Origin of the sequence: Algoriphagus sp. A40 (assembly GCF_002002735.1) — a bacterium.
Taxonomy (GTDB): domain Bacteria; phylum Bacteroidota; class Bacteroidia; order Cytophagales; family Cyclobacteriaceae; genus Algoriphagus.
Genome location: NZ_MUNY01000046.1, coordinates 57672 through 110573 on the forward strand (window position 1 = coordinate 57672; position 52902 = coordinate 110573).

The 52902-nt window shown below is 44.5% G+C and carries 51 protein-coding genes (1 of these 51 cut by a window edge); 17 read left to right on the forward strand and 34 right to left on the reverse strand.

Annotated elements, in window-relative coordinates; genetic code table 11:
- From B0E43_RS28850 to B0E43_RS28900, 11 genes are all read right to left on the reverse strand, one after another.
- A protein-coding gene (locus B0E43_RS28850; RefSeq protein ID WP_077348776.1) for a long-chain fatty acid--CoA ligase crosses the window boundary here: on the reverse strand, positions 1-269 show its 5' portion. 1366 nt of this gene lie to the left of the window's left edge; 269 of the gene's 1635 nt are visible here — the first part of the coding sequence; the start codon lies at positions 267-269; its stop codon lies off the left edge, out of view.
- 256 nt (positions 270-525) lie between these two features.
- Positions 526-912, reverse strand: a complete 387-nt coding sequence (locus tag B0E43_RS28855) for a type II toxin-antitoxin system VapC family toxin (RefSeq protein ID WP_077348778.1) — start codon at positions 910-912, stop codon at positions 526-528.
- Complete coding sequence (locus B0E43_RS28860) at positions 912-1163, reverse strand: DUF2281 domain-containing protein (RefSeq protein WP_254423398.1); 252 nt, start codon at positions 1161-1163, stop codon at positions 912-914. Before B0E43_RS28860 ends, B0E43_RS28855 begins: the two co-directional genes overlap by 1 nt.
- A gap of 335 nt (positions 1164-1498) precedes the next feature.
- Positions 1499-2254, reverse strand: coding sequence for a hypothetical protein (locus B0E43_RS28865; RefSeq protein WP_077348780.1), 756 nt, complete (start codon positions 2252-2254; stop codon positions 1499-1501).
- Positions 2255-2407: 153 nt separating this feature from the next.
- Positions 2408-5542, reverse strand: a complete 3135-nt coding sequence (locus tag B0E43_RS28870; protein WP_077348782.1) for a glycosyl hydrolase — start codon at positions 5540-5542, stop codon at positions 2408-2410.
- Between the two features lie 120 nt (positions 5543-5662).
- Positions 5663-7108 carry a DUF6600 domain-containing protein gene (locus B0E43_RS28875; RefSeq protein ID WP_139352715.1) on the reverse strand — a complete coding sequence of 482 codons (1446 nt, stop codon included), beginning with the start codon at positions 7106-7108 and terminating at the stop codon, positions 5663-5665.
- Positions 7109-7663: 555 nt separating this feature from the next.
- Positions 7664-8557: a hypothetical protein gene (locus B0E43_RS28880; protein ID WP_139352716.1), complete on the reverse strand. Its 894-nt coding sequence runs from the start codon at positions 8555-8557 to the stop codon at positions 7664-7666.
- 107 nt (positions 8558-8664) lie between these two features.
- The gene (locus B0E43_RS28885; protein ID WP_077348794.1) at positions 8665-9864 is read right to left on the reverse strand and encodes a sodium:proton antiporter; all 1200 of its coding nucleotides are present in this window, start codon (positions 9862-9864) and stop codon (positions 8665-8667) included.
- Positions 9865-9969: 105 nt separating this feature from the next.
- Entirely contained in the window at positions 9970-10974 is a 1005-nt protein-coding gene (locus B0E43_RS28890; RefSeq protein WP_077348797.1) for a Gfo/Idh/MocA family protein, read from the reverse strand.
- 145 nt (positions 10975-11119) lie between these two features.
- Positions 11120-11626, reverse strand: a complete 507-nt coding sequence (locus tag B0E43_RS28895) for a heme-binding domain-containing protein (RefSeq protein ID WP_077348800.1) — start codon at positions 11624-11626, stop codon at positions 11120-11122.
- A 239-nt stretch (positions 11627-11865) separates the two neighbouring features.
- A complete protein-coding gene (locus B0E43_RS28900; RefSeq protein WP_077348802.1) occupies positions 11866-12906 on the reverse strand; it encodes a zinc-dependent alcohol dehydrogenase family protein in 1041 nt (346 codons plus the stop codon).
- A gap of 193 nt (positions 12907-13099) precedes the next feature.
- On the opposite strand from B0E43_RS28900, the gene B0E43_RS28905 reads away from it, so the two are divergent.
- Positions 13100-14392 (forward strand): DUF3472 domain-containing protein, encoded by a 1293-nt coding sequence (locus B0E43_RS28905; protein ID WP_077348891.1) that lies wholly within the window; start codon positions 13100-13102, stop codon positions 14390-14392.
- A 191-nt stretch (positions 14393-14583) separates the two neighbouring features.
- Here the strand turns inward: B0E43_RS28905 and B0E43_RS28910 are convergent, their stop codons facing one another.
- The gene (locus tag B0E43_RS28910; protein ID WP_077348805.1) at positions 14584-16050 is read right to left on the reverse strand and encodes a Gfo/Idh/MocA family protein; all 1467 of its coding nucleotides are present in this window, start codon (positions 16048-16050) and stop codon (positions 14584-14586) included.
- 389 nt (positions 16051-16439) lie between these two features.
- On the opposite strand from B0E43_RS28910, the gene B0E43_RS28915 reads away from it, so the two are divergent.
- From B0E43_RS28915 to B0E43_RS28925, 3 genes are read left to right on the forward strand one after another with little or no spacing between them, the layout of a single operon-like run.
- Positions 16440-17564 (forward strand): Re/Si-specific NAD(P)(+) transhydrogenase subunit alpha, encoded by a 1125-nt coding sequence (locus B0E43_RS28915; protein ID WP_077348808.1) that lies wholly within the window; start codon positions 16440-16442, stop codon positions 17562-17564.
- Positions 17565-17575: 11 nt separating this feature from the next.
- Positions 17576-17863 carry an NAD(P) transhydrogenase subunit alpha gene (locus B0E43_RS28920; protein ID WP_077348811.1) on the forward strand — a complete coding sequence of 96 codons (288 nt, stop codon included), beginning with the start codon at positions 17576-17578 and terminating at the stop codon, positions 17861-17863.
- Positions 17860-19248, forward strand: a complete 1389-nt coding sequence (locus tag B0E43_RS28925; protein ID WP_077348814.1) for an NAD(P)(+) transhydrogenase (Re/Si-specific) subunit beta — start codon at positions 17860-17862, stop codon at positions 19246-19248. The genes B0E43_RS28920 and B0E43_RS28925 overlap by 4 nt, the downstream gene beginning before the upstream one ends.
- Before the next feature lie 77 nt (positions 19249-19325).
- Here B0E43_RS28925 and B0E43_RS28930 read toward each other — a convergent pair whose 3' ends face one another.
- The gene (locus tag B0E43_RS28930; RefSeq protein ID WP_077348817.1) at positions 19326-19568 is read right to left on the reverse strand and encodes a hypothetical protein; all 243 of its coding nucleotides are present in this window, start codon (positions 19566-19568) and stop codon (positions 19326-19328) included.
- A 252-nt stretch (positions 19569-19820) separates the two neighbouring features.
- Here B0E43_RS28930 and B0E43_RS28935 point away from each other — a divergent pair, with 252 nt between their 5' ends.
- Positions 19821-20258, forward strand: a complete 438-nt coding sequence (locus B0E43_RS28935; protein ID WP_077348819.1) for a hypothetical protein — start codon at positions 19821-19823, stop codon at positions 20256-20258.
- Between the two features lie 38 nt (positions 20259-20296).
- Here B0E43_RS28935 and B0E43_RS28940 read toward each other — a convergent pair whose 3' ends face one another.
- Positions 20297-20914 (reverse strand): ribonuclease HII, encoded by a 618-nt coding sequence (locus B0E43_RS28940; RefSeq protein WP_077348822.1) that lies wholly within the window; start codon positions 20912-20914, stop codon positions 20297-20299.
- Entirely contained in the window at positions 20886-23558 is a 2673-nt protein-coding gene (locus tag B0E43_RS28945) for a glucosidase (protein WP_077348824.1), read from the reverse strand. The genes B0E43_RS28940 and B0E43_RS28945 overlap by 29 nt, the downstream gene beginning before the upstream one ends.
- A gap of 137 nt (positions 23559-23695) precedes the next feature.
- Between B0E43_RS28945 and B0E43_RS28950 the strand changes: the two genes are divergently transcribed.
- The 4 genes from B0E43_RS28950 to B0E43_RS28965 all read left to right on the forward strand — a co-directional run bounded on the left by B0E43_RS28950 (position 23696) and on the right by B0E43_RS28965 (position 27286).
- A complete protein-coding gene (locus B0E43_RS28950) occupies positions 23696-24064 on the forward strand; it encodes a BlaI/MecI/CopY family transcriptional regulator (protein ID WP_077348827.1) in 369 nt (122 codons plus the stop codon).
- Positions 24064-26310: a M56 family metallopeptidase gene (locus tag B0E43_RS28955; protein WP_077348829.1), complete on the forward strand. Its 2247-nt coding sequence runs from the start codon at positions 24064-24066 to the stop codon at positions 26308-26310. The genes B0E43_RS28950 and B0E43_RS28955 overlap by 1 nt, the downstream gene beginning before the upstream one ends.
- A gap of 103 nt (positions 26311-26413) precedes the next feature.
- The gene (locus B0E43_RS28960) at positions 26414-26857 is read left to right on the forward strand and encodes a hypothetical protein (protein ID WP_077348831.1); all 444 of its coding nucleotides are present in this window, start codon (positions 26414-26416) and stop codon (positions 26855-26857) included.
- A gap of 42 nt (positions 26858-26899) precedes the next feature.
- Positions 26900-27286, forward strand: a complete 387-nt coding sequence (locus B0E43_RS28965) for an FKBP-type peptidyl-prolyl cis-trans isomerase (RefSeq protein ID WP_077348833.1) — start codon at positions 26900-26902, stop codon at positions 27284-27286.
- 30 nt (positions 27287-27316) lie between these two features.
- Here the strand turns inward: B0E43_RS28965 and B0E43_RS28970 are convergent, their stop codons facing one another.
- Positions 27317-28480 (reverse strand): glycosyltransferase family protein, encoded by a 1164-nt coding sequence (locus B0E43_RS28970; protein WP_077348835.1) that lies wholly within the window; start codon positions 28478-28480, stop codon positions 27317-27319.
- The gene (locus tag B0E43_RS28975) at positions 28481-29350 is read right to left on the reverse strand and encodes a UDP-2,3-diacylglucosamine diphosphatase (protein ID WP_077348837.1); all 870 of its coding nucleotides are present in this window, start codon (positions 29348-29350) and stop codon (positions 28481-28483) included.
- A 342-nt stretch (positions 29351-29692) separates the two neighbouring features.
- Here B0E43_RS28975 and B0E43_RS28980 point away from each other — a divergent pair, with 342 nt between their 5' ends.
- The 5 genes from B0E43_RS28980 to gltS all read left to right on the forward strand — a co-directional run bounded on the left by B0E43_RS28980 (position 29693) and on the right by gltS (position 35212).
- Positions 29693-30196, forward strand: coding sequence for an RNA polymerase sigma factor (locus B0E43_RS28980; RefSeq protein WP_077348841.1), 504 nt, complete (start codon positions 29693-29695; stop codon positions 30194-30196).
- Positions 30183-30380 (forward strand): hypothetical protein, encoded by a 198-nt coding sequence (locus B0E43_RS28985; protein ID WP_077348843.1) that lies wholly within the window; start codon positions 30183-30185, stop codon positions 30378-30380. Before B0E43_RS28980 ends, B0E43_RS28985 begins: the two co-directional genes overlap by 14 nt.
- Entirely contained in the window at positions 30364-31221 is an 858-nt protein-coding gene (gene lgt / locus B0E43_RS28990; protein WP_077348845.1) for a prolipoprotein diacylglyceryl transferase, read from the forward strand. Before B0E43_RS28985 ends, lgt begins: the two co-directional genes overlap by 17 nt.
- 97 nt (positions 31222-31318) lie before the next feature.
- Entirely contained in the window at positions 31319-33793 is a 2475-nt protein-coding gene (locus B0E43_RS28995) for a DPP IV N-terminal domain-containing protein (RefSeq protein ID WP_077348847.1), read from the forward strand.
- A gap of 225 nt (positions 33794-34018) precedes the next feature.
- Positions 34019-35212: a sodium/glutamate symporter gene (gene gltS, locus B0E43_RS29000; protein ID WP_217349151.1), complete on the forward strand. Its 1194-nt coding sequence runs from the start codon at positions 34019-34021 to the stop codon at positions 35210-35212.
- A gap of 28 nt (positions 35213-35240) precedes the next feature.
- Here gltS and B0E43_RS29005 read toward each other — a convergent pair whose 3' ends face one another.
- From B0E43_RS29005 to B0E43_RS29065, 13 genes are all read right to left on the reverse strand, one after another.
- Positions 35241-36008: a DUF2490 domain-containing protein gene (locus B0E43_RS29005; RefSeq protein ID WP_168171925.1), complete on the reverse strand. Its 768-nt coding sequence runs from the start codon at positions 36006-36008 to the stop codon at positions 35241-35243.
- A 131-nt stretch (positions 36009-36139) separates the two neighbouring features.
- Positions 36140-36601, reverse strand: a complete 462-nt coding sequence (locus B0E43_RS29010; RefSeq protein ID WP_077348851.1) for a DUF6265 family protein — start codon at positions 36599-36601, stop codon at positions 36140-36142.
- 196 nt (positions 36602-36797) lie between these two features.
- The gene (locus B0E43_RS29015) at positions 36798-37412 is read right to left on the reverse strand and encodes a hypothetical protein (RefSeq protein ID WP_077348853.1); all 615 of its coding nucleotides are present in this window, start codon (positions 37410-37412) and stop codon (positions 36798-36800) included.
- Between the two features lie 270 nt (positions 37413-37682).
- Positions 37683-38372 carry a peroxiredoxin gene (locus tag B0E43_RS29020; RefSeq protein WP_168171926.1) on the reverse strand — a complete coding sequence of 230 codons (690 nt, stop codon included), beginning with the start codon at positions 38370-38372 and terminating at the stop codon, positions 37683-37685.
- 114 nt (positions 38373-38486) lie between these two features.
- Positions 38487-40016, reverse strand: a complete 1530-nt coding sequence (locus tag B0E43_RS29025; protein ID WP_077348857.1) for a glycosyltransferase family 39 protein — start codon at positions 40014-40016, stop codon at positions 38487-38489.
- A gap of 102 nt (positions 40017-40118) precedes the next feature.
- Positions 40119-41258, reverse strand: coding sequence for a DcaP family trimeric outer membrane transporter (locus tag B0E43_RS29030; protein ID WP_077348859.1), 1140 nt, complete (start codon positions 41256-41258; stop codon positions 40119-40121).
- Between the two features lie 9 nt (positions 41259-41267).
- Positions 41268-42143, reverse strand: coding sequence for a carbonic anhydrase (locus tag B0E43_RS29035; RefSeq protein ID WP_077348861.1), 876 nt, complete (start codon positions 42141-42143; stop codon positions 41268-41270).
- Between the two features lie 381 nt (positions 42144-42524).
- Positions 42525-42794 (reverse strand): hypothetical protein, encoded by a 270-nt coding sequence (locus B0E43_RS29040; protein WP_139352717.1) that lies wholly within the window; start codon positions 42792-42794, stop codon positions 42525-42527.
- A 78-nt stretch (positions 42795-42872) separates the two neighbouring features.
- Positions 42873-42998, reverse strand: coding sequence for a hypothetical protein (locus B0E43_RS29045; RefSeq protein ID WP_256386914.1), 126 nt, complete (start codon positions 42996-42998; stop codon positions 42873-42875).
- Positions 42999-43589: 591 nt separating this feature from the next.
- Positions 43590-43751, reverse strand: coding sequence for a hypothetical protein (locus tag B0E43_RS29050; protein WP_168171927.1), 162 nt, complete (start codon positions 43749-43751; stop codon positions 43590-43592).
- Entirely contained in the window at positions 43741-44199 is a 459-nt protein-coding gene (locus B0E43_RS29055) for a hypothetical protein (protein WP_217349152.1), read from the reverse strand. The genes B0E43_RS29050 and B0E43_RS29055 overlap by 11 nt, the downstream gene beginning before the upstream one ends.
- Before the next feature lie 117 nt (positions 44200-44316).
- Positions 44317-45660, reverse strand: a complete 1344-nt coding sequence (locus tag B0E43_RS29060) for a PAS domain-containing sensor histidine kinase (RefSeq protein ID WP_077348867.1) — start codon at positions 45658-45660, stop codon at positions 44317-44319.
- Positions 45650-47032, reverse strand: coding sequence for a sigma-54 dependent transcriptional regulator (locus tag B0E43_RS29065; protein WP_077348895.1), 1383 nt, complete (start codon positions 47030-47032; stop codon positions 45650-45652). The genes B0E43_RS29060 and B0E43_RS29065 overlap by 11 nt, the downstream gene beginning before the upstream one ends.
- A 180-nt stretch (positions 47033-47212) precedes the next feature.
- Here B0E43_RS29065 and B0E43_RS29070 point away from each other — a divergent pair, with 180 nt between their 5' ends.
- On the forward strand, positions 47213-47638 hold the full coding sequence (locus B0E43_RS29070; RefSeq protein WP_077348869.1) for a peptidylprolyl isomerase: 426 nt from the start codon (positions 47213-47215) through the stop codon (positions 47636-47638).
- A 102-nt stretch (positions 47639-47740) separates the two neighbouring features.
- Here the strand turns inward: B0E43_RS29070 and B0E43_RS29075 are convergent, their stop codons facing one another.
- The 4 genes from B0E43_RS29075 to rsfS all read right to left on the reverse strand — a co-directional run bounded on the left by B0E43_RS29075 (position 47741) and on the right by rsfS (position 51876).
- Complete coding sequence (locus tag B0E43_RS29075) at positions 47741-48571, reverse strand: hypothetical protein (protein WP_077348871.1); 831 nt, start codon at positions 48569-48571, stop codon at positions 47741-47743.
- A complete protein-coding gene (locus B0E43_RS29080; protein WP_077348873.1) occupies positions 48568-49344 on the reverse strand; it encodes a UDP-2,3-diacylglucosamine diphosphatase in 777 nt (258 codons plus the stop codon). The genes B0E43_RS29075 and B0E43_RS29080 overlap by 4 nt, the downstream gene beginning before the upstream one ends.
- Positions 49345-49407: 63 nt before the next feature.
- Positions 49408-51462, reverse strand: a complete 2055-nt coding sequence (gene ftsH / locus B0E43_RS29085) for an ATP-dependent zinc metalloprotease FtsH (protein ID WP_077348875.1) — start codon at positions 51460-51462, stop codon at positions 49408-49410.
- A gap of 66 nt (positions 51463-51528) precedes the next feature.
- Complete coding sequence (rsfS, locus tag B0E43_RS29090; protein WP_077348879.1) at positions 51529-51876, reverse strand: ribosome silencing factor; 348 nt, start codon at positions 51874-51876, stop codon at positions 51529-51531.
- A 58-nt stretch (positions 51877-51934) separates the two neighbouring features.
- Here rsfS and B0E43_RS29095 point away from each other — a divergent pair, with 58 nt between their 5' ends.
- Positions 51935-52699, forward strand: coding sequence for a biotin--[acetyl-CoA-carboxylase] ligase (locus B0E43_RS29095; RefSeq protein WP_077348897.1), 765 nt, complete (start codon positions 51935-51937; stop codon positions 52697-52699).
- A gap of 76 nt (positions 52700-52775) precedes the next feature.
- A partial coding sequence (locus tag B0E43_RS29100; RefSeq protein WP_139352718.1) for an adenosylhomocysteinase occupies positions 52776-52902 on the forward strand: 127 nt, incomplete at its 3' end.

Here is a 52902-nt window from a genome sequence, read left to right on the forward strand (position 1 = left end):
GCCCCAATACCGGATATCGAATAATATAATTCTACGTGGGGGCCATGATTCCATGCAAAAGTTCCTACCATGTCACCTTTTACAATTCCCAATTTATTGGTCAATGCATTGGCCAGTTTTTTACACCGTTGATACATCTTACCAAAACTGTATTCATGGCGGCTTCGGTCTGGTAAATAGGTTATTATTTTTTTACGATGATAAACTCTGTTTCCATACTCAAGAATTGTAGTTGTAGTGAGCGGGTAATCCATCATTAAGCCTTCCATTCTTAAAAATTTTAGGTTATTGGTTTTTCATTTCCTTTTTGGGGCAGTCAAATCATGGGTAGTAGGAGTAGCCTCGGGCTGTGTGGGGGCACTTACACTCCCTTGAGTATAAGGTACAGCAAGATGTCCGAATAACAAATTCTATGGGATTCTTGAGTGTGTTGCTGCTGTGCAGCGGTCGGGACTATGTTTAGGCAGGGGAAAAAAAACCATTGAAATGGTTAAAGCCATTGACCCCAGGCTCGGAAAGGATTTCTTACCACAAGACTTTTATCTGTCCATACAGATTAAAATTTGAATCTTTCGAGATGATAGTCTGCTTTTCAAAAATTGCCTGAGAAATAATTATTCGGTCAAATGGATCTTTATGAATTTCCTCGAGATTAGAAAGTTCAATTATATGCTCGAAATCAAGAGGTAAGATTTCAAAGTTGTTTTTTAAAATTTCCTCTTTTAGATCTTCCAGTTTAATATCCAGCTTGAGTTTACCAAGGTTCAATTTGATGGCAATTTCCCAAATTGAAGCAATACTGATAAACTTAGTGTTTTCAGTGTTTTCAATACTCAATCTTGCTTTTTTTGACAAATTGTCGCTTCCCTCAAGGAACCACAAAAAGGTATGAGTATCCAACAGATAGTTCATCACATATAATCTTTGAACTCGTCCAAAGGCGCATCAAAATCTTCTGATAGATGAATTTTTCCTCTTAAGCTTCCAAAGGCCGGTTTTTTGGTCATGGATTCAGCTTTCTTTTTCTTAGACTTTTCTACTAAAAATTCAATAAAATTCTTCGCCTCCTCTTTGAGTGCCGGGGGAAGAGATTCAAGTTTTGTATATAGGGATTGAGAAGCCATTTCAAAGGATTTACAGGTGAAAATACGGATTTTAATCATTTCAGGACAATTCTTGCTGGCCAAATTGTCTCAAAACTCATTCCGAACTGACTAAAATTTAGATAGATTTCCAATTGAAGTTGATCTTGCCTAGGCGAATTAAAAATTCGTTTTGATAGAAAGGTGTTTTGCAAACTCGCCTTGGCCAGCGGCGAACTACACTCAGAACGGATAGAAAGGCGATTTGCAAACTGTGGATAGGCAAGCGTAAAACTACTCTCAGACGAGGGGCACAAAAACCATTGAAATGGTCAGAGGCATTGACCCTGAACCGACATAGGTCACGGTTTAAACCGTGGGCTATGCATCGAATCGGTTAAAAAATAATAGCTTTATTATTTTTGCCAGGCATCAACCTTCCCATTTTCAACATAAACATATTGTCCTGATCCAAAGACATATTGTTTTCTATTTGAATACTTTGTGACTGTTTGGTTTATATCTTCGGGTTTCCCCCAACTATCTAAAAGCATTTCTTCAGTCATTCCAATCCAAATGGTTTGTTTTGCAATTTTTTCTCCAATTTCCTTTCCATACTTTTTATGAAACTTTTCTCTTCTATCGTTTAATGACTTTTGATAAGAAATTTGACCCTGCATTTTCGCATTTTTTAGCATTACACTAGCTATACTGTCATTTTTCCTTATTTCCTCTTCTTCATTGATTTTCATTCTTTCTAAAGATTCTCTAGCCTCATTTCTTCCAACTTCAATTAGAGAATCTTCTCTCCTTTTCCTTTCTATCTCCTTTTCATTAAATACCTTCAATTCCAATTCTTTAATTTTTGATTCTGCGCCTTGTAGTTCAAAAGTTTGGTCTATAAAATATGAACTAATAAATCCTTCCGTCTCTCCAAATCTTACTTTATACCTTGAAGTACTTCCTATTCCATTTGGAAAAAGGATATCTAATAATTCAAGCTTATCTCCCTTCATAAGCACTTTTAAAGTTTTGGAATGTATTTTTTCATTCTCAGTCAATTTGGCCTGGTTGGTGTTGACTGTAATTAGTCCAATTGATTCTTGCGAGAATGCTTGAAAAGAAAAGCCGGAATAAAGAAGAGCAACAAAGAAGATACTTGTAATTTTCATAAGATTTTTATTTGGACCGATTTACCAGTGACTACCCAACCCTTTCTAGGCGTAGTCAACTTCTTTTTGCTGTGAGGTTCTTCTGGACGCTGGGTGGTATTTGCAATCCCACCCTTATATCCCAACCAATTTACAATTGGTCAATTCATCAAATCACTTCACAAACAACACCCCAACTCCCTTCTCAGTCGCCAACTTATTAAATGCCGGAACGGCGGTTTCAATCAGTCGTTTGCCTTCTGTTTCCAGCGGTTTCCACTGTTCCAGTAGTTCAGTGTAACGGGCTTTGGTGCCTTCGTTGATCTTGGGAATGCTGCTTTCTCCATGGTTCATCATAAACATAAAGTTGGCGGTGAACTTGTTGGGGAAGTTTTCCACGTCATCGTAGGCAGTGGACTTGCGCTGGATCATCAGTTCGTCCCAAGCTTTGAGTTCCTTGATCAGCTTTTCTCCTTCGGTTTTTAGGTCTTTGTATTCGGTTTTGTCATCCAGTTTTTTCAGTAAGTCGGTAAGTTGGTCTTGGTAGGTTTTTGCGGTGTTAACCATCGTGTGCATCGTGGTGACTTCGGATTCCAGTTTGCTCATCCATTCGTGATAGGCTTGGTAGTCCGCTGGTGTAAGGTTGTAGCCCGGTACGTCTTTGATGATAGATTTGACTTCGACGGTTTCAGGCCCGGAACTGATTTTCAGGGTATAAGTTCCCGGAATCGCCTTATGACCACGATAGCTGGACTCGATGTAAGCCGTTGGAATGCCCGGCACGGTCGGATAACGCAGATCCCAAACGAATCGGTTGAGGCCTTTTTTGACCGAAATCACAGGATCGGAAGAAGGACCTCCATCATAGGACTTGAAATCCTGATTTTTCTTCGAGCTGATTTTCCGAACCAGTTTTCCGTTTGAGTCAAGAATCTCGAGGGTCAGAGCGGTGGAATCGGTGACGGTTTCCGGCAGGTGGTAATAGATCACCATGCCGCTGGCGGGATTGTGTCCCAGGAAAGAATCGGTGCCTTTGAAGTCATCGAGATTGCCGTTCATGGCGCTGTACCAATTACCCAAAATCGTTTCCTCAGGCGTATAGACGGCAATTTTTTCAGCTTTGGCTTGAAGTTCACGGACAAGGTTCAGGTCATCCAAAATCCAATAAGAGCGACCGGCCGTTGCGACGATCAGGTCGTTATGGGCAACTTTCAGATCGGTAATCGGAGTCAGGGGAAGGTTCAGTTGGAAAGGATTCCAATTGGTTCCACCGTCTTTGGAAATGTACATACCCGTCTCGGTTCCGGCGAAAAGCAGGTTTTTCACCTTGGTATCTTCACGCACCACTCGGGTAAAAGCGCCTGTCGGGATTCCCTTGGAGATGTTGGTCCATGTCTTTCCGTAGTCCGTGGTTTTGTAGAGACCCGGCGTGTAATCGTTGAATTTGTATCGGGTAGTGGCGATATAGGCCGTCGCCGGATCATGAGGAGATACTTCAATCGCATTGACCAAGCATTCTGCCAAGCCTTTTGGTGTGACATTGGTCCAGGTTTTTCCATTGTCTCTTGTCAGTTGAACCAAGCCGTCGTCGCTTCCGGTCCAGATGACTCCGGCTTCGTGAGGACTTTCGATCACATAGGCAAGCGTGCCGTAGTTTTCAGCTCCCACAGCTTCATTGGTGTAGGGGACACCGCCTTTTCCTTGTTTTTCTTTCTCATTTCGGGTCAGATCGGGAGAGACTTCTGTCCAGGTTTTGCCCCAATCCTGGGTTTTCAGCAAGACTTGCGCGCCATGGTAAAAGGTATTGGGTTCATGCTGAGACCAGATGATGGGCGCGTTCCAATTGAAGCGGTACTTCATGTCTTTGGCGTCCATGCCGAGGTATTGGATGGGAGCCGCCATGATATTGGTCGAACCCTGAGTTTCCATGTCAAGCACCTCAATAGTGCCCTGGTAGCTTCCGCCGAGTACATACCTGGGATCATCGGGGTCGAAAGCCAAGAAGGCACTTTCCCCGCCTGCGGAGTAATTCCAGTGCTCTTGACCGATTCCGCCACGACCCAAAGCCATGCTGGAAATCACCACGGAGGTATTGTCCTGCTGACCACCATAGATGCGGTAAGGGAATTGATTGTCGGTGTTGATTCGGTAAAATTGGGCTGTGGGCATATTGCTTTGAACAGACCAGGATTTGCCACCGTTGAAGGAGATCGAACCTCCGCCGTCATCGGCAAGGATCATATTGTTGGCGTTTTTGGGATTGATCCAGAGGTCGTGGTAGTCGCCATGAGGGCCATTGATGTCTTCAAAGGATTTTCCTCCGTCGATAGAAACATGCATGGGGGCACTTTGAACATAGACTTTGTGCTCGTTTATCGGATCGGCAAAAACCTCGATGTAGTACCATGCACGCTGGGTGAGTTTATTTTCTTTGTTGATCAACGACCAGCTTTCTCCGGCGTCATTGGAGACGAAAAGTCCGCCCAGATCCTTTTCGGTATCGCTTTCGATGAGTGCATAGACTTTGTTGGAATTGGCTCTGGAGACGGAAATGGCCATTTTTCCTTTCTCTTCGGGCAGTCCCTTGTGGATTTTCTTCCAGGTTTTTCCGGAATCGGTGGATTTGTAAAGTCCCGAACCCGGTCCGCCTGATTTCACTTGCCAAGGGAAACGCTGGTGCTCCCACATGGCGGCATAGAGAATTTCAGGAAAATTCATGTCCATGGAAAGTTCCACTGCGCCGGTCATGTTGTCCACGAAAAGGACTTTTTCCCAAGTCAATCCTCCGTCGATGGATTTGTAAACGCCCCGATCTTCATTTGGGGCATGAAGTGCGCCTTGTGCTGCGACATAGACGATATCCGGATTGGTTGGATGAATCTGGATTCGGGAAATGTGCTGAGTCTTTTCCAAGCCGAGCTTTTTCCAGGTCTTTCCGGCATCGGTAGATTTGTAGACTCCGTCGCCATAAGAAGTCATGACGCCTCTTGGAGCGTGTTCGCCCATGCCTACGTAGACGATGTTGGCATTGCTCTCTGCAACAGCCACTGCGCCCACCGAACCTGTGGTGAAAAATCCATCGGAGATATTTTCCCAATGCTGTCCCGCATCGCTGGTTTTCCAGACTCCGCCTCCGGTGGTGCCGAAGTAATAGGTGAGAGGGTCGTTGACTACTCCCGAGGCAGCTACAGACCTTCCTCCCCTGAAGGGTCCGATGTTTCGGTATTTGAGTGGGAGGGTTTTGTCAAAGGATTGAGAAAAAGCTGAAATGCTGCTCAACAGCAGCAAAAAGGAGAATATTCGTTTCATGGGTGGCTGGTGGTTTCAAATCAAAAGATAGGTAAAACAGAAGAATTTGCCAGCTAACCATTTAAAAATGAAAAAGCCCGATCGCACTACGGTCGGGCTTGATAATAGAGAGATTTGAGCTTAGTTATTTCGCCCTCTGCTGCTTTCCTTGCTTGAGTTAGTACTTGAGGTTCTCTCAGTATTGGCAGGAGAATCCCGCTGGGTTGGCGCCGAAGTTTTCACCTGAGAGGAAGATCGGCTGTTTTGAGAACTGGAGGGTTGGGAAACTCTCTCTCCGCTTTTCGCAGGTTCACTTCTTTTCACTTCAGAAGACTGAGTTCTGACAGGAGCCTGAGCAGGTCTTGACTGCTGCACCGAACCTCTCGAAGGTGCGCTTTGTTGAGTTCTCGATTCTTCTTTTTTCACTTCGGATCCTGATCTGGTGGTAGGTGTTGAGCCTCTTTGGTCAGAACTGGTCGAAGGTCTGTTTTCATAGGTCCTGGCCGGAGCATTTTCTCTGCTTCCTGAGTTTTGTGAGCGCGACGGAGCTGTGGTAGTGCCTCTGCTGTTGTTTTCACTCGGCATTGGAGTCACTGTCGGCTTTTGTCCACCATTGCTTACAGACGGATTGCTTGAGCGGCTTGGAGCAGTTGTTCCCCCCGAAACAGTCGGATTCTGAGAATTTCTAGGAGAGGACTCAACCGATCTTCCGCCTGAGTTTACGCTTGGAGAGCTGTTTCTCGAAGGAGTTGTGGAGTTAAGTTCTCGGTTGGATCGGGCAGTTTTAGCCTGTTGCACATCCAGTACTCTAGAGGGTCTCATTTCGTTGGTTCTGCCTCGGCTATCCTGAACTTCCGGTTTGTACATTGCTACGGAATTTCTCGAAACAGTCGCTCTGCCCGGAGCATTGCTAGCTTGGATATTATAAACCGGAACTGTGGTTCGGGTTACGCGTTCCACTTCTCTTCGCTGTGGACCTCCGACATAATTATGGTTGTTGTACACCACAGTATTGTTGATGATGGTGGTGTTGTTATAGATTTTCACTTTGGTTTTGTGCGGCGCGTGATATCTGTAGGCAAAGTGATGGTGGATTCGGTGATTTGGGACAAATACCCAATGGACCGCCGGAATATTTACCCGTACGCTGATGGATACACCTGGTCCGAGTGGCGCCCATCCGTAATATCCGCCACCTGTTCTCCAGTTGACCCATGCAGGTCCCCAATCGTAGCCAGGAATCCAGGCCCAGCTTTGGAAGTAATCATCGAAATACCAGCGACCGTAGTGGAATGGAGCCCAACCCCAGTCGTAATAGGACACCCAAGTGTTGCCGTATTCGGTCATGACCCAGTGACCTTCGGTGCCATAAGGATGGAAGTCGCCCCTGACCGCAGGCAGCCAAATGTAACCGTACCGGGCATCCTTGACCCAGTCTCCATAGGGTGCGAGTTCATCGTAAAAAAACTGAAAGCTGACTCCTCTGTAATTTTTTGCTTCCGCTTCCTGCGGAGCGATCATGCCTGATAGGAGAAAAACTCCCAATGCAAGGCTGCCAAACCATCGAGTGGCAAAGTGCATTTTCATGGTAATTGTGGTTTAGTGTGGATATTTGATGGGTTTTGGTCGGAGACTTTTTTTGCGGGTTTTTGGTATTGGTTTTCTCTTTTTTAGCTCATTGGTCTTTTATTTTATAGATGCGAAATTGTATTGAATGGTTGCAGGACTTATTTCTAAAATCGGGCCAGTTTTAGGAATTTATTCGATAAGATTTGTGAGAAAGTTTTGATTAAAATCAAAATACTGAAAATATGTTTTCACTTAATTGAAAAAATAGATTAATGTATTTTGAAAAAATTGAAATTTCGAAAAACACTATTTTACTATAAGAAAATTAAATTCCAGGCAGGCTAGCACTTCAAACAATTTTTAAAAAAGTGGAAAAGAGATTTTTTTCAGGGGTTGAAAGTTTTTTATCAGAATTCTGGCAACCGGATGTTTTTCCTCTTTCAGGAAAGGCAAAACGGCTTTTGAGTTTACTTTTTTGTCCGAATCCCACATTCCGGTGGATGATTTGCGACTGTAAAACGAAAAACCCGGCATTTTCATACCGGGTTTCCAAAGATTGTTTTCAATTAAACGTCAATCACATTTTTCAGACTGACTGGCGTAGTGACGTTCCCCGTTGACGTAAAGCTCCTCATCGACAAATTTGAGGTTGGCCACAAAGGGAGCCAGGTCTTTTTTCTCAAAGGTCAGAGTTAAAGTTGCTTCGGAGTTTTTTCCCACTACAGTCCAGCTGCCTTTCATTCCGCCTTTATAATCCGGATTGGAATCCTTCATCATGCCTTGTTTGGAGATCTGAGCCCGGAATGTTCCATCTTCACACAGGTTCACTTTGGTCTGCTGCTTGCCGCCGATAAATCCTTCGTAGGCGATCACCAGTTTTGCCGACAGGAATCCTTTCCAGTCAAAACCCTCGTAAGGGTCGATTTCTTTTGGAGTGGATAAAACGGCTGTTTTCAGCATCTCCAAAGCGGATTGAGAGGCCATTTCAGCATTTTCTTCCACAGAAATTACCAACACTGTGATGCAGGCATCACCGCATCGGGTAGCAGCAAATGCACGGTAGTTTTTTGGAGGAAGGTAATTCCCCGTGGCTTCAGCATGAGAGTAAAGCAAATCACCTTCGATGGTGGGATCGGTGGCCTTTAGCCGAACCGTCTCGGAAATGTCCACTCCGGCTTTCCAGGTTTCGGCAAGTTGTGCCAAGTCGACTTTTTCCCGGCCAAAAACAAAGATTTCGCCGAATGTGCCACTTGCGGAATTCAGCAGAAAAACCTCTGTTTCCCTTGGAAGGACACCAACCCAACCGACTGGGATCTGTCCGCTGAACCCATATCGGGGAGCGTATATGGAATCTCCTGCATTGTACATTTTGCCTGGTTGGATCCGGTTTTTCAGGTTTTGTGAAAATAGAACCTGAGAAAATGTCATCATCCCGAGTAATAATGCGAGCGAAAAAGAACGTGTCATAATCGTGTTGGTTTAGGCATTGATCAAGTTAACAGAAAGATTCATGTGAAAAAACCTCGGAAAGTGAGGAGAAGTTTTTCCTAATGGCATAGGAATTAAGGCTTTGCTCAATACTTTCTTTTGAAAATACCAGAAAGGGGAACAGCAGATATTCCGTGAAGGAAAATGCTCAACAGGACTGTGAGCGTGATAATGCTGACCATCTGCTCTAGCCCCTCTATTCCCAACTGGATTATAGCCATCAGCATGTACAAAACAGAAGCAATCCCCCTTGGTCCAAACCAGCCGATAAATAGGGTGGTTTTGAGATCCAAACCCGATTTGATCAAACTAAGCGCTACAGGCACCATACGGATTATGGTTAGACTCAGGACTGCATAAGCCAAGGCTCTCCAATCCCAAAGGTGGTAGGAGAACGGCACCAGGATAATTCCGAAAAGAAGAAAAATGAACAAAATCATAATCTGACTTCCAGCTTCCCCAAATTCCTTCATTCTCTCCCTCACCAGCTCATTGTGTGTGCCCAAAAGCATGCCTGCTACATAAGCAGCGATAAAGCCATTGCCTCCCATAAGCTCAGCCCCTGAAAATGACAAAACCGCAATTGCCACGGAACTAAGCATTTGATAGACTGTTGTCATCATTCCTTTGTTGAAGGCCCACTCCACCAGTTTTCCTCCTGCCCAGCCGATCAAACCGCCGATCAGAGGTCCGTAGATAAATTGCTTGGCAACAAATCCCATCCAATATTCCCCGTCAAACCCTTCTCCGGCCGAACCGGAAAGCAGTGCAATACATACCAAAATTGGAGGAAGACCAATTCCGTCGTTCAAACCGCTTTCCACATTGATGGTTTGTCTGATTCTACGGGGCACTTGATCGCCTGTCACCACCGCTTGTCCCAATGCCGCATCGGTCGGAGATAGGATAAAGGCCATCAGAATCAAGATCAAGGGCGGTATTTCAGGAAACATTGGAATAGCGACCAAGGAGCCAATGATCATCGTCAGTGGAAGACCGATCCCCAGAAGCCGTGTCGGTAATCCCCGATCCTTTCGCAAGCTTTTTAGGTCGATGGTTGATCCGTCAATAAACAAAACCAGGAGTAGGGTGAATTCCATCAGGGGCTTAACAGGCCCTGCTTTTGGGCCTTCCCTTAGGAGTTCCATGTCGAAAAAACTGACCATAAGACCGATGATGACAAAAATCATCGGAGCAGTGATGATCGAGTTTTCGGCTTTTTTGGAGAAAAAACCATAACCCAATATTAAAAGGGCCATGAAAACTACAATCGGGTGGTCATGCATAAAGTATGGATTTGGTAAAAGTTAAATTTGAAGATAAAAAAATGAAATTTAAAAGCTCTTGACTTGCTGTGCTCAGCCAAAGCTAAACCACAGCCTTCTTTTGCCCTAGAAAATCCTCTGCTTTATCAATTTTCCCATCACCCAATTTGCCCTCGCTCCGGTAACTCCTGTGCTGACGCAAGTGTCAGTTCCCAAGAGATCTTCTACAATTGATTGGATCAGGGGTAATTGGATGTGTTTGGGGAGTTGGACGTGGAAGTGAAAAGGCTCTTCTCCGTCGCGGATCAGGGTAAATTCTCCCTTTCCGAATGTGGCAAAGCGGATCTGCCCCTTGTCTCCGTCAATGACGATCTCATCGATCTCGGCAGAATGAGAAGTGCTAAAACACCAGTTGCCGGAACCAAGGACGCCACTCTCGAATGCAAAACTTCCGACTACAATATCCTCGACTACATACGCCTTGGCCTGATTGGCTGAGAAACCGGAGGCATGTGTGATTTTTCCAAAAAAGAAATCCAACAGATCCAGTTGGTGGGAAGCCAGGTCATAGAAATACCCTCCTCCGGCGATTTCGGGAACAACACGCCAGTTGTTTTCCAATTTGGTGATGATCTCGGGTTCAACGATCTGGTTCATGTTGATGTGAACCGTTCGGACTTCGCCAATCTCGCCTTTATCGATAAGTTCTTTGATTTTCACAAAATGGGGCAAAGCCCGACGATAGTAAGCCACAAAAAGTGGAACTCCGGCCTTTTCGCAGATGTCGATCATTTCTAGGCATTCCGCATGATTTCGGGCCATGGGCTTTTCTACGTAGACAGGTTTTCCGGCAGCAGCTGCCATTTGAGTCAGTTCCAAATGGGCATTTGGAGGCGTGGCGATGTAGATCGCATTAACTTCAGGATCATTGATCAAGTCATAAGCTGAGGTGTACCATTTGGGAACTCCATGGCGCGTGGCGTAGTCCTGGACTTTGACCTCGTCCCGGCGCATCACGGCAACAAGTTTACTATGAGGCACATGGTTCATCGCAGGTGCGGACTTGACTTCACATACATTTCCAACACCCAAAATGCCCCAACGAACCTCAGAATCGGTAAATTTTTTCATTTCGGAAAATAGGGAAAGGGTTCGAAAGTTGAAAGGTTGGAAGGGTGAAAAGTTGTCGGGTTTGAAAGTTGAGAAAGTGGAAAATTGGCAACCGATAACGTGACCCAAAAAATAACCCCGATAAGGAATACCGGGGTTTGTAAGTTTATTCCGCTGGAGGAGCCCGCCTTTTCATCACCAGACTGTCGGCTGGATAGGTGGCGGCGAGCATGGCCATTTGGGCTTTAGCCCAATCGACAAGCACTTGTCGGTCCGAGTCTGAAAGATTTGCCTCAGGATGGAGTCCAAAGTAGGTGTAAGATTCCAAAGGCATTTCTTTTTCCTCAACCATTTCAATTACCTCTTCAAATTTATGGTTTTGAACCGCAATAGGTAGTTTGGTGAAAGAGGAGAAGTTTAAATGTTCCTTTCCCTCGTTGACATGGTCAGCAAGAATGTATTTGACTGGCTGAACGTTTGAATACCAAGGATATCTAGTCAGGTTGGTGTGGCAATCGTTGCATGCTCCTTTGAGGATCATGGAGACATTGTCCGGGACGTTGTAACTTTTCGTGACGTCAAATTCGGTGTCGTTGCTTTCGTTTTTCTCTGCAGGAATAAACTGGATGAGTACGAGCAGGACTACGAGACCGATTGAGATTTTTTTGAGCATGGCTTGTATGATTTTATGGAAATTAGATTTAAAAATCTGAGTTTGGTTTAACTCAGGTTAAGCTTTTATTTTCTTGAATTTCAGACTTTTTTCCATATTTAATTCTTTTCCCAGCTTAAGATCCTCTTAAATATTTTTCAAGTTCAGCCTTTGGATTTGAATCCCATTACAAAAAAAATGGGTTTCTGACTTTGGGAGCAGCAGTCCAAATTTTTTGTTTTTAGACCAGTACATATTTGTTAAAACCGATCAATCATCACCATACCGTTTTCCCGAAAATCATCCATAGCGGGTAATTCCTCCACCGCTTCCGCCAAAGTGATTCTTCGACCGATGAGCTTCTGGGGAGCAAGTTTTCCGTCTTGAATCATTCGCATCATTTCCGGATAGGCATGTGCCTGCATTCCGTGACTTCCCAGGATTTCAAGTTCTTTGGCAATGACCAGGTGCATCGGGATTTCCGGATTGGATTCTTTTCCCGCCATCAGTCCGACTTGGACGTGTTTACCTCTTTTTCTCAAACTGGCGACGGAATTGAAGCAGGTGATTTTACTTCCCAAAGCATCTACAGAAACATGGGCACCGCCTTTGGTTAACTCCATGATTTCAGCCACCACATCTGAAGTTAGCTTTGCATTTATTCCGAATTGGGCTCCGGCGGCCTTTGCCAAAGCCAGTTTTTCATCTGAAATATCCACTGCAATAACTGTAGCACCAAAGGCCGCAGCAATCATGATTGCCGAAAGACCCACTCCGCCGCAACCATGCACGGCAACCCATTTTCCTCCGCTGACTTTCCCTTGGGCAGCAATTGCCCGAAAAGATGTGGCAAATCGACAACCCAAACTGGCAGCGGTTTCAATGCTCATTTCCTCCGGGAGTCGGACCAGATTGGTTTCTGCCCGATCGATTGCAACAAATTCCGCAAAGGAACCCCAATGCGTAAATCCCGGCTGAAACTGGTCGTCGCAAATTTGCTGATTTCCGGAATGGCATGTCGGGCAAACTCCACAGGCGCAAACGAACGGGACAGTCACCCGGTCACCGGCTTTCCAGTTTTTCACACCTTTTCCCACCTCGAGGATAACGCCGGCAAACTCATGTCCAGGAACATGAGGAAGTTGGATATCCGAATCATGACCCATCCAGCCATGCCAGTCACTTCTGCAAAGCCCAGTGGCTTTCACTTTTATGACGACTCCGTTTGGGGCAGGACTTGGATCAGGAACAGTTTGAATGGTTGGTTGTTGCTGAAAGGATTCAATGACTAGCGCTTTCATTTGGGATTTTTAGAGTTCCTGAAATTTATAGAACTGTCTCGGGATATTCTTACTTATTGGGCCCCAAGATTGATTTCGAGAATTGGGAACTGCATAAAACTCCAGAAACAGGCATGGAGAAAGTGAATTCCTTCTGTCATGACTTGGACGAAAATCACAGCGCTGCTTATCTTTCGGCTCAATCATGCTTTCGATGGATATCAGATTTTCCTTAGTCCTTCTTATGACCGCAGTTTGCGGCAATTTTTTGTTTGCTGGAGTAGACAGGCAAGCTCAAAATTCAATTGAAGTCCCGCTTGGTGGAAATACTTACCAAACCAAAGGGGGAAACAAGGAAGAAGTAAATGCAGATGGAATATTGTCCTGGAAAAATGCAGACAGCGAATTCAGTGTTTATTTCAAGTCAATCGTTGCGAAAGAGATCAATCTGACGCTTGAACTTTTGCCACAGGAGGGTGCAGCAAGAATTTTAGTAAGTCTAAATGGCCAAACTCATGAAGTCGAACTTAAGGCTGGAGATTCAGGGCTTATTGATGTTGGAAAGTTGAATTTAGTCTTCGGTTATAATGAAATCAAACTTCAAGGTTTGGAAAAAGCCGGATCAGACTTCGCGAATATCAAAAGTCTGAAAATCAGCCACGAGGGAGAATTAGCACTTGATTTTGTAAAAGACAATATCGACAACCGATTTTATTGGGGAAGGCGCGGGCCTTCGGTTCATTTGAGTTACACTCTTCCAAGCGAAGGAAACTTTAAGTGGTTTTACAATGAGATGACAGTTCCGACAGGAGAGGATCCCGTTGGATCTTACTTTATGGCCAATGGTTTTGGGGAAGGATATTTTGGAATCCAGGTCAATTCTGAATCGGAGCGAAGGATTCTGTTTTCGGTTTGGAGTCCTTTTGCCACTGATAAACCCGGAGATATTCCCGAGGATCAAAAGATCAAACTTCTGAAAAAGGGAGCAGATGTGTACACCGGAGAATTTGGAAACGAGGGTTCGGGAGGACAGAGCTATCTGAGGTACAATTGGGTCGCTGGAAATACATACAAGTTTCTAAATTCGGTCGAGCCTGACGGAAAAGGCAACACGGTTTATACTGCATATTTCTTTGCTCCTGAACTGGGAGAATGGATGCTGATCGCGAGTTTTCTAAGACCGAAAACTGACAATTGGTATAAGAGACCCCATTCGTTTTTGGAGAATTTTATCCCCGAATCAGGTAACCTGGAGAGACGGGTTTTTTATGACAATCAATGGATGGCGGATTCTGCCGGGAATTGGATGGAACTAACCGAGGCCAAGTTTACCGGAGATGATATTGCCAAGAGAGGCTATCGAAAAGACTTTGCCGGAGGCAGCGATACAGGAAAGTTCTTTCTGAAAAACGGAGGCTTTTTCAATGACGCCACCGAGCTACAAAGTATGCATCAAAGAACTGGAAAAGGGAAAGTTCCTCAGATTGATTTTGGAAAATTGAAGTAGAAATATCTGTCAACGGACTACAGACGACGGTCGACAGCTTGTGAATTTGGACTTCAAACCTCCTTATCCTAGGTAGGGATGAAAAGAAAAAACCGTGAGCGTTTCCACCCACGGTTATATCTATCAATTTTCGATTGCCTTCAGCTGCAAACTATAAACTGCCTACTGAAAACTGATCACTGACAACTGGACTATACTTCGAAGCCTTTTCTGTAAGTTCTTGTCACAAACTGATTGGCTTCTTCCAGGTTGGTGATTCGCATGTTTTCTCCGTCCCACAGCAACTTGCGGCGACCGAAGAATTCATCTCTGCCTTGTGCATTTTGACGCTTGAGCATAAAGCTTCGGATTGCCAGGTTACCCATCAATACAGTCTCAGTGAAAGGACCTGCATAGTCGAAAGAGGATGTCAGACCTTTGTGCTCGGTAGAGCCGAAACCTGCTTTACAAGCATCCACCCACTTGCGCTGATGTCCGTATTCAGGTTCAGTGCCTTCGATCCGATCCGGACCAAATTCCTGCGTGCCATCGTAGAGATACAGTTTAGGCATCAGAGGAGATGAATCATTGATATTATGAGAGATAATTCCCTTTTCACCGATCAGCAATACGCCGTTAGCAGAGTTGTTACCTCCTAGTTCGTGATCTGCAGGAATGATATCTGGGTGAGAAGGACGAATACCGCCATCTGTCCAAGTCATTTCCAATGGCACCGGATTTTTTGCAGTCGGGCCGTAATGGAGTGTGATCGAAGATGAAGCAGGACAGCCTTCAGGATTATAGATTGCGCTTCCCAGTTTGGAGTATAGCGTGCCTACGGAGCATTCTGCATCGGTTGGATAGTGAAGTCCAAGTGTACGGAAAGGAATATCCATCAAGTGGCATCCTACGTCACCCAAAGCGCCTGTTCCGTAATCCCACCAACCTCTCCAGTTGAACGGATGAAGGTTTGGAGTAAACGGAATCTCAGGAGATGGGCCGAGCCAAAGATCCCAGGACAATGGATCTGGTTTTGCACCTGCTTCTGCGGCAGGAAATGTGCCTCCTTGTGGCCAAACCGGACGGTTGGTCCAGACTTGTACTTTGGAAACTTTTCCGATTTTGCCTTCATTCATCCAGCCCTTGATCATGTCCATCAATGGGTTGGAAGCGCCTTGATTTCCCATCTGGGTCACGACCTTTTGGTCACGGGCCATTTGGGTCAGGATTCTGGCTTCACGGATGTTGTGAGTCATCGGCTTCTGCACATAGACGTGCTTGCCGCGTTCCATACAGAATTTGGCAGCAGGTCCGTGGACGTGATCCGGAGTTGAAATGGTCACCGCGTCGATGTCTTTTTCCTGTTCCAACATGATGCGATAGTCTGCATACTGCTTGGCATTAGGGAAGTTTTTGACCGATTCTTTGGCAGAACCAGCGAAGTCTACGTCGCAAAGCGCTACTACTCTTTCACGTCCGTTGACAGAGGCATTCAAGATATCGCTTCGGCCTTTTCCACCTGCACCGATAGCTGCCAGATTGAGTTGGTCAGAAGGAGCGGTATATCCTACGCCACCCAAGACATGCCTGGGGACGATGAAAAAAGAAGATGCAATCGCTGCATTTTTGATAAAGTCTCTTCGGGTTTGCCCTGAAGAGTTTTGCTCGTGTTTTTTCATGGGCTATAGTAATTGAGGTTTAATGGTAATACAAAATGAGGATTAAAGTATCCTTTACTTAGTGGTTTTATATAAGGACTCTTTTTTTGGGATAAAAGACTATCAGTTTCCATAAGTTTTTTCCCCTACACCCAAGGACAGTCTTTCAATTTGATTTTGAAATTTTGCATAATCAAAAAAAAAATAGTCCAAATCGGTAAAAATTAAGAAATCGATTGCGGGTATGTAGCGAGTCGATTTTCGACATTTTTTGCGGTTTATCGAGAAAATCTAGCTGGATTTAGTCTAAATTGGTCTTTTTGTGATTTCTCTGAAATCAAAGGTTTCCTTTACTTTGAATAATATTTGCCAAAAATAAATTTTGCAATAGCCCTGAACAGCCCTATAAAATGATAGTCGGAGTCATCAAAGAGACCAAGGAATTTGAGAAAAGAGTAGCACTCAGTCCTGATGTGGTTAAGCTGCTCAAAAAGAAAGAATTTGAAGTCATTATCGAAACCGGAGCTGGGGAAGGATCCTATTTTTCAGATCAGGATTACCTGGATGCCGGAGCCCAAGTGGGACCAGCATCGGCCGTTTTTTCTTCAGATGTCCTGCTCAAAGTTAACCTTCCTACCCTGGAGGAAATCACCCAAATGAAAACCGGCAGCGCATGTATTTCTTATATGTATGCCTACCAATTTCCCGAGGTGATCGAAGCTCTTAACAAGAAATCCATTTCTTCCTTTTCTATGGATGCAGTGCCGAGAATTTCACGCGCACAGAAGATGGATGCCCTATCATCCCAAGCCAATCTCGCCGGATACAAATCCGTGATTTTGGGAGCTAATTATCTTGGGAAAATTTTCCCGCTGATGATGACCGCTTCGGGTACAATTACACCTTCAAAAGTGCTGATTTTCGGTGCAGGAGTGGCAGGTTTGCAAGCTGTGGCTACAGCCAAGAGATTGGGAGCAATCGTGGAAGTAAGTGATGTGCGTCCCGAAACCAAAGAACAGGTGGAATCATTGGGAGGAAGATTCCTTACAGTGGAAGGAGCCGAAACTGTGAAGATTGAGGGCGGTTATGCAAAAGAAGTTTCTGCTGAATTTCTTGAAAAACAACAGCAACTTATCAAAGACAAAATCAAAGATGCCGACTTGGTCATCACCACCGCTCTGGTGATGGGCAAAAAGTCTCCGATCCTGGTGACCGAAGACATGGTCAAAAGCATGAAGACAGGTTCGGTGATCGTGGACATGGCCGTGGAGTCCGGAGGCAACTGTTCCATTTCCGAGAAAAACAAAACCGTGGTCAAGCATGGAGTCACACTGGTGGGTGAGTCCAATCTGCCTTCACTTCTTCCGGTCAATGCAAGTCAGCTCTATGCGACCAATATTTCCACTCTTCTTTTGCACCTGGCAACCAAAGCGGGATTTTCCCTGGATTTGGAAGAAGAAATCACCAAAGGTGTACTAATCACCCATCAGGGTCAATTAGTCCACGAATTCACCAAAAATATACTCACTAAATAGACCCTTAATCTATGACTGTATCAGCATTAATAATACTGATCTATGTTCTTGTCCTGGCGAGTTATCTGGGATTTGAACTTATCTCCAAAGTACCTCCAACTCTCCATACGCCCTTGATGTCCGGCTCAAATGCTATTTCGGGAATCACTATCGTAGGTGCACTGATTGCCTGCAACGAAATGGGCTACACTACCCTCAGCAAATGGTTGGGAATGGTAGCACTGATCCTTGCCACTGTCAATGTGGTGGGCGGCTACGTGGTGACAGATCGTATGCTTAAAATGTTTAAGAAGAAATGACCATAGCCATCGAATTAGCCTATCTGATTGCCTCGATTTTATTTATCATGGGCATCAAACTCCTGAGCAAAACCAAAGATGCCAGAAGAGGAAATATCCTCTCTTCAGTGGGAATGCTGATCGCAATTGTAGCCACCCTTATTACAATCAATGTGGTTACTTTTGTGGAGATATTCATTTGTATCCTTATTGGCACCGCTATAGGCATCTATTATGCCACAAAAGTTGCCATGACCAAAATTCCAGAAATGGTCGCCCTTTTCAACGGATTTGGAGGATTGGCTTCTTTTGCGGTTGGACTTTCTGATTATTTTCTGAAAAGCGGAACATCACTTGAATCCTTGGATGCAGTAAATCTTACCAGTATTATTCTCTCTGTCTTAATCGGAGGCGTGACATTTACCGGTTCAATGATCGCTTACCTCAAGTTGGACGGGAAAGTTTCCGGTCAGCCGATCACTTTCAGCGGACAGCATTTGATAAACCTCGTATTGCTGATCGCCTTTGTAGTGACTTCAGTATTGGTATTTATTGATCCTACCAACCTCATATTTATCGGCATTTTGATCGGTATTTCACTGCTTTTGGGAGTGTTGACAGTGATTCCTATCGGAGGAGCAGATATGCCGGTGGTGATTTCACTTTTGAATTCCTATTCCGGAATGGCCGCTTGCGCCACGGGTTTTATCCTGAACAACAACGTGTTGATCGTAGCAGGTTCCTTGGTGGGTGCTTCGGGAATCATTCTTACCCAAATCATGTGCAAAGCCATGAACCGATCCCTGACCAATGTGCTGTTGGGAGGTTTTGGGCAGACTGTGGCAACCGGTGGACAAGATGGTCCGGCGATCGTAATCAAAGAAATCGGAGTGGAGGAGACAGCGATGTTGTTTGATTCAGTTTCTTCTGTTATTGTAGTTCCAGGATACGGAATGGCTGTGGCGCAGGCCCAGCACGTGATCCGTGAACTGATGGAGCAATGCGAAAAGCGTCATATTTCCTTCAAATTTGCCATTCACCCGGTAGCTGGCCGTATGCCTGGACACATGAACGTACTCCTCGCAGAGGCCAATATCAGCTACGACAAGCTGATCGAAATGGAAGCCATCAACGACGAGTTTCCAAATACCGATTTGGTATTGATCGTCGGAGCCAATGATGTTGTCAATCCCGCAGCCCGTACTAATCCTAAAAGCCCGATCTATGGTATGCCAATCTTGAATGCCGATAAGGCCAAAACCGTGATCGTGAGCAAGCGAAGCATGGGTAAAGGCTATGCAGGCGTGGAAAATGAGCTTTTCGGCTATCCTAACTGTCTAATGCTCTTCGGCGATGCCAAGCAGACCATCACCAAAGTGGTGAGTGAGATGAAGGAAATGGGGTGATTTCACTTTCCTAAAAGGTAAAAAGTCTCTCTTTTTAAACTTGGAAGAGAGACTTTTTTATGGATTCTCAAAATTGGTCATTTCCAATTCTTTGTTTCTTCCAGTAGATCGGCTGAACTTATAACTCGATCATTAATTGAATCCTCCATTGAATGATCAATTTCTGAATTCAAGGTTTCAAGAGATTTTGGAAGTTGATTTTGATCGTAGAATTCAGCTTTGCTCTTCTTCAGCAATTTTTCCAGCCTACTAATTATTTCCTCATTTTGAATTCTGAGAAATTCTTGGATAAATGATAATTTTCTTGTCTGTAAGTCCATTGTGGTTAGGTTTGGCCTTGTTCAAAATTACAACCTTTAAGCTAAGGTGGAGGAGAGGGTTTAAAAACATTCATTTTGCTGAGGCTATTTGTTTACAAAGAGTTGCTTTAGACTTTGTTTCCTATTGAAAATCAGAATACTGTACTAGGTTTGAGATTAAGTTGGCTATTTCCAAAAGCTGAAACTCGCAATTGGATCAGAGGCTAAAATCAACATTTTCAATCTGGCAAAATTATTGCGACATAGTCTGGCATGAATCTATCACTGATAACCTCCCTGCTCCTGACCCTGGTACTTTCATGGAATCAGATCGAATATCGACAACTGATCGGAAGCTGGCAATTGACCCATTTTGACGGAATTGAGAAGATTGTCAAATCGTCCCAATACCAAAATGCAAACTCAATCGAAAGGGCCAGCATGGATGCACGGATCAAATACCGGTTGGAAAATACGGTTTATCAGTTTCAAGAAGGCGATGTGCTGAGGTTCACTGATTTTGAAAACCAAACTGTGGTACAGAAAGAAGTGAAGATTGAATTGGCGGAGGGCAATATGCTGGTGATTCATGAAGAAAAAGGAGACCGACTGGCCAAAATCCTCGAATTCACCAATGAAAAAATGGTACTTCAGCCCATCAGTGTCAATTCCTCCTCCGGCAAATTGATCTTTGAAAAAATAAAGAAATAAAACACCCTTAAAATAGACCAAAAGCCGCTGGGGACTCCTCAGCTGCTTTTTTGATTTAATTCCAACTCCAATTGCCTTGGAAGCAATTGAAAACTCTTTCGGTGCCAGATGGTACTACCGAATTTTTCAATTCCCTCCCGATGGGCTTTTGTCGGATAGCCGGCATTTCGTTCCCAGGCAAAATGCGGGAAATCCAAAGCCAACTTTTCCATCAATTCATCCCGGTAAACTTTGGCAAGAATGGACGCAGCAGCAATGCTTGCAATTTTTCCATCTCCTTTGATGACACACGTGTGCGAAAAATCCAGATCAGACCTCCATCGGTTCCCGTCAATGAGCAAATGCTCAGGCTTCATCTCCAACTTGAGTATTGCCCGCTTCATTGCCAAAAAGGATGCGTTAAGAATATTGATCCGGTCGATTTCCTCCACACTTGCTTCCCCAATCGCCCAAGCCATTGCGTTGCCTTTGATTTCTTCGATGAGGTTTTCCCGTTGGGTTTTCCCAAGCTTTTTAGAATCGTTGATCCAGGGATTTTGGTAGGAAAAAGGTAGGATTACCGCCGCTGCTACCACAGGGCCTGCCAAGCAGCCTCGACCGACTTCATCACATCCTGCCTCGATTCGGTTAGCTTCTAAATAGGGGAGTAGTGACATCGTGATGAGGCTCATTGATTTTGTAATACTTGTGAATCATCTCTGCCACCAATCCCGTCCAACCCGTCTGATGGGATGCTCCAAGTCCTTTGCCAGTATCTCCATGAAAATACTCGTAAAACAAAATGTAATCCTTGAAATGGGGATCCTCTTGGAATTTTTTATTCTTCCCGTACATCGGTCTATTTCCCTTTTTATCCTTCATGAAGATCCTCATACACCTCAAAGAGAGTTCTTTGGCGATGATGTCCATGGTCAGGAAATTGCCTGAACCAGTCGGATATTCGATCGAAAAATCACCGCCATAGTAGAAGTCAAACTTCTTCAGAGATTCGATGATCAGGAAATTGATCGGAAACCAGATTGGTCCTCTCCAGTTGGAATTGCCTCCAAACATCCGGGTGTCGGATTCTCCGGGAGTGTATTTGATGGAAAGCGTGTCCCCGTTGATTTTCATCGCATAGGGATTCTTCTCATAGTATTTGGAAAGAGACCGGATACCGTAATCACTCAGAAATTCATCCGAATCCAGCATGCGGTGGAGGACACTTTTCATGCGGTGTCCACGAAGGAGGGAAAACAGTCTTCTCTTGTCGTAGCCGGGCTGAATCCAACTGGAAACCAAAGCCGCCAGCTTGGGTTTTTCTCTCAGGAAGAAGTCCAAGCGCTTTTTGAATTCAGGCAGGTTGTCAAACAAATCCTCGCGAATTGGCTCCACGGCGAAAAGTGGAATCAGTCCAACGATAGATCTAACCTTCATTTTTTTGGCCTCTTTCCCTTTTAAATGAAAGATATCGTAGAAGAAATTATCCTCGTCGTCCCAAAGTGAGATGTGTTCTGAGGAAATGTTGTTCATCGCTCCGGCGATGTAAAGGAAATGCTCCAGAAATTTGGTAGCACTATACTGGTAAACCGTGTTGAACTCGCATAAATCCAAGGCGATTCGGAGCAGGTTGAGCGAAAACATCGCCATCCAGGAGGTGCCATCCGCTTGCTCAAGTTTCCCTTGGTAGTATTGGGCGTGGTTTCTGTCAAAGAGCGAGATATTGTCCAACCCTAAGAAGCCCCCTTCAAAGAGGTTGTTTCCTTCGGAATCCTTTCGATTGACCCACCAGGTGAAATTCAGCATGAGTTTGTGCATCGCCCGCTCCAGAAATTCCTGGTCGCCTTTGCCGCCGTTCATCTTTTTGTCTATCTGGTAGACCCGCTGCACGGCATAGGCGTGGACAGGCGGATTGACATCCGAGAAGTTCCACTCGTATGCCGGAATCTGTCCGTTGGGATGCATGTACCATTCATTGAGTAGGAGCAAAAGCTGGGCTTTTGCAAACTCCGGATCTACCCGTGCGATGGGAATGCAGTGAAAAGCAAGATCCCAAGCCGCATACCAGGGGTATTCCCATTTGTCCGGCATGGAGATGATGTCGTAATTCTGAAGGTGTCGCCAGTTGTGGTTCCGACCTTTTTTTCTCATTTCCGGAGGAGTAAAGCGACCAGGGTCACCTTCCAGCCAGCGATTGACATCGTAATAGTAAAACTGCTTGGACCACATCATACCCGCAAATGCCTGTCGTTGGATGGATTTCAGATCAGGATCCGTTACTCGATGCTGGATGTTGTCATAAAATTCATCGGCTTCTTTTTTCCGGAGGTCCATGCTTTCATGACAGGAATCCAATGGATTTTCTTCGACCTGGTGTTGCAATCTCATTTTGATCGATTTGCTTCCACCGGCCGGGATTTCCAATTCATAAATTGCGGCGGCTTTTGTCCCTACATTTTTCGGGTTCAACCGAGACCGATCACCGGAAACGATGAAATCATTAATTGCGTCTTTGGTGAATTTTCGCTCGTTGGGGATTCCATATAGCTTTTCCCTGTTGGTTTCATTGTCGCAGAAAACGAGGTCGGTATTGCTGCAAAAAGTGAAAATGTAATTGCCTGACTTGGGATTGAATGCTTTGAAGGAGTGATCGTCCAGTTTGGCCATTTTTGGCATAAAAGGCTCATGTCCTGTAAACCAGGTTTTTCTAAACCAGATGGTCGGCATCAGGGTAAGCTTGGCAGCCTCCGGGCCGCGATTGTGAACCGTGACGATGGAGACGATGTCTTCTTCGTCATTTTTGGCATATTCGATGAAAATGTCAAAGTATCGGTCTTCATCAAAAATTCCGGTATCTATCAGTTCGTATTCGTCTTGGAGCTTTCCTGCTTTTTGGTTTTCTTCGATCAGTTTTTGATAGGGGAATTCTGCCTGAGGATACTTGTAGAGCATCTTCATGTAGCTATGCGTCGGGGTGGAATCGAGGTAATAGTAAATCTCTTTGACGTCCTCGCCGTGATTTCCCTGATTTCCGGTCAGGCCAAAAAGGCGCTCTTTGATCATGGAATCCTTTCCATTCCAAAAAGCCCAAGCCAGGCAGAGTTTCTGCTTGTAGTCGGAAATTCCGGCGATCCCTTCTTCTCCCCATCGATAGGCTTTGCTCTTGGCATCGTCGTGGGTGACATTCTCCCAAGCGGCCCCATCCGGGCTATAATCCTCCCTGACAGTTCCCCACTGACGTTCGGTAAGATAAGGGCCCCATTTCTTCCAAAATTTGGTACGGGCCTTATCTTCCTGCAATCGGATATTTTCAGCTAACATGTAGGTCTTATAGGTTGAGCAAGTATCGAAATTAGAATTTTCTGCCTATTAACTCTAAAGATTATTCTAAGGTTTTTTATTCTACACTTGTAGAAGTCAAATTCATTTCTACATTTGTAGAAGTAAATAATTGAATAATGAAACTCTCCAGAACCGAAGAAGAACTGATGAATCACCTCTGGTCGCTGAAGAAGGCCTTTATGAAGGACTTGCTCGATGCATATCCGGAGCCAAAGCCTGCCGCCACCACGGTGTCTACACTGCTGAAGCGAATGCAGGAAAAGGAGTTTGTGGGATACCGTACCTTGGGGAATCTGCGGGAATATTTTCCTCTTGTAAGCAAGGAAAGTTACTTTTCCTCACATCTCAATGCCCTGATTAAAAACTTTTTCAACGATTCTCCGGCTCAGTTTGCTTCTTTTTTTACCAAAAAGGTGGAGCTCTCGGAGGCTGAATTGCATGAAATCAAAACACTGATTGACCACGAATTAGACAAGAAGAACTAATGGACTATCTGCTCAAATCCATGCTTTGCCTGCTGGCCTTGTTGCTGGTTCACCGGCTGTTGCTTCAGCGTGAAGTACTCCACCGCTTCAACCGATTTTTTCTTTTGGGTGCTGTAGTGGGATCTTTTTTGATTCCACTTTATACCATCGAAGTGCCGGTGGAGAAGGTAGAGCCTGTAGCGTTCGAAGCATTGGCATCAGCCGAGAACGAATCTTTGGAGTACCAAAGCTTCTCAGCGGTGGAGGAAACGGAAATCGCTGAATCACTTGTCGTGGATAAGTCCGAAAATGCTAATGTTTCCCCAGCACCTTTCCCTTGGGAGAAAGCCCTGTGGATAGCCTATTTCGCTATTTCAGCTATCTTTTTGTTCCGTTTTCTTAGAAATCTCGGAAGGCTTTTGCGCCAAATCCGAACTAATCCGCACATGGCTTACCACGGCGAAATCTTGGTATTGCATTCCTATAGCCAATCCCCCTTCTCTTTTCTGAAATACATCTTTGTTTCCCGACGCAGCTTTGAGAAGGAGGGGATTTCCGATGCGGTTTTTGCCCATGAGCGTTGTCATGTACGGGAAAGGCACAGCTGGGATGTCTTGCTGGTCGAGGCGCTACTGGTTCCGTTTTGGTTTCATCCAGCACTCTATCTGGCCCGCCATGCCATACAGCTCAATCATGAATTTATTGCAGACCAGGCAGCTTTGGGTGCGACTTCGGTCAAGGATTACCAACATCAATTACTCAGCATCTTGTTGGATCGGCCATCCCAATCGATGGTCAGCAGTCTGAATTTTTCGCTCACAAAAAAACGCCTGCAGATGATGAACAAGAAATCTGGCAGCCCACTCAAGTGGCTGAAATTAATTGCGTTAATCCCATTGATCGGAGCTTTGGTGTATTTCTTCGGAGAAAAGGTGGAGGTTCGGCCTGAAGAAGACGTTGTCGAAAACCAAAATCCGGAGGCTTTAACTTCCCCCAAGGAAACTGAGATGAATATCAGAATACTTTCTGACCGAGTAATAGAGGTTGATGGCAAGTCTATACCTATAGAGGAGTTGGCCAAATGGCTTGACGAAATCAAAGCCAGCCAACTAGTAGTTAAATTTTATGCAAATCTAGGTGTGAAAATGGGCACTTTTGCGGATGTGCAGGAGATCTTGAGAGGAATGGAGACGCGGTGGGTGGTGTTTGACAAGCAAGGTCATGAATGGGAAACATCAAATAAGGAAAAGGATAGTGAAGAGTACTATCGTCACGCCTACATTCTGGTGGAGGACGAAAACATGGACTACACCCGCAAATCCTACGGACAGCTTACAGAAGAGGAGAAAAAGCCGCTTCTCGGCCCATTCATAATGAAAACCACAGGAAGTCCAGACCCAGCTTTGTATGAAAAGTGGAAGGATAAGGAAACCTATGCGATGTGGATAGACGGTATGGATATTGAAAATGACCGGCTAAATGATTACTCGACAGTAGATTTCAAGTATTATTTTGAATCCGGCGTGATGAAGAATGCCCGATCAAAGCAGTTTCCCCAGCCATACCAAGTTCATCTTTATACGAAAGAATATGGCCTCCCAAAACCGTTGACAGCTCAAGATACCATCACTCTGACCCAAAGAGGGGCGAAGTGGAGTAAGGACATCCAAAAGTACCCCGACCCCAACACAGCCTATCTCCAGAAAAACGCACGATATGAAAATCTGAGAACCTCCGGGACGATCTATGACCAGAAAAGTCCAGAAGAAAAGGCCTTGTTGGCCAGTTTGTATAGGGAGTTAAATAGTGAATATTCCCAATCCTCAGATAAAAGGAAAAAAAGTCTGAAACAGCCAATTTCCCCTGATTCGGATAGTCCAAGAAATGGAAACTCCCCTCAAAACTCCTCAGAGAAAATAGCTGTCCGAAATAATCGTTCACTTGGCGGGGAAGAGCCGATCTATAAATTCGCGTCGTCTAATGGAGACCGAAGCGCAGCGCTGCAGGAATATTTGGCTCTTTATGGAAAGTACCAAACTATCACGTACGAGAATAGACTATTTGAACAACCTGTAATCTGGGGAGTATTGCATCAGCAGAAGATATTCAAGGAATTGGAAGCCATGTACAACGGACTTTCCTTTGAAGACAGGAGACGAGTGAAGCGAGCTGCCTTTCCTTATGTCAAACTGGAAAAGGATGGTAGGGAAGTCTTTGTGAAAATCGAAGATTTGACTCCGCAGCAAAGAAAAGCATTGGGCTGCTAACTAACCCAAACCTGTTGTGGATTCCTCTCCGGCGTTCCATTCACCATATCAATTGAATTAACCATACCTTAAACAACGCTCTTACCAAAAACACCTGACAATCATGATGAAAACTACCAACACTTATTCCAAATGGCTTAGGTTCTGCCTATTGGTTCCAATCGGAGCAGTAATGATTTATGCTTTCAGTGATCAGGTATTTGCTCATTCGGAATCCAACAATGGAGAAGGTTCAGTTGAAGTTATTGCCGGAAATTGGGAGGGTGAAAAATCTCCCGCAATGGCCGCATACCTCGACAAATACGGAAAATACCAGTTGAAAGCTTATGAAAATTTCATTTTCAAAAATCGAACAATAGCGGAACTACAAGCGCTTTTTGGAGTCTATCTGGAGTTCGATGCGCTTTTCCTTGATCTTAGTTTGGAAGAAAGGTTGATGGTGAAAAGACCTGAATTTCCTTATGTCAGGTTTGAAAAAGACGGTGTGGAGTATTACAAAAAATTGAATGAACTGAACGCTGAAGAACGAAAAAAGATCGGCTGTTAGTTTTCGTTGATTGGTTATCCAACGTTTAGTCATTCAAATTTTATGAAAGCAATTTTTCTCGGGTTCCTGATTTTTGTCGGCTGCTCAAGCAAGATCATTTCAACAAAATCCGGATTGCAGTATAAAATTTTGGAAAAGGGATCAGGAATGAAAGCCCAGGATGGAGATGAGGTATTAATAGTAGAAACTACCAGCTATAGAAATGGGACAGTCTTGTATTCCAATTACGATTCAAACTCTCCGGTGCAGGTATTGATTGGTGGCAATCAAGCAACAAGCGCAGTGGATGAAGGATTGCGGGGAAGGCAGGTAGGGGAGGTCAGAGAATTGATCGCTCCACCATATTTGGTAAAGAGAACGAGTTACCCGGATAATGTATCACCCGATTCTACTCTGGTCATTAAAATGAAATTGGTGGAGATCATCTGAAAATAAAGCTCCAATCGGGAAAGCTATTACTTATCGAATTGATACTAATTCAGGTTCATTTGAAATGGACCTTTTCATTTTTGATACCAGTGGAGATATTTTCCGCTGTTTGTTTTCACAACAGGAGATAAGTAGAGACTCAAAAAATTGATTCCAGGTATTTTCCCATGCATGAAATGCCTTACCATTTGGTGTCAAAGCCTGCAATTCTCGGTCAAAATACCCAAAATCAAACCTTTCTGAAGCAATTCCAGCTCCAGAAGCCTCAGCATCCAGGGCATTGCAGGCCTGCTCGTATTGTCCGGCCACAGGGATCATCATGACAGGTTTCCCCAGATACATGGCCTCGCACACCGATTCAAATCCGGCCGTACAGACCAGACCCCTGCAAGTTGCCATGTCCTGGAGAAATGTTTTGTCATTGACTTTGTGAAAGGAAAGATTTTCTAAAAGATTCTCGGTTTCGGCAGCATCCTTTTTGTCCCAATAGGCTTTGATCCGGAGTTGGGGATTGGCTTTGGCATAGGAAATTACTTCTTCGGCATAGCCCGGATTGACCATGTAGGCGAGGTAAAAGTCTCCGTTTTTGGTTGGAAGAATTCTTATTTCTTTTCTCAGAAGTGGCGGTACAACTCGAATCGAAGCTTGGCCTGGTTCTTTGGGCAGAAAGGAAAGCGCCAGTTTTTCTTTCGCTCCCAAGGCCGTTAAAAGGGTATTGAGTTTAAAAAGGAATTTGTCGAAAGGCCTGTTTGGGGCAAAAAGAAAATCCTGATGATGAATCAGGTATTGATGCCCAATTACCCAAAAATCTGCCTCTGGGCGAAATATGAAATTGTAAAGTCCTCCCAGCAAATCATAGAAATTGAGAATGATATCTGGTTGGGTTCCCTGTACCAACTGGTCGATTTCCTTCAGGCTTTTCCAAAAAACACCGGTTTTCAGAAGGTTTTTTGAAATGGTTTTTCCGATCAGAATTTTTTTATCGGATGCATCACACTCAAAGTTTGGGCTTTCGACCAAGTGAATGGGTGCCTGTAGTTCTCTTTTGAAAAATTCCGGCAATTCCCGCCTTTTGCTTTTTCCTACGATCACCCCGCAGAGCTGATGACCATGATTTTCCAGCAACTGAGAAAAAGCAATTGCCTGGGTCAAATGCCCCCGTCCTTCTCCTTGTACGATAAATAAGAAGTTCATTTAAAATCGAAAATTGGGTGGAGTCAGGTCATCCTTTGGCGATTCAAAGGATACTTTGCGAAGCGGGATCACCGGATTTTCGTCCACTTCCGAATTTCTGGTGAATTGTTCATCCAATTGGATTCTTCTAAAATCGATCTCGTTGTAATAAATCAGTTGCCAATTACCCTCGTGATCTTCGGCAAGTGCACTCATCGTCTCTACCCAATCCCCGGAATTCATGTACTCAATCCCGTCGATCAGCCGGTTTTCAGGTTTGTGGATATGCCCGCAGATGATCCCGTCACAGCCTTTTGCTCGGGCCATTTTTGCAAGTTCAACTTCATATTGATCCACATAGGAAACCGCGGATTTCACTTTTCCTTTGACATATTGGGAAAGTGAAAAGTATCGAAGCCCGCTTTTTCTTCGGTAATGATTCACCAGTCGGTTGAGCCAAAGGAGAAAAGTGTAACCCAAATCCCCCAGATAGGCAATCCAGCGCAGGTTGGTGGTGACACTATCGAAGATGTCCCCGTGGGTAATGAAGTATTTTTTGCCCAGAGATTCGTAGATCATGTCCGTCTGGATGCGGAGTTTGCCGATCTGCAGGGGGAGGATTTGCTCCAAAAAATCGTCGTGATTTCCCCGGAGGTAAAAGACATTGGTGTTGTGGTTTTCGATCATTTTCAGGATCCGGTTGAAAAAACGGGTGTGCTTTCGCTTCCAACTTCCTGATTTTTTGAGTTGCCAACCGTCGATTATGTCGCCGTTGAGGATGAGGTTTTCGCAGCGGTACTGCTTGAGAAAGCGGGCAATCTCTTTGGCTTTGGAGCCTTTGGTACCCAGATGCACGTCGGAGATGACGATGGTTTTGAAGAAGGTCTTCATTCTACTGGTTTTGATCGAAAATTAGCGGGTCAGTATAAATCCATCATGTTTAGGTTGTTATGGATATGTTTTGAATTCGGAATTTTCTTTGGGTAAGATGAATAGAAGGTTAAGGGAAAATGAAAAAGACGGACGTTGAATTGAAAGATTGAAAGATTTCAAAATTGAAAAATTGGCTAATTGCAATTGGAGAGTTTGTAAATCGAAAATCAAAAACCACCAAATCGATTGATTTGGTTTTTCATCCTATCTTTCCCACGATGCGTAAAACTTTTTTTCGTCATCGTGTGACAAATTCTTCAGTGGTGCGACTAATGGTTCAAAAAGGTAAAAATCACGAGAATGTCTGATTTGAAAAGCAGATTTATTGAGTTGGTTCAGAGCAATCAGGGATTGATAAACAGTCTCTGTAAACTGTACTCTCGATCAAGTGAGGAAATGAAGGATTACAGGCAAGACGTTTTGCTATCGCTATGGCAAGCCTACCCAAGTTTTCGTGAGAAATCCAAACCAAGCACCTGGATGTATCGGGTAGTTTTGAATACTTTGATCTCCAACCATCGGAAAAAGAACAGCCGAATCGTCACGGAATTCTTCTCTGAGAAAATGGAATTCCCACTTTACCATGATGCAGGTTCAGATGATGGATTGCAGGTACTTCAGCATGCAATCGGAATGCTGAATCCGATGGATAAAGCAGTGGTCATTCTGCACCTCGAAGGGTACGTTCACAAAGAAATAGCTGAACTCCTTACCCTCACCGAAACCAATGTCAGTACCCGGTTGGGCAGAATTAAAAAGCAACTCGAAAAAAGCATAAAATCATTGGAACATGAATCTCTCTAATCTAAAGTCCGACTGGAATCAGTTTAAGGTCATGAATGGTCTTAGCGACATCTCTGAGGCCGAAATATTGTCCGCCATCGAGCCACAAAAGTCCGGAACCGGAAAGGTTTTGGCTGATCGGATTATTCAGAATGTTTTTGCCTACTCTCTGTTGCTTTTAGCTCTCAATGGCTGCGCTATCTAATCTGGCCCTGTTGCCATTGGCTATTAATTGGAATCACGATGGTGGTATTTTGGACCTCGGTTTTTATGAACTGCGTTGGTATTCGCTCCTTTTTGCATTTGGATTTATTTTGAGTTTTTTCTTCCTGGGGAAGTTGTTCAGGAAAGAACTGGTGCCGATGGAAAAGTTGGATGTATTGGTCGTCAATGTCGTAGTTGCGACTGTCCTTGGTGCCCGGCTGGGGCATTGCATCTTTTACGAATTTGACTATTATTCCCAACATCCACTCGAGATATTATTTCCAGTGCGATTCTCCCCGTATTTTGAAATCATAGGTTTTCGTGGACTGGCAAGTCATGGCGGAGCGATAGGGATTTTTATTGCGATTCTTATTTATTGCCAAAACCAACAAATGAAAGTATTTTGGGTTCTGGACAAATTGTCTTTAGTTATCCCTCTGGCTTGTGCGTTTATCAGATTGGGAAACCTGTTCAATTCGGAAATGATCGGTCCTCCCACCTCAGTTCCCTGGGCTTTTGTATTTCAACAGATAGACAATATTCCGAGGCACCCGGGCCAAGTTTATGAGGCGATTGCCTATTTCTCGATCTTTGTTTTTTTGAATCTGTTTTCCAAAAAAAGCAATCGAGAAAATGGCTTCATTTTCGGTCTTTTCTTGGTTTTGATGTTTTTGGCAAGGTTTATCCTGGAATTTTTCAAGATTGACCAAGTCTCTTTCGAGTCGGGAATGATGCTGAACATGGGACAGCTATTGAGCCTTCCTTTTATCATTGCCGGGATTTTACTCATGGCTTGGAAGTCAAAAATGGATTCACCAGCTCATTTTCCCACTCCAGAATAGAGCCCGTTCATGAGCTCGTAAATCAAAAATCTTTATGAGTGGTAATTGCCTTTCCTGCCTAGCTTTTTAGCTTCGCTCCAAAGAAAATTAAACTCAAATGAGGAAAACTATACTTGCATTTGGGATGATCCTGGCCTCGCTGTCGGGATTTGCCCAGGAAAAAGTCTACCCGGGAAACTACGAGCTGGCGGCCCGGTTTTCTCCTGAAAAGCTCAAGAAAATGATATTTTCGACCAGCGTGGATGCGCATTGGATGAAGAAATCGGATCGCTTCTGGTACGAATATGAAACCTCCGATGGCAAAAGCTGGTATGTGGTCGATCCGGTTAGAAAGACGAAAGTCCAGCTTTTTGACAAAGACAAACTTGCTGCCGAGATAACCAAGGCAGTCAAAGATCCATTTGATGGGCAGCACCTCAAGCTGGATGAGCTTAAGCTGATGGAGGACGAAAACACCATCCGCTTCAAGGTCAAAAGCTCAGCCGATGTGCTGAAGTCCGATTGGGCAGAGATCAAGGAGAAAAACAAGAATGCCAAGGACTCCATGGAAAAGAAGGTTCACACCTTCCTTTACAACATTACTACCCAGCAACTGACCGAAATCGAGACCGAAAAGGACCCCAAGCGCCTGATGTGGGCCAACATTGCTCCTGATTCCTCCCGTGTGGTTTACATGAAGGAATTTAACCTGTACTGGATGGACAAGGCCAATTTTCTCAAAGCAGTCAAAGACGAAAAAGATTCTACTATTGTCGAAAACCAATTAACTACTGATGGAGAAAAGGACTACAGCTTTGGCTTTGGAGGCCGTGGAGATGACAACGAAGAAGAGGAGAAAAAGAAGAAAGACCGCAAGCGTGTCGGAGTACTATGGAGTACTGACAGCAAGCAATTTATCCTTACCAGAACTGACGAGCGCTCAGTAAAAGACCTTTGGGTGATCCACAATACCCGTGATCCACGCCCTACTCTGGAAACCTACAAGTATCCGATGCCTGGAGAAAAGGAGCAACCTCAGACTGAATTGCTGCACTTTTCCTTTGACTCAAACAAGTTGAGCAATCTTCCAATTTCGACTTTTAAGGACCAGACAGTTAACCTTTGGTCTACCACTCCGGCTACCAATACACGGGACGATGATTTCCGTCCGACAACTTGGCTCGGTGATTTGAATGAATTTTATTTTGCCATCACTTCCCGGGATCTCAAAAAGGTACAGGTGCTTCGCTGGAATATTTCGACCAATCAGAAAGAGGTGGTGATCGAGGAGGAAAGCAATACTTACATTGATTTTGAGAAAGTCGAACTCGTCGACAGCGACCTGATCTGGTGGTCAGAGCGTGACGGTTGGGGTCATTTTTACCTGTATGGGAAAGACGGGAGTCTAAAGCGTCAGTTGACTTCAGGACCTTTTCATGCAGCAGGTGCAGCTAGAGTGGATGAGAAAGCAAGAAGGCTGTACTTCACTGCAAATGGCCGCGAGAAAGGAGAGGATCCCTATTACGAGCACTTTTACAGTGTGAGTTTGGACGGTGGGGCGATCACTTTGCTCAACAAGGGAGACTTCAACCATGACATCAGCATCAATGACAACGCCAGTTTCTTTGTCGATAATTTTTCGAGAGTAAATACCACTCCGGTAGCTGTGCTATATGATAAAAGTGGAGCCAAAATCATGGATTTGGAGACGGCTGATCTGAGCCAGCTTTTTGCCGCAGGCTATCAGTTTCCTGAGCCGTTTAAGTTTAAGGCAGACGATGGTATTACCGATTTATTTGGGGTAATGTACAAGCCATTTGACTTTGACTCCACCCGTCAGTACCCGATTATAGAGTATGTGTATCCGGGACCTCAGACCGAGGCGGTAAACAAAGCTTTTGGTCGTGGCTTAGATCGAACCGACCGACTGTCGCAGTTTGGTTTCGTTGTGGTGACATTGGGAAACAGAGGCGGACATCCTGCCCGCTCCAAGTGGTATCACAACTATGGCTATGGAGATCTGAGAGATTACGGATTGGCGGATAAAAAAGCTGCCATCGAACAGTTGGCTGACAAGTACGACTTCATCGACAGAAATAAAGTAGGGATTCACGGGCACTCAGGTGGAGGATTTATGTCCACTGCTGCGATGCTAGTCTATCCGGATGTGTTCAAAGTGGCAGTTTCCTCGGCTGGTAACCATGAAAACAACATCTACAACCGTTGGTGGTCAGAGAAGCACCATGGGGTTCAGGAGCAGGTTTCTGCTAAAGGTGACACGACCTTCGTGTATCAGATTGAGAAAAATCCAGACCTAGCCAAAAACCTCAAAGGTCACCTGATGCTCAGCACTGGGGATGTGGACAACAACGTACATCCGGCCAATACCATCCGCATGGCCAATGCCCTGATCAAAGCTGGAAAACGGTTTGAATTTGTGATCCTTCCCGGTCAGCGGCATGGCTTTGGTGATATGACCGAGTATTTCTTCTGGAAAATGGGGGATTACTTTGTTCAGCATTTGCTCGGAGATAATACTCCTCCTCCGGTGGATATGATCGAGATGCAGCGGGACAAACCCAAGGATAAGTGAAGAATTTAAAATGGTGAATTAAGAATGAAAAAGCCCGATTCTGAGAGGAATCGGGCTTTTTTTGGTTTGAGAAAAGTCCCGCAAAATGAAATTTCTTTGCTGAATTGGTGCTCAGCTCCAGGATTTGTGTCTGAAAATGAAATGGTTCAAAAGTTCCAACTTTTAATCTCCCTGAATTAGGTTTACCTTTCCTTTATTAATTTTTAGGTAAAAAATAACATTCACATGATGGAGTTAAATACCCGTCAAACCTTGATTTTGGCTTTGGTAGCCCTGTTTGTAGGGAGATTTTTGGTGCAAAAGATTCCTTTTTTGGATAGGAACAATATCCCGGAGCCTGTAGTGGGCGGGGTGTTTTTTTGCCTGATCAATCTGCTTGTTTATCTGGTGATGGACTTGGGGGGTTCCTTTGATCTGGAGTGGAGAGATATTCTGTTGATCGTGTTTTTCACCTGCATTGGGCTTAATTCAAGCCTTTCTCAATTGGTCAAAGGAGGCAAAGCAATGGTGGTCTTATTGGGTGTGATGGTTGGGTATCTTTTTATCCAAAACCTCCTTGGAGTGTCAGTGAGTAGGCTATTGGGTGTTTCCGACAAAATCGGCCTGCTTGCAGGTTCCATTTCCATGAGTGGAGGCCATGGGACTGCGATCGCTTGGGGGAAGGTTTTCCTGGAAAAATATCAAGTAGTAGGAGCTATGGAAATCGGTGCGGCAAGTGCCACATTTGGGCTCGTCATGGGTGGTGTTTTAGGCGGACCTTTGGCAAATTGGCTGATCAATAAGTATAAGCTCAAGTCAAATACTGGAGAAAAACTCGAGGTCGGTGTGGCGAATGAAAAAGGGAATACCATTTCAGCATTTTCTGTATTCACGACCTTGCTCACCGTGGCTATAGCGATGGGCATGGGCACTCAGCTCAAAGAATTTTTGGACGAAATTGGGATACAATTACCGGCCTTCGTTTCCTCCTTATTTTGCGGGATTTTTCTGACCAACACCATTCCTTTGATTTTCAAAAAGGTGGCTTGGCCTACCGGGACGGACTCGCTGGCCCTTCTCTCTGAAATCAGTTTGGGCTTGTTTTTAGCGATGTCTCTGATGAGTTTGCAGCTATGGACATTGGTCGATATCGCCGGTCCTATGTTACTTATCTTGATCCTTCAGGTAGTTTCAGTTTTGATTTTTTCAAGTTTTGTGGTGTATCGCGTGATGGGCAAAGACTATGATGCAGCAGTGATAACAGCTGGTTTTGTGGGGATTAGCCTGGGTGCTACGCCCACCGCGCTTGTCAATATGACTGCAGTTGCCAAAAAACACGGAGCATCCCATTTGGCATTTCTGATTATTCCCCTAGTGGGCGCATTCTTTATAGATTTGGCAAATTCCCTGGTCATCACGCTTTTTTTGAATTTCCCCTGAGAGAAAGAATGCAAAACCGCTCCTCTGCCTAATCTTTACTGTGGGGATTTCTAAAGTCCAGGTTGTGCCGAATTTGTAACCATCCTACATGGCTCACCAGATAAATGTCAGCATCCGGAGTACTGGCGTATTGGTAATTGTAGGTCAGGGAAACGCTCAAAGACTTGTTCCACTGAAGGGTAGGGCTAATAATCAACCGGTTTTGGTCAAAAGTATTGTGCGTGATTTCCTTGCCTGCATTGAGGAAGATTTCATCACCAAGGTTCAGGACAAGTCTCCGATTTGGATCCTTGGAGGATAAATTTGCCAAGGGAATCCCCAACGTGACCGCGTACCGAAAGCGGAAATTGAAGTCCACGGTGGCGAAGTCCAATACTTTGTCTTTGAATATCCGCTCCTCTATCCGAAATCGATGACTGATGCTGAGCTTGCCCAGTTGGTCTTTCAACAAAACCTCCTGGTAGGGCCGGTATTCGTGGCGAATGATTTCTTTTTCGCCGTAAATTCCCATAAATGCGAAACCACCTCCAACCCTCAGTTTCGGTGATAATGAGTATCCGACGCCGCCTCTGACGATATAGGCTAGCCTACGGTCAAAGCCGTTTCTCCATCGGAATCCTCCGTCCAGCAGGGCTGTCCATTTACTCGAAATCCTGCCCTCGTGATAGGATTGAAGCCAAACTTGGTTAGAGGTTAGCACTTCTTTTTGGCCGAATGCCGATGAAATCGGCAGGCAAAACCCTGCTAAAACAAGGTAGGGGAAGATTGACCTGATCCGAGAGTAAATGTTTTGCACAGAAGAACTTGGGATTGGGCAATTTAAGCACAGTTCTCCAGAAAGCTGAACTGCAAATAGGAGCAAGGACTGGTTTTCGCGAAGCTAAGTCATTTACTTTTCCCAACCTGTTCAAACAAATCCTGATTCAATCAGTCTTTCTTAAAATCAAAGTTTTGCTTGTTGTAGTTATCGTTTTTCCGTCCTTCAATGCTTGCGAAAATCCGGTCCTCTACCCTGCGGTAAGAGATTCTTTGGGGAAAATCATGGGCTGGGTTTTCGGATATAAACTCGGTTCCTCTTGCAAAAATCACCTTAAATGACACCGGTTGATTGTTGTTTTGACCTTCCACAGTGGAGGTATAGGCCCATACTCCATTTCTTCGGGACAGTTCCAGCCTCTCTTGAAGCATGGATTCTCCTGAGGTGGTAACAAATCTGCTTTCTCCGGTGAGTGTGCTGTCGTTGAGGATTTTCCAGGTTTCCACGATTTGGCCTCTACCAGTTTCGATTTTCCAGACTCCTTCCATCCAGATCATGGAAATAGGTTGCTGGGCCGAAGTTGCACCGGTAATCAGGAAGCCAATCAAGAGGAGTATATGTTTGATGCTCATGGGTTTTTATCTATTTAAGTCATTTTCCATGACTCATTTATCTTTATGAAATTGAAAAAAATCGACAAGTATTCAAAAGGGAATCTTGGCTGGCGCGAATAAAAAAAAGCCCAATTCCGTTATAGAATTGGGCTTTCTGTCCTTCAATTTTTCAATCGAATTTCTAGAGCAAGTCAAGCAATGGAGAGGTTACAAGCTAGTTGGCCGAAGCTGGCGGCAGGGGTGCCGGCACGATATTATTCACGGGTTTGATCGATTTGAGGTAGGCAAAGATTGCCTTTATTTCATCATCAGTCATGTTGCGGTACATTTCCCAAGGCATTGGAGGCAAAATCGGTCTTGAGTTTACCAGACCTTTATATTTTCCTTCGCGCAGGACACGAAAAAACTGTTCTTCCGTAAAGTTGCCTAGGCCAGTCTCATGCGGTGTTAAATTCGCTGCATAGGAAACGCCCCAGGGACCAACCCACTCTGTAAAAACCTGGGTGACGACAAGTCCTTTACTTTCCATGGCCTTTCTATCCACCTCAAAACTTGGCGTGCCTGCGGCATGACCAGAGAGCCAAAGGGCAGAGTCCAAAAGAACAGCTCCCTCGGGTGTAATAATTTTGGGTGTGTGGCAATCATTACAGCCCCCAATCAAAACCAGGTGTTCACCCCAGGCCACTTGGCTTTCAAAACCACTGTACATCGTGCTTGGGGGCGGAGTGGTATCAGCATTAACATCACTTACCTCAGCTTTTTTTTCAGAGCATTGAATCAAAATGACAAGGATAATCCCTGTCGATAAGGTGACAATTGAAGTTTTCATAATGATCAGAGTTTTTGGTGGGAAGAGTTTTGTTTAAAAAAAATGGCTTGGATAATTCCAAGATGAATTTACCCATTAAACCCCATTTCGCTCTTTCTCTTCCTGAGTTTTATTTTAGTAAAAAATCTCATTTTCAGTAGTTTATATGTGTTTACTCTTCCTTGATAGAGGAATCATGAAAAGTTTTCCAAGGATATGCAACAAGGAAAGAGGGCTAATTTGGGATATTGAATCAAATGAGTTAGAAGGAAAAAATTTAATTTCTTAAGGCTACTTCAAAATCTCTAAAAAATCGATTTTCTCATCCACATAGAAATAGTTCACAACCTTTCCGTCAGGACCAATAAGGATGGTCGTGGGGATTTCTATGATGTGAAACATTTCATAGAATCCATGCGCTTTGTTTACCAAATGGATTGCATCTTGGTACTTGCCAACAACAGGAATGAGGTCTTTGTCGGTAGAAAAAATTCCAAAACCTTCAATTTTAATTCCCTGTGCACGGGCGGTGTTCAGATCTTTCTGCATTTTTTCCCAGCGATCCTCATTGATCGCCATAATGATGGGATAGAAGTGCAGGAGTAGCCAAGACCCTCGGAGTTCTTCAGATGGGTACGTTTTACCGTCAATGGTAGTAAAAGTGAATTCGGGAAAATCCTCTCCGATTTTTGGTCGTAGATTTGGGTCTTTTTCTTTTTTGAAAAATGGATTGGCGGGATCGTAGAGGAATTTTTCGGGTTGGCCAAATCGATTGTAATGCGCTTCGAGTTGAAGGCCGGGTTTTTCTTTCAGGAGAAGGTAAAGCTGTTCGCCTGTCATTTTTTCTCCCGTCTGCTTGTTGTAAAGAATTTCGTCAACCCGGGTTTTGCGGGTTTCGGGTACTAAGACAGGGGTTGATTGGGCTTTTAGGGAGGAAAGGGTTGAGAATACAAGGAAAAGCAAAAGAATTGAAACTCTCATATTGGAAATTTTAGATGTCCCAAAAATCATGAAGGGAACTTAAGAATCAAACCATTTTTGAATTGTTTTTAGTTTTAAAGTCGCAATGGAGGGGAGGATTCTCTGAGACTTGTTTCAATTCCCTTCCCAAATCTTCCGTTCCTCCATTACTTCTTCCCTCAAAATCGGATTGAGATCGACTTTGGCACCTCGAAAAAAGTGAACAGTAGTGCCGATTTCCCTGGAAAGTGGATGGGTGATCTTGCCGATTTCCTGATATTCTTCGAAAAAATTCAGCTCCCGGTCCGTGACCACCTCATCATGTTCCCAAACCAAGATCAGGTTGTCCACTTTTTCTTCCAGATCAAACCAGTACAGGTAATCCGCATCCATGGTCAAGGCTTGGAGTCCGGGTGTTTTGGAGTAAAAATTGATGGCTCCGGCCTGCCCATAATTGTCGCAAATGATCATCGTTCGCCCACCTTTTGGCATCATCTGGTAGGCTGAATCGACCAAAGTTGCTAATTCGCTCCAGCCCAGCATATCTGCAAAATCTTGTGGAATGGGGTGTTCTTTGCCGTCTTCCCATCGGTTGAGGCCAAGCAGGGAATAAGCAGGCGGATTCTCCAGAATTCTTTCTGGGGAATAATAAGGATGGATCAAAGGCAAGGCCGGAAGAAATAGGGCAGGAGGAATCAGCAAAAGAACGGGCTTCAGCTTTCTTTTCCAGTCGTTCTCGAAGAATGTTGAAATCCATACCGCCCCAAAGGCTAAAAGTGCTGGATAAAGTCCGATGGCATAATAGGCTTTTCCATTAAAGTACGCGAAAATCCCAAGGGTCAGAATGAAGGTCCAAACGATGAAACGGAAGTCTTTAAACTTCCCATAAAATCCCAAAGCAAGCAAGCCAGAAACCCAGACAAAGAGTGCCGGGTAGAAAAATAGCAATTGCTCCATCAGAAACCCAGTCCGGCTGTTGTTCACCAATTGGTATTTACTCAGAAGATTCATGTGTGTGAGTACCGGAAAGCCATTTTGCCACTGCCAAATCAGGTTGGGAGCGACCAACGCCGCAGCCATCAGCAGGGCAAAGTAGAGGTGCTTGGATTGGAAAATAGTCCGGCTGGAAGTCAGGGCCAAAGCCGGAAAAAGTCCCATTGCCAGAAAAAGGATGTTGTATTTGTTCAGAAATCCAATTGCAAAGCTCAGGGCCAAAAGGTAAAGCCACTTGGAATTAGTGGTTTGGAAAAAGCAGACCAGTGTGTAGAAGACCAAAGTCCAGCAGAGAATGTCTATGGAATTGGGCTGGAAAAGAATATTCAGGCGAATCATTGCCGAGGCAAGCATCGCCACTGCTGCAAGGGATTGGGCATATAGATTTCCTCCCAGTCGCTTGACTAAATCCCAGACCACCCAGATGGTCAATACACCAATAAGTGCCGGAAAGAAGCGAACCCAAAATTCAGAATTCCCTAAGCCTCTGATCAAAACCGAGATCCACGAGGTGACCGGAGGCACGGAAAGGTACCCCCAAGCCAGATGGTCTGCCTGATCCAGATGCAAAAATTCATCCCGGTGAAGGTCAAAGTCAGGGTGAAAAACCGCATATTGCAAGGCGAATTTGAGGAGGATGAAAAAAATCAGGGCTAAATTTTCTTTCTTCATGGGGTAAAAAAAGGGTTGGGACTTGGAAGGTACAAATTCCCTTTTGACTTTTTTAACCCTGATTTTGAGATCAAATCTTCAGGTCCGCTTGGAGTTTTGGCACTAGTTAAAACTGTATTTCACACTAAACTGAAGCCTGTTTGCTGTTCCCTCGGTTTCATTGATGTCCTCTCGGGTTCCCCGCAAGTACTCCAAGCCCACAAAAGCATTCTCAACAAAATGCCAAACCAGATTGACAGCCATGTAATTTACCTGGGAGATGTCAGTAGGAGGCTGTCCCTCGGTCGTGCCATTCGAGCCTTGATTGTATACGGCAAGGGTTGAAAAGCTGTCGCTCCAAAAATGCTGAATGCCGACTGTAGCTCCCAGATCAGTGATGGGTTCCAGATTGCCATTAGCGTCCAAACCAGCCGAATACCCTCCGCGAAACCGGCCTACACCCGGACCATAGACAACCTGATAGATGACTTTGTCTTTCTTTAGAAAATTAAACTGCCCGGAAAGATTTCCGCCAAAAAGTGATACCTGATCTGAACCTCCCGCGGAATAACGATACCGCAATTGTGCAGCAAACCCAGATACCTGTACATGCCCCCAGTCTTTAGTGACACGATAGCGCGCAGTAAGATCCGGCAGGGGACTTTCAAATTTGCCCGGTTCGCTGGGAGTCTGGGCTCTGGTATTGGGTTCTTCCACGGCTATGGCGAGGTAGCTGTCTTTGGAAAGCACCTGCTTCCAACGGAACATGGCATGTCGCGCAAAAGCGTAGGCAGCCGGTTTTTCAAAGTCGAGCGTTGGAGGAATGATGGTTTCATCCATAAAATTAGACCACCATTGCCCCGCCAGCCATTTTCCGTTGTTTATTTCAACAAAGGCATGGCGTAGACGAAACGCTCCACTGGTGCCATAAAAATCCCCTTCTACGTAGGCACGGATTTCACCGACTTTTGATGGAGTGCGAAAATCCAAGAAGACGCGCGATTCCTTCGCGTGCAGGTGAGTCGATTCTCCCTTCGATCCATCGGTCGGTATGGTCGATACGTCAAAATAATCGGGCGAACCGATAGGATTGAAATCGTGTATGAGGTCGAGCTTCACATATCCGCCAAGCTTGAAGCGGGTTGAGGTCTTGGGTATAGTCCACCAGCCCGGTGGTACTTCTTCGGGCGCCTTGGACGCCTCCTGGCCGCTTGCCTGAACACCTAGGATCAGTGTCAGAGCGAGGATAAGGACAGATTTCATGCGTAGAACTTATTGATTTATCTGTCCTACAAGATCATCCACTTCAACTGTCCGCTCATTCAGAGCTTGGGTGGGTCTGTTATTCGGCCCGATGCGTGAGGAAAATGCAGCGATCTGATCCGCAGTCAGCGAGACCATGTCCCGCAAAACCAGCCATTGTACCCCCTCGCTGCAAGGCGGAGTGGTTAAAGATCCGACGTAATGATACCCATAGTTGTCTTTTGGCAGGTGTACTTTCAATTCCAGATTGGCATCCGTGATGTGCTTGCTCTCGCCCTTTGCATTGGGAAGGTTTGCAATGATTTTAGAGAAATTTTCATTTGCCACTTTCCCTTCATTGAATAATACACTGACAACAGCTAAACTACCGTCCCCACTCTGGTGGACGAGATGCATTTCCATCGGCATATTTTTGCCATCCACGGTATGCTCGCTTGGGGTATGAAAATGGAACTGTTTCAGGTCGTATGCTTTGTCTCCGAACAAAAAAGTGCTTCCTTCATCCACGGTCACCTGAATCGTGTGGCCATTGTCGATGATGTCATCCATGTGTTCATTATGGGCAATTCTCAACGAAGTGGTTTTATAATCAAGATTCCAATTGGCTCCTCCCTTTGCATCTGTCTTTACGATATTGATGGGAGATTGTCCCTTTCCTTCACCACATAGCGCATAGGCTGGACTTAGAGTCGCCCAGGCTGCTGGGCCGTCTTCTCCCTCATAGCCCCAGTGGGCAGGGCGTGCAGAAACGGGTGTGGAGGCTATGGTATCGACAGTGGTTACTGCATCGGCTGTTGTTTCTGCCGGTTTTGAATTGCATGAGCCCAAAAAGGCAAGAGCAATCCCCATAGCCAGAATGGGCGATGTTGATTTTTTGTGGGGCATAGGAGGTTTTGTTTGTTGATTTATATACTATGATAAGGAATTAATATCAAATTTCTATTTGGCAGGTTAGATCAAACTTATTCATGGATGAATACAAAATCGAAATAACCCAAAACAATTTTTCATCTGACAAAAATTGGTTCTACTCTGAAATAATCGAGTGAACATCCTTGAACAAAAGGATGCTTTCGGAGAAACTTTTTACAAAACAATTACGGTTGGAGACCGGAAGGATAGTCAAATCGGTTGCTGCAGATTTTAAAGACGGGGAGATTTTATCTGATTGTCTGTTTTTTGGATCAGTTGGAGAAACTGAAGTTGGAAAATTCCAGCCTTTTTTGAAGCAGATTGTCCTTTAGATGAACAGCCTTTTCAATCCTCCTAAAAATCAATAAGGTCGCCTTTTTCCCTGATTATCAACAGCAAACCTCTTTCCTTACTCAGCATCAACAGAATGTCGTGGACTTCTTCGTATTTCGGATAGTCCCAATCCCGACCTTTCCATTCCCCGGATTCTATTTCTTCAGCTTCTTCCTCCAGAAACCAAAGCATACCATCCTTGTCACCTCCGTATATATCCACCAGTCCATTTACCAAGTTTTGAAGGGGGACCATCTGTGCCGGTTCAAAATTTGGGGCAATCAAGCTCATGACCCGGTTGTACAGGTTGGGGAAAGTGAGGACTTCCACTTCTTCAAAAAGTCCATAGAGGGGCGTTTCCAGCTTTTTTCACGAAATAAATCTCTGATACTTGGAATACCTGACGTAGTGCTCCACTATCGGGGAATAGTCCGAACTCGGATAATCATCCAAACCGATCCCGACCAGCGATTCGAATTGTTTGTTATTGTCCATTGGCTTATTGGATAAAGGAAAAAATTACAAAAAAAAACTTTGGATGGTTTTGTTTGAGAAAATGGAAATCTGGTCAAAAACAGAATTTTGTTTTGAGAACAGTGAAATTTATGTCTGATGCTTTTGGGCTAAAGCCCAGGGTGATTTTGTGATCCATTTTTGGAATGGGCTAAAGCCACATTCCAATTCATAGCCGATAAATACCAAATCATGAATTGCCTCCTGCTTTAGCAGGGGGATAAAAATCATGCAATAGAAATCAGGCTTTAGCCCAATCCCTCAAATAGCTTAAGAATATGGGAATTACAAATTCTAAAAAATACTAGGCTGGAATTACAAATCCCACCCAGCGTCCACCGAACCACAAAGCTGAAAGGCAATAAACTTCGCAGAGGATAGCCAAATTACTGAGACTGCCACTGAACACAGCCTACTGAACCTTACCCATTAAAAATCAACTTAAATATCGTGCCTTCGCCGAGTTTGGAGCGGACCTGAATATTGCCTTTGTGGCGGCGCATGATCTGCTTGGAGAGAAAAGAGACAGAACAATAGCATTTTTAAGTCAGGTCGCTTTTCACCTTTTAAAAGCTATTTCTGATAAAGCTTAGCACTGTTTTTCTTTAAATATTCCTTGATTTGGTCAGGACTCATATCGACCATTTCCAAAGAAATTTTTTCTTTTATGGCTCTGAAGGTTTTAACCGTATCAAATTCTTTTTCCGGTTCAGAATTTTTGATGCTAGTCTTCATATTCTAAAATTTCTTTTGGTGACCTTATTTCCAATGCTTGATAATTTAAACGAATGTTTACAGAATTATAGCCTCTAATTCTGTAAACGTTCACAATATGTTTGAAATTCCAACTTACCAAAATATCTGCTTTGTGAATTGTTGCAGCCGCAATATGAATGCAATCGTCAAAGCTGGTTTTGCCCACAACTCCTTCATTTAAATAGGAGGAAGCCAGCGTCAAAATTTCGTCTGTCACCAATACTTTTTCCATACTTCCTTTTGGTAGATCCTTAAAAAGGCCTTTTACTTTTTCCGGCGCCTTAGATAATTCAGCTTCAGTAAGGTCGGAAAATAGACATACTACTCTGCCCAATTTTACTCGTTCAAAAAGTTGTACCGTTTCTTCTTCAAATTCCTTGTCGAAAGCACCTCCAAATACTGATGTGTCAAAATAAAATCTTTGCATTGGAACCATTCAAAATTTCATAGCTAGAAGTTACTCACAATTTTTCTCAGTGTGAAAAGTTCAAAAGCAAGGATTTGATATTGGTTGATGAATTTTCATTTTCATCTTAACCTACCATCACCCATTAAAAATCAACTTAAACGTCGTGCCTTCGCCGAGTTTGGAGCGGACTTGGATATTGCCTTTATGGCGGCGCATGATTTGCTTGGAAAGGCTGAGACCGATGCCGGAGCCTTTCTTTTTGGTGGTGAAGAAAGGGATAAAAATTTTGCCCAAGGCTTCTTCTTCGATGCCTTTGCCGGTATCGCAGATTTCCAGGATGATTTTCCCGGCTTCGTCGATAAATGCCTTCAGCGTGATGATTTTCTCCTCCGAGTCTTCTAGGGCCTGTATGGAGTTTTGAATCAGGTTGATCATCACCTGCTCGATTTGGGTTTGGTCTCCAAATAGGATCAGCTCATTCGGGTTCAGCTCTTTCTTCAGCGTGATTCCCTGGGATTCGAGCTGATTTTGAAGTAGGATCTCCAAGTGTTCGAATAGCCTTGCTATGCCGATGATCCCAAATTTCGGTGCCGGAATATGAGCCAGACTTCTGAAGTCGGACACGAAGTTGATCAGTCCCTGACTGCGCTTTTCGATGGTTCCCATACCCATCAGAAAATCCTCCAACTCCTCATCCGTGGCCCGCTCGTTGCTTTCGATTCTATTTTCGATCTCGGTCTTGAGTGTGCCGGCCAAGGAAGAAATCGGCGCTATGGAATTCATGATCTCGTGGGTGAGGATCTTGACCAGGTTTTGCCAGGCTTCCATTTCTTTCTCTTCGAGCTCCGACTGGATATTCTGTAGGGACACCAATTTGAAGCGTTCTCCCCGCATCAGGAGTTCGATCACATAGACCGAGAGCTGCATGATTCCGTCGGGATGGGCGATTTTGATCAGTTCGGAACCGCCGGTGCGAAGATTTTGGATTGCCAAGTGTAGTTCTTTGTTGATGCTTTCGATCTCTCCGATGTTTTTGAGTTCGTCGATATTGAGGATGCGTTTGGCTGCGACGTTCAGGATCTGAATTTCCCCATTTTCTCCGAACGTGATCAAGCCGATGCTGAGGTGCTTAAACACGGATCTGAAATATTGGTAGTTGGCTTCCTTTTCCGCCTGATCTTCCTTGAGCTTTGCCAAAATCGCATTGAACTCGATGTGCAGGTCATCAGTCTCTGTGCCGTCAAACTTGACCGGGTAGAGCTGGGAATACTTGTCCTGCTTGATGTTGTCCAGAAATAGCCTGACTTTTTTGAAGGAGCTTTCGGAATATCGCACCAAAAAAATGATCTGAAAAACCACCAAAATAAGGAATAGGGAAATCATAAAGACTCCCCAAGCGTCGATCATGGCGTATGAAAGTAAAAACAGCGAAGCTGCTACCAGGGCAATCCTGCCCAGCAAACCAACTCTATAATCCATATTTTTCTAATCTTCGGTAAAGTGAAGCTCGGGTCAAGCCGAGTTCCTTTGCCGCTTTGGAGATATTTCCGCCGTTTTTGTCGATGGCCCGCTGGATGGTGCTGCGCTCCATGTCGTCAAGATTCAGAGTGACGGAAGTCGGGGCTTTTTCGGAGGCTGGCTTTGCCGAAAGGAAAAAGAAATCCCGTGTATCCAATTCGTCGCCTTCGGCCATGATGATTGCCCGCTCGATGGCGTGCTGAAGTTCACGGATGTTGCCTGGCCACTGATAGCGCTGAAGGAGCTCCATGGCAGCAGGCTTGAAGCCCATGAAGTTTTTTCGGTATTTCTGAGAGTAGCTTTTCAGAAAGTGATTGGCCAAAGTCGGGATGTCGTCCTGTCTTTCGCGAAGCGGTGGAAGAAAAATCTCCACAGTATTAATCCGGTAGAGCAAATCCTGACGGAACGTGTTATCCATCACCATCTCATGCACGTGCATGTTAGTGGCGCAGATCAGGCGAATGTCCACCGGAATGGCCTTGTTGGTGCCAATGCGGGTTACTTCTCGTCGCTGCAATACGGTGAGCAATTTTGATTGAAGCGGCATGGATAGGTTTCCGATTTCATCCAGAAAAAGTGTACCCTTATCCGCTATTTCAAAACGTCCCGCTCGGTCATCTTTGGCATCGGTAAAGGCCCCGCGCTTGTGTCCAAAAAGTTCGGATTCGAAAAGCGTTTCAGTAATTGCACCCATATCTACTCCGACAAAGATTTCGTCTTTGCGGTGCGAGCGATCGTGAATTGCGCGGGCGATGAGTTCCTTACCGGTTCCGTTTTCTCCCAAAATCAACACATTGGCATCTGTCTGGGCCACTTTGTCAATGATGGAAAAGATATTTTTCATCGAAGCCGAAGCACCGATGATATCTGCATAGGGCTTTTTGAGATCGGTCTGAAGCTGCTTTTGCTTTTTCTGAAGCTTGTCTACCTCGTTGTAACTTTCCTTAAGCTTGATGGCCGCAGAAAGGGTGGCAATGAGTTTCTCATTTTGCCATGGCTTGAGGATAAAATCTGTCGCGCCTTCCTTCAATGCCTGCACGGCCATTTCCACATCTCCGAAAGCCGTAATCAGAATCACGACCGCTTTAGGATCGATCTCTTTGATTTGACTCAACCAATAAAATCCTTCCTTTCCGGAAGTGGTATCCTCTCGGAAATTCATGTCCAGCAGGATCACATCAAAGCTGTTATTATTGATCAGGAAAGGAATTCTGCGCGGGTCTTTTTCAATGACTACTTCTTTGGCGTGTTTTTTCAAAAGCATTTTGGCAGCAAAGAGCAAGTCTTCGTTGTCGTCGATGATCAAAATTTTGCCTAGTGTCTGAGCTTCCATGGTCAATTGTTTGGGCTTGTAGGGGGAAAATGGTGCCAAGTACAAATAAGGTGAATAGGGGGCAATTTTCCTTTAAAAGTGTCCGTAATTGTACGAAAATATACTGTTTTCGGACATTTATGTCCGATTGGGCGAACAATTATTAATCCATACCTTTGTCTTTCACTAATTTGAAAACTCATGCAAGCTAAAAAAGGAGATGCCGTCAAAGTTCATTATACCGGAAGACTGGATGATGGAAGCGTATTTGACAGCTCGGAGTCCCGGGAACCGCTGGGCTTCACGCTGGGCGATGGTAATATGATCAAAGGATTTGATGCGGCCGTGTATGGCATGGTCATCGGAGATAAAAAAACTGTGACAATCCCTGCGGCTGAGGCTTACGGAGAGCGTCGTGACGATATGATGATTGAGGTGCCTATCAGTCAGGTTCCACCTAACATTCACCCTGAAATCGGCGTTCAGCTGGTGCTTCAGGGGGGTGGCGGACAGCCCATGCCGGTAACTGTGGTGGATGTGACAGAAGAAAAAATCGTTTTGGATGCCAACCATGAGCTGGCCGGGAAAGATTTGATTTTTGATATCGAACTTGTGACTATCAATTGAGAACTCGCAAATAGACTAAGGCCAGCTTGACTAGGCAAAGTAAAAAACAGAAAACCGATAGGGAGATCCTGTCGGTTTTTTTTGGGCTGAGGATATAAAAACTCACTTCAGCTGCTTCAATCCTTCCGGCAATGGGAATACTTTGATCACATCTTTCTCTACAAATGCAATGATTTCCTGTCCTATCACCAGATACTGAATATCTTTGGATGGAAGAGCGCCAAAATCAAAAACGGCCTGAGTAGCCAGAGAATACATTTTTAGATTTTTTCCCTCGACCCAGAAAAGGCTTTCTTTGTAAAAGCACATCCGCTGATCGATTTGGAGATTTATTTTTTTGAGAAAATTGCCCTGGTTATCGAAGATGAAAATACCGCTTTCAGGCACATTCATAAAGAGTCTGTTTTTAAATTCCCGGATCTCTGTGACCTGCAGGTTTTCTGAATCCAAAATCAGGTTTAGAGGTTGGGATTGGAGTACCAGATTTCTCAGGTAGTCCAGGCTTTTCAGAGAAAGATCAGATTCATCCCAGACCCAGATGATGTTGTTGTTGCCGAGAGTGGAAGCTTTTGGCAGCGTAATTTCATTCAGGAGAAAGCTGTTTTCGGCAATGGGATTGAGGAATCGGTCAAGAATCCTGTATTCCTGCAGGTCAGCTGAAAAGCTGAAAATGTTCACCGTCCAGGAGGCTTCCAATTGGTGGAGTCGGCCTTGTCTGGCGGGGGAGAAGAGGTTGAGTTGTTTGCCCTTTTGATCAAAAAGATAAATATCCCCTGAATTGTTGCTGGCAAAAATCTGATCCCTTGTGTCCAGTGAAACCAAATCGAGATTTTGTATGGAAATCTCAGCGACCGGCGCTTCGAATTCCAAGATTTCCTGTGAAAAAAGTGCCTTAGACAAAAATCCAAAAAATAGTATCAGGGTAAATTTCATTTCTCGAATGTCATGAGCTTGGCATCGGCACCGTCAAATTCCAGGTAAGTGTTTTGGGTAACCCACTCTCCTAAATTAAAGTAAGTGGAATTGTTGGAAACCTCAAGTTGGAGAGGGAGGTGGCGATGCCCAAAGATGTAAAAATCGTGGTGAAATCTAGACTCCACTTCTTTGCAATACTGCCAGAGCCATTCGTCCGCCCCCAAAAAATGGTTTTCATTTTTTTCGAGATTCGAAATTCGGCTATGACCGGACCATGCCTTGGCCAATTTGATCCCCATATCGGGATGAATCCATCGAAACAACCATTTGGCGAAAGGATTGGTAAATACCTTTTTCAATAACTTATAAAACTGATCTCCGGGGCCTAAGCCATCTCCGTGTCCGACAAGGATTTTTTTTCCTTCTACAGAAAGGGCAATCGGGTGGTGATAAACCGGAATTCCAAGCTCCTGTGTGAAATAGTCCTTCATCCAGAGGTCATGATTTCCGGTGAAAAACAGGATAGGGATTCCCATGTCGCGAAGTTGAGAAATCTTTGAAATAAAGGGTATAAAACCCTTTGGAATCACCTGACCATACTCAAACCAAAAGTCAAAAATATCCCCAACGAGAAAAATGGCAGCTGCTTCATCTGCAATCGAATCCAACCAGCGGACGATTCGTTTTTCCCGGATTTTACTTTCTGATGCATTAGGCGCTCCCAAGTGGAAATCAGATGCGAAATAGAGCTTTTTGCCTTTCAGCGGAAAATCCAGAGGGGAAGCTTGCATGTACTAAAGATATTGTCTTGGGACAAAAATAAGAAAGCCCCGATTGGGTCGGGGCTTTCTGGATTATTTTTCTGCGTTCTCTTCAGGAACTTCCTCTTTCGCAGGCTCTGGATCTGCATGGTCACCTTCAACTTTAGGTTCGCCAAGTATAGCTGGCACTTTGTCTTTTTTATTTGTAAATGCCTGGTAAGTAGTCTCTTTTGCAAAAGGTCTTTTTCCAATCAGTTTTTCCAAATCAGCCTGGAACAGAATTTCTTTTTCCAAAAGCTCTTTTGCAAGCACTTCCAAATGGTCTTTGTGCTCATTCAATAGAGCCAAAGTTCGGTCGTAAGCCATTTCAATCAATTTACTTACTTCCTGATCGATCATCTCAGCGGTAGCTTCTGAGTAAGGTTTGGTCATTTTGTAACCATCACTTTTACTGTCGTAGAAGGAAATGTTGCCAAGTTTGTCATTCATTCCATACACCGAAACGATGGAATAAGCCAGTTTGGTGATTCGCTCCAGATCGCTCAATGCACCTGTGGAGATCTTTCCGAAAATGATTTGCTCGGCAGCACGACCACCCAATGTCATACACATTTCGTCGATCAACTGTTCTGTCTGATAGAGGAATTGCTCTTTTGGTAGGTACTGCGCATATCCTAAAGCAGCAACACCACGGGGTACAATACTCACTTTGACCAAAGGATCTGCATGCTCCAGAAACCAACCTGCCACTGCGTGACCAGCCTCGTGATAGGCTACGATTCTCTTTTCTTCAGGAGAAATGATTTTATTTTTCTTCTCCAGACCACCGATGACCCGGTCAACCGCATCCTGAAAGTCCTGCATGTCGACAGCAGTCTTGTTTCTTCGGGCGGCGATCAAAGCAGCTTCATTACATACGTTGGCGATTTCCGCACCGGCAAATCCCGGAGTTTGGGCAGCGAGTTTTTTGGGATCGATGTCATTTCCGATTTTGATCGGAGCAAGGTGAACCTTGAAAATTGCCTCTCGTCCGACGATATCCGGCTTGTCAATGGAGATCTGACGGTCAAATCGACCCGGTCTTAGCAAAGCACTGTCGAGTACATCAGGTCGGTTGGTTGCAGCCAGGACGATTACTCCGGAATCAGTTCCGAAACCGTCCATTTCGACCAAGAGTGAGTTCAGTGTGTTTTCTCTTTCGTCGTTAGACCCCGGCATTTGGCCTTTTCCTCTGGATCTACCAATCGCATCAATCTCGTCAATGAAGATGATACACGGTGCTTTTTCTTTGGCTTGCTTAAACAAGTCACGTACTCTGGCCGCACCTACACCGACGAACATTTCGACGAAATCTGAGCCTGAAAGTGTGAAGAAAGGTACTCCAGCTTCTCCTGCTACGGCTTTGGCAAGCAACGTTTTACCGGTACCTGGAGGTCCAACGAGCAATGCTCCTTTTGGAATTTTACCTCCCAGTTTGGTGAATTTTCCGGGATTCTTAAGGAACTCAACGATTTCCTGAATTTCCTCTTTTGCTTCATCCAAACCTGCGACATTGTCAAATGTGATTTTGACTTTGTTTTCAGCATCGAAAAGCTGGGCTTTTGATTTTCCAACATTGAAAATCTGCCCACCCGGACCTGATGGTCCTGCCATTCTTCGCATCATAAACCAGAAGAAAACAAACAACAGGATCAAGAATCCGAAGCTGCCAAAGTAGCTGCTCCAGTTTTCTTCATTGGTCACAGAAGCCCCAATCCGGTTTTCTTCAGATACTTTTTCTTCCAAAGCCTGAAAATCAGTTTGAAATTTATCCGAAGTGGTCACCTGCAGTGCATAGTGTGGGCCGGTTGGATTGAAGAATGAAGAATTGGACTCCAGTTCTGTTTTATATTTTGCGTTTTGAAGTGCAGCCGGATTCAGGGTCACATCGACGCGATTCATATTCCTCACAATCACTACCTTGGAAACATCACCTGCCAAGTACATGTCTTCAAAACGCTTTTGGGTGATATCAATCACCGCACCACGCTGCTGAATCCATGTCAATCCCAAGAGTACCAAGACGGCGGCAATGATTAGCCAAAGCTGAAAATTGGGCTTTTGTGGTACTTTTGGGACAAAGTTTTTACTCTTATTTTTATCGCTCATCGCTTTTATGGAAATTCTGTAAACTTAAGGTAAAACGGCGTAACCTTTGGAAGGTTTATCCGGGATTTAATTGACCAGAGTTGTTTTGGCATCTCCCCAAAGCTCTTCCAGGCCGTAATATTCTCTCTTTTCTTTCATGAATATATGGACTACAACATTGACAAAGTCCATCAAAACCCATTCTCCGTTTGCTCTTCCTTCCACCCGCCAGGCTGGATTTTCCCCAACCTTGTGAACTTCCTCTTCGATTGACTTTGAAATAGCCTCAAGTTGGGTGTCGGAGTTGCCCGAACAGATCACAAAAAATTCGGATACCGCGTTTTTGATTTTTCTAAGATCCAAAACCAAAATTTCAGAAGCCTTTTTTTCTTCCATCCCCTTGATGATAACCTTGCTCAGCGCCTCTGCTGTCATATATTAATTTAATTTTATGCGGCGATTAAATTACCCAAAACAGCCGAACAGAAAAACAATGTATAAAATTCTTGCCAACACGATTTTTTTGGGGAAAGATGTTCTTTTCCTGCCAGAGTGTCACTCGACCAATGACAAGGCGCTCGAACTGATCCGAAGCGGACAGGCCCGTGAAGGAACCATTGTCATCTGTGCGCATCAGACACGGGGCAAGGGACAGCGGGGAAATAATTGGGAATCGGCGCCAGGGCAGAATTTAACCTTTTCTTTAGTATTGAAGCCAGGGTTTTTGGATGTTACCGAGCAATTTTTTCTGAATATGATGATCTCGAACAGCATCCGAAAATTGCTTCAGGATTACCTGCCGGATCTTCAGGTAAAGTGGCCCAATGACTTGGTGATCCCAGACAAAGGCAAAATCGGGGGGATTTTGATCGAAAACATTCTCAGTTCCAATTCCTGGGAATTTGCAGTGGTTGGAATTGGATTGAATATTAACCAGCGCCAGTTTGGTGCAGCAAAGGCGACTTCATTAGCATTGATTACCGGAGGGGAATTTGACCTTCAGGAGCTGTTTAGGTTATTGATTTCTCATATTGAGCAGGGGATTATTTCTTTGAAAAAAGGCAAGTTGGAAGAAATCTTGAGGGATTATCTCCAGCATTTGTTTCTTAAAGACCAGTGGGCAGTTTATAAGGAAAACGATACTGAATTTGAGGGAAAAATTGCTGGAGTTACCCGTGATGGAAAGCTTCAAGTGAGGCTGAGAAATGGTTTAATCCGATCATTTGACCTTAAGGAAATTTCCTTCCCAAATCTTTAAGCGGGTTTTCAATTCCCAAATTTAAGCGGTAACTTTGCGGCCATTAAAAGAGTTTAATTCTTTAACTATCAATAACATGTCAGAAATTAAATCTGAAAAATTCATTCAGTACAAAGTAAAAGACATCTCACTTGCCGAGTGGGGGAGAAAAGAAATCAGGTTGGCTGAGGCAGAAATGCCTGGTTTGATGGCTTTGAGAGCTG

Excerpts from the sequence above, each read along its gene's own strand:
- B0E43_RS28855 (WP_077348778.1), bottom strand. The coding sequence starts at position 912 with ATGAACTATCTGTTGGATACTCATACCTTTTTGTGGTTCCTTGAGGGA.
- B0E43_RS28860 (WP_254423398.1), bottom strand. The coding sequence starts at position 1,163 with ATGATTAAAATCCGTATTTTCACCTGTAAATCCTTTGAAATGGCTTCT.
- B0E43_RS28865 (WP_077348780.1), bottom strand. The coding sequence starts at position 2,254 with ATGAAAATTACAAGTATCTTCTTTGTTGCTCTTCTTTATTCCGGCTTT.
- B0E43_RS28870 (WP_077348782.1), bottom strand. The coding sequence starts at position 5,542 with ATGAAACGAATATTCTCCTTTTTGCTGCTGTTGAGCAGCATTTCAGCT.
- B0E43_RS28875 (WP_139352715.1), bottom strand. The coding sequence starts at position 7,108 with ATGAAAATGCACTTTGCCACTCGATGGTTTGGCAGCCTTGCATTGGGA.
- B0E43_RS28880 (WP_139352716.1), bottom strand. The coding sequence starts at position 8,557 with ATGACACGTTCTTTTTCGCTCGCATTATTACTCGGGATGATGACATTT.
- B0E43_RS28885 (WP_077348794.1), bottom strand. The coding sequence starts at position 9,864 with ATGCATGACCACCCGATTGTAGTTTTCATGGCCCTTTTAATATTGGGT.
- B0E43_RS28890 (WP_077348797.1), bottom strand. The coding sequence starts at position 10,974 with ATGAAAAAATTTACCGATTCTGAGGTTCGTTGGGGCATTTTGGGTGTT.
- B0E43_RS28895 (WP_077348800.1), bottom strand. The coding sequence starts at position 11,626 with ATGCTCAAAAAAATCTCAATCGGTCTCGTAGTCCTGCTCGTACTCATC.
- B0E43_RS28900 (WP_077348802.1), bottom strand. The coding sequence starts at position 12,906 with ATGAAAGCGCTAGTCATTGAATCCTTTCAGCAACAACCAACCATTCAA.
- B0E43_RS28905 (WP_077348891.1), top strand. The coding sequence starts at position 13,100 with ATGGATATCAGATTTTCCTTAGTCCTTCTTATGACCGCAGTTTGCGGC.
- B0E43_RS28910 (WP_077348805.1), bottom strand. The coding sequence starts at position 16,050 with ATGAAAAAACACGAGCAAAACTCTTCAGGGCAAACCCGAAGAGACTTT.
- B0E43_RS28915 (WP_077348808.1), top strand. The coding sequence starts at position 16,440 with ATGATAGTCGGAGTCATCAAAGAGACCAAGGAATTTGAGAAAAGAGTA.
- B0E43_RS28920 (WP_077348811.1), top strand. The coding sequence starts at position 17,576 with ATGACTGTATCAGCATTAATAATACTGATCTATGTTCTTGTCCTGGCG.
- B0E43_RS28925 (WP_077348814.1), top strand. The coding sequence starts at position 17,860 with ATGACCATAGCCATCGAATTAGCCTATCTGATTGCCTCGATTTTATTT.
- B0E43_RS28930 (WP_077348817.1), bottom strand. The coding sequence starts at position 19,568 with ATGGACTTACAGACAAGAAAATTATCATTTATCCAAGAATTTCTCAGA.
- B0E43_RS28935 (WP_077348819.1), top strand. The coding sequence starts at position 19,821 with ATGAATCTATCACTGATAACCTCCCTGCTCCTGACCCTGGTACTTTCA.
- B0E43_RS28940 (WP_077348822.1), bottom strand. The coding sequence starts at position 20,914 with ATGTCACTACTCCCCTATTTAGAAGCTAACCGAATCGAGGCAGGATGT.
- B0E43_RS28945 (WP_077348824.1), bottom strand. The coding sequence starts at position 23,558 with ATGTTAGCTGAAAATATCCGATTGCAGGAAGATAAGGCCCGTACCAAA.
- B0E43_RS28950 (WP_077348827.1), top strand. The coding sequence starts at position 23,696 with ATGAAACTCTCCAGAACCGAAGAAGAACTGATGAATCACCTCTGGTCG.
- B0E43_RS28955 (WP_077348829.1), top strand. The coding sequence starts at position 24,064 with ATGGACTATCTGCTCAAATCCATGCTTTGCCTGCTGGCCTTGTTGCTG.
- B0E43_RS28960 (WP_077348831.1), top strand. The coding sequence starts at position 26,414 with ATGATGAAAACTACCAACACTTATTCCAAATGGCTTAGGTTCTGCCTA.
- B0E43_RS28965 (WP_077348833.1), top strand. The coding sequence starts at position 26,900 with ATGAAAGCAATTTTTCTCGGGTTCCTGATTTTTGTCGGCTGCTCAAGC.
- B0E43_RS28970 (WP_077348835.1), bottom strand. The coding sequence starts at position 28,480 with ATGAACTTCTTATTTATCGTACAAGGAGAAGGACGGGGGCATTTGACC.
- B0E43_RS28975 (WP_077348837.1), bottom strand. The coding sequence starts at position 29,350 with ATGAAGACCTTCTTCAAAACCATCGTCATCTCCGACGTGCATCTGGGT.
- B0E43_RS28980 (WP_077348841.1), top strand. The coding sequence starts at position 29,693 with ATGTCTGATTTGAAAAGCAGATTTATTGAGTTGGTTCAGAGCAATCAG.
- B0E43_RS28985 (WP_077348843.1), top strand. The coding sequence starts at position 30,183 with ATGAATCTCTCTAATCTAAAGTCCGACTGGAATCAGTTTAAGGTCATG.
- lgt (WP_077348845.1), top strand. The coding sequence starts at position 30,364 with ATGGCTGCGCTATCTAATCTGGCCCTGTTGCCATTGGCTATTAATTGG.
- B0E43_RS28995 (WP_077348847.1), top strand. The coding sequence starts at position 31,319 with ATGAGGAAAACTATACTTGCATTTGGGATGATCCTGGCCTCGCTGTCG.
- gltS (WP_217349151.1), top strand. The coding sequence starts at position 34,019 with ATGATGGAGTTAAATACCCGTCAAACCTTGATTTTGGCTTTGGTAGCC.
- B0E43_RS29010 (WP_077348851.1), bottom strand. The coding sequence starts at position 36,601 with ATGAGCATCAAACATATACTCCTCTTGATTGGCTTCCTGATTACCGGT.
- B0E43_RS29015 (WP_077348853.1), bottom strand. The coding sequence starts at position 37,412 with ATGAAAACTTCAATTGTCACCTTATCGACAGGGATTATCCTTGTCATT.
- B0E43_RS29020 (WP_168171926.1), bottom strand. The coding sequence starts at position 38,372 with ATGAGAGTTTCAATTCTTTTGCTTTTCCTTGTATTCTCAACCCTTTCC.
- B0E43_RS29025 (WP_077348857.1), bottom strand. The coding sequence starts at position 40,016 with ATGAAGAAAGAAAATTTAGCCCTGATTTTTTTCATCCTCCTCAAATTC.
- B0E43_RS29030 (WP_077348859.1), bottom strand. The coding sequence starts at position 41,258 with ATGAAATCTGTCCTTATCCTCGCTCTGACACTGATCCTAGGTGTTCAG.
- B0E43_RS29035 (WP_077348861.1), bottom strand. The coding sequence starts at position 42,143 with ATGCCCCACAAAAAATCAACATCGCCCATTCTGGCTATGGGGATTGCT.
- B0E43_RS29040 (WP_139352717.1), bottom strand. The coding sequence starts at position 42,794 with ATGAGCTTGATTGCCCCAAATTTTGAACCGGCACAGATGGTCCCCCTT.
- B0E43_RS29045 (WP_256386914.1), bottom strand. The coding sequence starts at position 42,998 with ATGGACAATAACAAACAATTCGAATCGCTGGTCGGGATCGGTTTGGAT.
- B0E43_RS29050 (WP_168171927.1), bottom strand. The coding sequence starts at position 43,751 with ATGAAGACTAGCATCAAAAATTCTGAACCGGAAAAAGAATTTGATACG.
- B0E43_RS29055 (WP_217349152.1), bottom strand. The coding sequence starts at position 44,199 with ATGCAAAGATTTTATTTTGACACATCAGTATTTGGAGGTGCTTTCGAC.
- B0E43_RS29060 (WP_077348867.1), bottom strand. The coding sequence starts at position 45,660 with ATGGATTATAGAGTTGGTTTGCTGGGCAGGATTGCCCTGGTAGCAGCT.
- B0E43_RS29065 (WP_077348895.1), bottom strand. The coding sequence starts at position 47,032 with ATGGAAGCTCAGACACTAGGCAAAATTTTGATCATCGACGACAACGAA.
- B0E43_RS29070 (WP_077348869.1), top strand. The coding sequence starts at position 47,213 with ATGCAAGCTAAAAAAGGAGATGCCGTCAAAGTTCATTATACCGGAAGA.
- B0E43_RS29075 (WP_077348871.1), bottom strand. The coding sequence starts at position 48,571 with ATGAAATTTACCCTGATACTATTTTTTGGATTTTTGTCTAAGGCACTT.
- B0E43_RS29080 (WP_077348873.1), bottom strand. The coding sequence starts at position 49,344 with ATGCAAGCTTCCCCTCTGGATTTTCCGCTGAAAGGCAAAAAGCTCTAT.
- ftsH (WP_077348875.1), bottom strand. The coding sequence starts at position 51,462 with ATGAGCGATAAAAATAAGAGTAAAAACTTTGTCCCAAAAGTACCACAA.
- rsfS (WP_077348879.1), bottom strand. The coding sequence starts at position 51,876 with ATGACAGCAGAGGCGCTGAGCAAGGTTATCATCAAGGGGATGGAAGAA.
- B0E43_RS29095 (WP_077348897.1), top strand. The coding sequence starts at position 51,935 with ATGTATAAAATTCTTGCCAACACGATTTTTTTGGGGAAAGATGTTCTT.